The 57,671-nt window shown below is 55.1% G+C and carries 48 protein-coding genes (1 of these 48 running past the window's edge); 23 read left to right on the forward strand and 25 right to left on the reverse strand.

Annotated features, from left to right (window positions below; translation table 11 throughout):
• The 6 genes from hfq to ACN0RL_RS15550 form a co-directional block, all read right to left on the reverse strand.
• Positions 1–146: RNA chaperone Hfq (gene hfq / locus ACN0RL_RS15525; RefSeq protein WP_417518497.1), on the reverse strand; the 146-nt coding region annotated here is incomplete at its 3' end.
• A gap of 34 nt (positions 147–180) precedes the next feature.
• On the reverse strand, positions 181–1,179 hold the full coding sequence (gene miaA / locus ACN0RL_RS15530) for a tRNA (adenosine(37)-N6)-dimethylallyltransferase MiaA (RefSeq protein WP_417518499.1): 999 nt from the start codon (positions 1,177–1,179) through the stop codon (positions 181–183).
• Positions 1,180–1,249: 70 nt separating this feature from the next.
• Positions 1,250–3,166, reverse strand: a complete 1,917-nt coding sequence (mutL, locus tag ACN0RL_RS15535; RefSeq protein WP_417518402.1) for a DNA mismatch repair endonuclease MutL — start codon at positions 3,164–3,166, stop codon at positions 1,250–1,252.
• A gap of 20 nt (positions 3,167–3,186) precedes the next feature.
• On the reverse strand, positions 3,187–4,527 hold the full coding sequence (locus ACN0RL_RS15540; protein ID WP_417518501.1) for an N-acetylmuramoyl-L-alanine amidase: 1,341 nt from the start codon (positions 4,525–4,527) through the stop codon (positions 3,187–3,189).
• Positions 4,528–4,579: 52 nt separating this feature from the next.
• Entirely contained in the window at positions 4,580–5,077 is a 498-nt protein-coding gene (tsaE, locus tag ACN0RL_RS15545; RefSeq protein ID WP_417518404.1) for a tRNA (adenosine(37)-N6)-threonylcarbamoyltransferase complex ATPase subunit type 1 TsaE, read from the reverse strand.
• Positions 5,074–6,636, reverse strand: coding sequence for an NAD(P)H-hydrate dehydratase (locus ACN0RL_RS15550; protein ID WP_417518406.1), 1,563 nt, complete (start codon positions 6,634–6,636; stop codon positions 5,074–5,076). Before ACN0RL_RS15550 ends, tsaE begins: the two co-directional genes overlap by 4 nt.
• A gap of 147 nt (positions 6,637–6,783) precedes the next feature.
• On the opposite strand from ACN0RL_RS15550, the gene queG reads away from it, so the two are divergent.
• The gene (queG, locus tag ACN0RL_RS15555) at positions 6,784–7,863 is read left to right on the forward strand and encodes a tRNA epoxyqueuosine(34) reductase QueG (protein WP_417518408.1); all 1,080 of its coding nucleotides are present in this window, start codon (positions 6,784–6,786) and stop codon (positions 7,861–7,863) included.
• Here the strand turns inward: queG and orn are convergent.
• Positions 7,858–8,400: an oligoribonuclease gene (orn, locus tag ACN0RL_RS15560; protein WP_417518410.1), complete on the reverse strand. Its 543-nt coding sequence runs from the start codon at positions 8,398–8,400 to the stop codon at positions 7,858–7,860. The two genes, queG and orn, sit on opposite strands and share 6 nt — an antisense overlap.
• Positions 8,401–8,622: 222 nt before the next feature.
• On the opposite strand from orn, the gene rsgA reads away from it, so the two are divergent.
• Complete coding sequence (gene rsgA / locus ACN0RL_RS15565) at positions 8,623–9,678, forward strand: small ribosomal subunit biogenesis GTPase RsgA (RefSeq protein ID WP_417518412.1); 1,056 nt, start codon at positions 8,623–8,625, stop codon at positions 9,676–9,678.
• 20 nt (positions 9,679–9,698) lie between these two features.
• On the opposite strand, the gene motB is transcribed toward rsgA, so the two are convergent.
• Both motB and motA read right to left on the reverse strand, forming a co-directional pair.
• Positions 9,699–10,658, reverse strand: a complete 960-nt coding sequence (gene motB / locus ACN0RL_RS15570) for a flagellar motor protein MotB (RefSeq protein ID WP_417518414.1) — start codon at positions 10,656–10,658, stop codon at positions 9,699–9,701.
• A gap of 53 nt (positions 10,659–10,711) precedes the next feature.
• Complete coding sequence (gene motA / locus ACN0RL_RS15575) at positions 10,712–11,563, reverse strand: flagellar motor stator protein MotA (RefSeq protein ID WP_417518416.1); 852 nt, start codon at positions 11,561–11,563, stop codon at positions 10,712–10,714.
• A gap of 196 nt (positions 11,564–11,759) precedes the next feature.
• Between motA and asd the strand changes: the two genes are divergently transcribed.
• Positions 11,760–12,617 carry an archaetidylserine decarboxylase gene (asd, locus tag ACN0RL_RS15580; RefSeq protein WP_417518418.1) on the forward strand — a complete coding sequence of 286 codons (858 nt, stop codon included), beginning with the start codon at positions 11,760–11,762 and terminating at the stop codon, positions 12,615–12,617.
• Positions 12,618–12,720: 103 nt separating this feature from the next.
• Here asd and epmA read toward each other — a convergent pair whose 3' ends face one another.
• Together epmA and efp are read right to left on the reverse strand one after the other, a co-directional pair.
• Positions 12,721–13,689: an EF-P lysine aminoacylase EpmA gene (epmA, locus tag ACN0RL_RS15585; RefSeq protein ID WP_417518420.1), complete on the reverse strand. Its 969-nt coding sequence runs from the start codon at positions 13,687–13,689 to the stop codon at positions 12,721–12,723.
• 7 nt (positions 13,690–13,696) lie between these two features.
• Entirely contained in the window at positions 13,697–14,272 is a 576-nt protein-coding gene (gene efp, locus ACN0RL_RS15590; protein ID WP_417518421.1) for an elongation factor P, read from the reverse strand.
• 45 nt (positions 14,273–14,317) lie between these two features.
• Here efp and epmB point away from each other — a divergent pair, with 45 nt between their 5' ends.
• The 3 genes from epmB (at position 14,318) to ACN0RL_RS15605 (ending at position 19,685) form a co-directional block, all read left to right on the forward strand.
• On the forward strand, positions 14,318–15,367 hold the full coding sequence (epmB, locus tag ACN0RL_RS15595; RefSeq protein ID WP_417518423.1) for an EF-P beta-lysylation protein EpmB: 1,050 nt from the start codon (positions 14,318–14,320) through the stop codon (positions 15,365–15,367).
• Positions 15,368–15,593: 226 nt separating this feature from the next.
• Positions 15,594–17,411: a GTPase gene (locus ACN0RL_RS15600; RefSeq protein ID WP_417518425.1), complete on the forward strand. Its 1,818-nt coding sequence runs from the start codon at positions 15,594–15,596 to the stop codon at positions 17,409–17,411.
• Between the two features lie 189 nt (positions 17,412–17,600).
• Complete coding sequence (locus ACN0RL_RS15605) at positions 17,601–19,685, forward strand: EAL domain-containing protein (RefSeq protein ID WP_417518427.1); 2,085 nt, start codon at positions 17,601–17,603, stop codon at positions 19,683–19,685.
• 21 nt (positions 19,686–19,706) lie between these two features.
• Here ACN0RL_RS15605 and serB read toward each other — a convergent pair whose 3' ends face one another.
• Together serB and parC are read right to left on the reverse strand one after the other, a co-directional pair.
• Positions 19,707–20,939 carry a phosphoserine phosphatase SerB gene (gene serB, locus ACN0RL_RS15610; RefSeq protein WP_417518429.1) on the reverse strand — a complete coding sequence of 411 codons (1,233 nt, stop codon included), beginning with the start codon at positions 20,937–20,939 and terminating at the stop codon, positions 19,707–19,709.
• Between the two features lie 18 nt (positions 20,940–20,957).
• A complete protein-coding gene (parC, locus tag ACN0RL_RS15615) occupies positions 20,958–23,258 on the reverse strand; it encodes a DNA topoisomerase IV subunit A (RefSeq protein WP_417518431.1) in 2,301 nt (766 codons plus the stop codon).
• A gap of 97 nt (positions 23,259–23,355) precedes the next feature.
• On the opposite strand from parC, the gene ACN0RL_RS15620 reads away from it, so the two are divergent.
• On the forward strand, positions 23,356–23,796 hold the full coding sequence (locus ACN0RL_RS15620; RefSeq protein ID WP_417518433.1) for a hypothetical protein: 441 nt from the start codon (positions 23,356–23,358) through the stop codon (positions 23,794–23,796).
• Between the two features lie 107 nt (positions 23,797–23,903).
• Positions 23,904–24,359 carry a methyl-accepting chemotaxis protein gene (locus ACN0RL_RS15625; protein WP_417518435.1) on the forward strand — a complete coding sequence of 152 codons (456 nt, stop codon included), beginning with the start codon at positions 23,904–23,906 and terminating at the stop codon, positions 24,357–24,359.
• A gap of 32 nt (positions 24,360–24,391) precedes the next feature.
• Here the strand turns inward: ACN0RL_RS15625 and ACN0RL_RS15630 are convergent, their stop codons facing one another.
• Both ACN0RL_RS15630 and ACN0RL_RS15635 read right to left on the reverse strand, forming a co-directional pair.
• Positions 24,392–24,973 (reverse strand): YceI family protein, encoded by a 582-nt coding sequence (locus ACN0RL_RS15630; RefSeq protein ID WP_417518437.1) that lies wholly within the window; start codon positions 24,971–24,973, stop codon positions 24,392–24,394.
• A 61-nt stretch (positions 24,974–25,034) separates the two neighbouring features.
• Entirely contained in the window at positions 25,035–25,592 is a 558-nt protein-coding gene (locus tag ACN0RL_RS15635) for a cytochrome b (protein WP_417518439.1), read from the reverse strand.
• 537 nt (positions 25,593–26,129) lie between these two features.
• Here ACN0RL_RS15635 and ACN0RL_RS15640 point away from each other — a divergent pair.
• On the forward strand, positions 26,130–27,425 hold the full coding sequence (locus tag ACN0RL_RS15640) for an EAL domain-containing protein (protein ID WP_417518441.1): 1,296 nt from the start codon (positions 26,130–26,132) through the stop codon (positions 27,423–27,425).
• A gap of 55 nt (positions 27,426–27,480) precedes the next feature.
• Here the strand turns inward: ACN0RL_RS15640 and parE are convergent, their stop codons facing one another.
• The 4 genes from parE to ACN0RL_RS15660 form a co-directional block, all read right to left on the reverse strand.
• Entirely contained in the window at positions 27,481–29,376 is a 1,896-nt protein-coding gene (gene parE / locus ACN0RL_RS15645) for a DNA topoisomerase IV subunit B (protein WP_417518443.1), read from the reverse strand.
• A 114-nt stretch (positions 29,377–29,490) separates the two neighbouring features.
• Positions 29,491–30,009: a protease complex subunit PrcB family protein gene (locus tag ACN0RL_RS15650; protein WP_417518445.1), complete on the reverse strand. Its 519-nt coding sequence runs from the start codon at positions 30,007–30,009 to the stop codon at positions 29,491–29,493.
• Positions 30,006–32,651: a S8 family serine peptidase gene (locus ACN0RL_RS15655; protein WP_417518447.1), complete on the reverse strand. Its 2,646-nt coding sequence runs from the start codon at positions 32,649–32,651 to the stop codon at positions 30,006–30,008. The genes ACN0RL_RS15650 and ACN0RL_RS15655 overlap by 4 nt, the downstream gene beginning before the upstream one ends.
• 81 nt (positions 32,652–32,732) lie before the next feature.
• On the reverse strand, positions 32,733–33,353 hold the full coding sequence (locus ACN0RL_RS15660; protein ID WP_417518449.1) for a TetR/AcrR family transcriptional regulator: 621 nt from the start codon (positions 33,351–33,353) through the stop codon (positions 32,733–32,735).
• A 153-nt stretch (positions 33,354–33,506) separates the two neighbouring features.
• Here ACN0RL_RS15660 and ACN0RL_RS15665 point away from each other — a divergent pair, with 153 nt between their 5' ends.
• From ACN0RL_RS15665 to ACN0RL_RS15700, 8 genes are all read left to right on the forward strand, one after another.
• Positions 33,507–35,303 (forward strand): acyclic terpene utilization AtuA family protein, encoded by a 1,797-nt coding sequence (locus ACN0RL_RS15665; RefSeq protein WP_417518451.1) that lies wholly within the window; start codon positions 33,507–33,509, stop codon positions 35,301–35,303.
• A 150-nt stretch (positions 35,304–35,453) separates the two neighbouring features.
• Entirely contained in the window at positions 35,454–36,320 is an 867-nt protein-coding gene (locus tag ACN0RL_RS15670; protein ID WP_417518453.1) for an SDR family oxidoreductase, read from the forward strand.
• Between the two features lie 9 nt (positions 36,321–36,329).
• Positions 36,330–37,946 (forward strand): acyl-CoA carboxylase subunit beta, encoded by a 1,617-nt coding sequence (locus ACN0RL_RS15675; RefSeq protein WP_417518455.1) that lies wholly within the window; start codon positions 36,330–36,332, stop codon positions 37,944–37,946.
• Positions 37,947–38,417: 471 nt separating this feature from the next.
• Positions 38,418–39,578 (forward strand): citronellyl-CoA dehydrogenase, encoded by a 1,161-nt coding sequence (atuD, locus tag ACN0RL_RS15680; RefSeq protein WP_417518457.1) that lies wholly within the window; start codon positions 38,418–38,420, stop codon positions 39,576–39,578.
• Between the two features lie 152 nt (positions 39,579–39,730).
• Positions 39,731–40,552: an enoyl-CoA hydratase/isomerase family protein gene (locus ACN0RL_RS15685; RefSeq protein ID WP_417518459.1), complete on the forward strand. Its 822-nt coding sequence runs from the start codon at positions 39,731–39,733 to the stop codon at positions 40,550–40,552.
• Between the two features lie 151 nt (positions 40,553–40,703).
• Positions 40,704–42,674 (forward strand): acetyl/propionyl/methylcrotonyl-CoA carboxylase subunit alpha, encoded by a 1,971-nt coding sequence (locus ACN0RL_RS15690; RefSeq protein WP_417518461.1) that lies wholly within the window; start codon positions 40,704–40,706, stop codon positions 42,672–42,674.
• Positions 42,671–43,498, forward strand: coding sequence for an SDR family oxidoreductase (locus ACN0RL_RS15695; protein WP_417518463.1), 828 nt, complete (start codon positions 42,671–42,673; stop codon positions 43,496–43,498). The genes ACN0RL_RS15690 and ACN0RL_RS15695 overlap by 4 nt, the downstream gene beginning before the upstream one ends.
• Positions 43,499–43,561: 63 nt before the next feature.
• Positions 43,562–45,385, forward strand: a complete 1,824-nt coding sequence (locus ACN0RL_RS15700; RefSeq protein WP_417518465.1) for a long-chain-acyl-CoA synthetase — start codon at positions 43,562–43,564, stop codon at positions 45,383–45,385.
• Between the two features lie 436 nt (positions 45,386–45,821).
• On the opposite strand, the gene ACN0RL_RS15705 is transcribed toward ACN0RL_RS15700, so the two are convergent.
• Both ACN0RL_RS15705 and ACN0RL_RS15710 read right to left on the reverse strand, forming a co-directional pair.
• Positions 45,822–46,802 (reverse strand): NADPH:quinone oxidoreductase family protein, encoded by a 981-nt coding sequence (locus tag ACN0RL_RS15705; RefSeq protein ID WP_417518467.1) that lies wholly within the window; start codon positions 46,800–46,802, stop codon positions 45,822–45,824.
• Positions 46,803–46,956: 154 nt separating this feature from the next.
• A complete protein-coding gene (locus tag ACN0RL_RS15710; protein WP_417518469.1) occupies positions 46,957–47,526 on the reverse strand; it encodes a BLUF domain-containing protein in 570 nt (189 codons plus the stop codon).
• A gap of 198 nt (positions 47,527–47,724) precedes the next feature.
• Here ACN0RL_RS15710 and ACN0RL_RS15715 point away from each other — a divergent pair, with 198 nt between their 5' ends.
• The 5 genes from ACN0RL_RS15715 (at position 47,725) to ACN0RL_RS15735 (ending at position 52,456) form a co-directional block, all read left to right on the forward strand.
• Complete coding sequence (locus tag ACN0RL_RS15715; RefSeq protein ID WP_417518471.1) at positions 47,725–48,342, forward strand: trimeric intracellular cation channel family protein; 618 nt, start codon at positions 47,725–47,727, stop codon at positions 48,340–48,342.
• A 165-nt stretch (positions 48,343–48,507) separates the two neighbouring features.
• The gene (locus ACN0RL_RS15720; RefSeq protein ID WP_417518473.1) at positions 48,508–49,806 is read left to right on the forward strand and encodes an NCS2 family permease; all 1,299 of its coding nucleotides are present in this window, start codon (positions 48,508–48,510) and stop codon (positions 49,804–49,806) included.
• Positions 49,807–49,836: 30 nt separating this feature from the next.
• A complete protein-coding gene (locus ACN0RL_RS15725; RefSeq protein ID WP_417518475.1) occupies positions 49,837–50,379 on the forward strand; it encodes an adenine phosphoribosyltransferase in 543 nt (180 codons plus the stop codon).
• A gap of 56 nt (positions 50,380–50,435) precedes the next feature.
• On the forward strand, positions 50,436–51,098 hold the full coding sequence (locus ACN0RL_RS15730) for a fumarylacetoacetate hydrolase family protein (RefSeq protein ID WP_417518477.1): 663 nt from the start codon (positions 50,436–50,438) through the stop codon (positions 51,096–51,098).
• Between the two features lie 47 nt (positions 51,099–51,145).
• Positions 51,146–52,456, forward strand: a complete 1,311-nt coding sequence (locus tag ACN0RL_RS15735) for an ABC1 kinase family protein (RefSeq protein WP_417518479.1) — start codon at positions 51,146–51,148, stop codon at positions 52,454–52,456.
• Between the two features lie 199 nt (positions 52,457–52,655).
• Here the strand turns inward: ACN0RL_RS15735 and ACN0RL_RS15740 are convergent, their stop codons facing one another.
• Complete coding sequence (locus ACN0RL_RS15740; RefSeq protein WP_417518481.1) at positions 52,656–53,339, reverse strand: SIR2 family NAD-dependent protein deacylase; 684 nt, start codon at positions 53,337–53,339, stop codon at positions 52,656–52,658.
• Positions 53,339–54,742, reverse strand: a complete 1,404-nt coding sequence (locus ACN0RL_RS15745; RefSeq protein WP_417518483.1) for an FAD-binding oxidoreductase — start codon at positions 54,740–54,742, stop codon at positions 53,339–53,341. The genes ACN0RL_RS15740 and ACN0RL_RS15745 overlap by 1 nt, the downstream gene beginning before the upstream one ends.
• 193 nt (positions 54,743–54,935) lie before the next feature.
• Between ACN0RL_RS15745 and serA the strand changes: the two genes are divergently transcribed.
• Positions 54,936–56,165: a phosphoglycerate dehydrogenase gene (gene serA, locus ACN0RL_RS15750; protein WP_417518485.1), complete on the forward strand. Its 1,230-nt coding sequence runs from the start codon at positions 54,936–54,938 to the stop codon at positions 56,163–56,165.
• Between the two features lie 91 nt (positions 56,166–56,256).
• On the opposite strand, the gene ACN0RL_RS15755 is transcribed toward serA, so the two are convergent.
• Positions 56,257–56,913 carry an OmpA family protein gene (locus ACN0RL_RS15755; protein ID WP_417518487.1) on the reverse strand — a complete coding sequence of 219 codons (657 nt, stop codon included), beginning with the start codon at positions 56,911–56,913 and terminating at the stop codon, positions 56,257–56,259.
• Positions 56,914–56,970: 57 nt separating this feature from the next.
• A protein-coding gene (locus tag ACN0RL_RS15760; RefSeq protein WP_417518489.1) for an alpha/beta hydrolase crosses the window boundary here: on the reverse strand, positions 56,971–57,671 show its 3' portion. Its footprint extends 325 nt past the window's final position; only the last 701 of its 1,026 coding nucleotides appear in the window; its start codon lies beyond the right edge, outside the window — the gene reads right to left on this strand; it ends in the stop codon at positions 56,971–56,973.

Genomic DNA, 57,671 nt, shown 5'->3' on the forward strand with positions numbered 1-57,671 from the left:
GTATTTTTCAGTAAAATCACAAATTGGTCAAAAGACTCTACCTGCCCTTGCAGTTTGATGCCGTTAACCAGAAAAATGGAAACCGGAATGCGTTCCTTGCGTAAGGCATTGAGGTAAGGGTCTTGTAGTGAGTGCCCTTTTGACATGTGTGTTCTCCTGTTTATTGGTAAGTGCAGATCGTCAATATTCTGAATTCAATGTGGTGCGAAGTCTGACTTTTTTCAAGGCTGCCTCAGCGATAAAACCGTCTTCGCTGTCCAGCCAGTTCAAATCAGACCACTTTCGAAGCCATGTAAGCTGCCGCTTGGCAAGCTGACGAGTGGCGGCGACACCTTTACTTACAAATGTGTCATAATCATCAGCACCGGCCAGATGGCTCCATGCCTGTCGATAACCGACACAGCGCATGGACGGAAGTTCCTGATGTAAATCACCTCTGGCCATCAGTGCCCGAACCTCGTCAAGGAAGCCCACTTCCAGCATATTCAGGAAGCGCGCATGTATCCTCTCATGAAGCACTCGCCTCTCTGTGGGCGCCACAGCTAACTGCGTTACAGTATACGGAAGCGATGAACCTTCGTCTGCCTGCCATTTAGTATAGTAGGTGTAATCCTCAATGCCTTGCTGGCCTGCCTCTTGCTGGTGCGGCGGGCTGCCCTCCGCTTCCCAGAACGAGGAGATCGGTCGACCTGTCAGGCGAATGACCTCCAGAGCTCGCAGGAGGCGCTGGCGGTTATTCGGGTGAATCAGCTCTGCTGCTACCGGATCTTTGGCCCGCAGCTCTTCATGCAGGGCAAGCCATCCCTCTGCATCAGCCTCCGCTTCCAGGGCTTTACGAAGCTCAGGGCTGGCAGAAGGCAGCCCTGACATTCCATGCAAAAGGGCCTTGAAATACATCATGGTTCCACCGACCAACAATGGAATACGCCCTGCACTGGAGATCAGATCCATTTCAACCAACGCATCCCTGCGAAAGTCAGCAGCGGAATAGGTTTCGGCGGGATCACAGATATCGATCAGCCGGTGCGGCGCGCGCGCCAGCTCATCCGCACTGGGCTTGGCCGTGCCTATATCCATACCGCGGTAGATCATCGCTGAGTCTACGCTGATGATGTCACAGGGCAGTTGTTCGCAAAGCGCCATTGCCAGATCTGTCTTCCCAGAGGCTGTGGGGCCCATCAGGAAGATGGCAGGCGGCGCTTTCGGTGACGCTTTCGTTCGCACTCTCGATGGCACTCTCGATGGCACTCTAGCGACCCCGCAGAAACAGCTTGTCCAGCTCCGCGAGCGTAACGAGTGTCCAGGTGGGCCGCCCATGATTACACTGGCCACTGCGTTCTGTCGCTTCCATGTCCCGTAGCAACGAGTTCATTTCCGGGATGGTCAGCTGGCGATTTGCCCGCACCGAACCGTGGCAGGCCATGGTACCCAGAAGCTCGTGGGTAACGGCTTCAACCCGGTCACTCTGGCCGTGCTCGATCAGGTCCGATAGAACATCCCGCACAAGCTGCTCGGTATCGGCTCCCCGTAACAGTGCCGGTACCTGCCTGACTGCAAGTGTTTCAGGTCCAATACACTCAATTTGCAGCCCGAGCTGCTGCAGCTCTTCTCCGTGAGTCTCGGCCAGAGCCGCCTCTTTCTGACTCACAGCAAGAGACAAAGGCACCAGCAACGGCTGGCTCTTGAGGTCCTGCTCGGCCAAGGCACGCTTCATTCGCTCATAGGTAATGCGTTCATGAGCTGCATGCATGTCTACCACGATCATCCCGGCACTGCTCTGGGCCAGCACATAAATACCGTGTAATTGTGCAATAGCGTAACCCAGAGGCGGCTCCTCATGACCGTCCGTGCTGGCAGTCTGATTCAGTGGGGAGGGCGCCGTAGTTGCGGCATTTCCGAGCGAAGCTGGCTCATGCAGGGCGCTGACACCCCCTCCACCAAGAGACTGGTAAAACGCCATCTGATCACTGGCCCGCCATTCCTGCTGCGGTGCAACCTGGCCGCCAAAACCGGTTCCCGACGCATGGCTTCCCCCGGCAGGTATTGCAGGTTGCCCATTCCAGGGCTGGGGGTGAGATGATGACTCGCTCCCTGGCGACCCTCCCTGCTCTACACCTTCGCGACCAAAGGATTGAGCCACCGCACCACGAAAGTGGTCGTCCGGCCGCACATCTGCCAAAGCCTTGTGCAGCGTACGGAAAATAAAATCGTGTACCAATCGACCGTCACGGAAGCGCACTTCGTGCTTGGTCGGGTGCACGTTCACATCAACCGTGGCTGGATCAACTTCAAGGTAGAGAACAAACGCCGGATGGCGATTGTTGTACAACACATCGCGGTAGGCCTGACGAACTGCGTGCGCAACCAGTCGGTCTCGGATTACCCGGCCGTTGACAAAGAAATACTGCAGATCGGCCTGACTGCGGGAGAAAGTGGGTAAAGCCACCCAGCCCCAAAGGCGAAGCCCTGTGGCTTCTGCGTCGATAACCACCGCATTGTCGATAAACTTCTGCCCGCAAAGGGCGCCAATGCGGCGCTCCCTGTCGACCATGGATTCGGCTGGCCGGAGGTTTTGTATAACCCGCTGGTTATGGCGCAGAGTGAAGCCTGCATCAAACCGGCTAAGCGCCTGACGTCGCACACACTCTTCCACATGGTTGAATTCGGTTTTTTCAGTGCGCAGGAATTTGCGCCGCGCCGGAGTATTGAAAAAAAGATCCCGGACTTCAACGGTGGTGCCCACGGGATGCGCAGCCGGTGAGATCAAAGCTTCCATGTCACGGCCTTCAACTTCCACCCGCGAAGCCGCTTCCTGCCCGTGAGTACGGGAGGTCAGAGCAAGGCGCGAAACAGAACTTATACTGGCCAGAGCCTCACCCCGGAAACCAAGAGAAGCTACTGCCTCAAGATCATCAAGGCTGGCAATTTTGCTGGTGGCATGGCGGCTGAGCGCCAGAGGCAAGTCATCTTCAGAGATACCGCTACCGTCATCGCGAACCCGGATCAGCTTTACGCCACCCTGCTCTACTTCCACATCAACTCGGTCGGCACCCGCGTCGAGCGCGTTTTCAACCAGTTCCTTGACGACAGATGCAGGACGTTCAACTACCTCGCCCGCGGCAATCTGGTTTGCCAGCCGCGGCGAGAGCAATCGGATGGAGGGCATATTTCGGGACTACCTCTTGTTCAGGATGAGGGGATACGAATGGTTTGCCCTACCATAACACGGTCGTCCCTAAGGCCGTTATACTGCATAAGCTCGCTGACAGTGGTCTGATTTTCCCGCGCCAAGCCCGACAGTGTATCGCCACTCTGAACCCGGTACTGGCTCACACGGCTGCCTCCCTGACTGTTCTGTTTCTGCCAGGCCAACAAGGTGCCGGGCGGGGGCGTTTTACGAAAGTACTCGTCGACACCCTTCATGATCGCGCCGGCCAGCTTGCGGCGGTACCAGTCTGTTGCCAGGTTTTTTTCTTCCTGCGGATTGGAGATAAACCCCGCCTCCACAAGAATGGATGGAATATCAGGTGATTTGAGAACCGCGAACGCTGCCTGTTCTACGCCCGGCTTATGCAAATGGGCCACGCCATTTAGCTTGCCCAGTATTGAGCTGCCCACCCCCAGGCTGGCGTTAATACTGGCCGTCATGGACAGATCAAGTAACACGCCCGCCAGCATATCGTCGCGCCCATCGAGAGACACACCACCCGTACCGCCGATCAGATCGGAGCGATTTTCACTCTGCGCCAGCCAGCGAGCAGTTTCACTGGTTGCGCCGCGCTGAGACAATGCAAACACTGAGGCGCCCTTGGGCTGAGGCGTTCGGAAAGCGTCCGCATGCACAGACACGAACAGGTCGGCGCTGTACTTGCGGGCAAGAATGGTGCGATTCCTCAGACCGATGTAATAGTCGCCGGTCCGGGTGAGTTTGGCGGTATAACCTGGCTGCTCGTTAATCATATCCGCGAGAATATGTGCCATTTTAAGGACTACGTCTTTTTCCCGCGTACCTCGTGGGCCTATGGCTCCCGGATCCTCACCACCGTGACCCGCATCGATAACCACAATGACATCGCGCCTGCCTGCAGAATCGTGAGTTACCGTAGGTTTGGTCGCTTTCTCCAGACGACTGCCGTTTTCATCAATGAGATCAAGTACGAGGCGATGCCCGTACTGCTGGTTGGGCTCCAACTGGAAGCTCCGGGGCTTGATATCACTGGCAAGATCAAGAACCACCCGTAAATCCGTGCCGTTACGCGTGGCACTGCGGATACGTCGGACAGGGCTACCGGACAGATCAAGTTTGGAAAAATCTGTTTGCAACCGGGTGTTCTTGAGATCAATCACCAGACGGGAAGGATTACTCAGCGCAAACATGTTGTGATCGACCTTACCCGCGGTATCAAGAACCAGACGAGTATGATCCGGTGCAGGCCAGATGCGGATGCCATCAACCTGCGTGCCGGCCTGAGCCGGCAAGCTTCCCATAAGCAACCACACCGACATCAGCGCAATCATTGTCTTCATCGTGAGCTTGGTTTTTGTCATACAACTTGCCTGTTTATCCAGTGCCGGTCCGTTAATGGCCCGGACCGATCAGTTCCAGTTCGTTCAAAAGTGTTGCGCCCAGTTCAGAGCGCGCCCGAACAACCGCCGAGCGACCTTCGCTCTGGTGTTCAAGATGAATTTCGATGTCCGGCACGGGCAACAGCCCCTCGCCTCGCTCCGGCCACTCAATGAGGCAAATACTCTGGCCGTTGAAGTAGTCCCGTATACCCATGTATTCCAGCTCTTCAGGATCGCCCAAACGGTACAGATCAAAATGATAGGTCGGCGGTGCCAGGTCTTCGTAAGGCTCAACAAGCGTATAAGTCGGGCTCTTTACAGCACCCTGATGCCCGAGGCCCCGGATAACTCCACGACTGAGCGTGGTCTTACCCATGCCGAGATCGCCTTCGAGAAAAACAGTCAGCCCTTGACCTGCTTGTTTTGCCAGTCGAGCCAATTCGGCTCCCAGCTTTTCCGTTTCGGCCTCGCCTTCCAGAAACAGTCTGCGCTCGTTCCCGAAAATACTCATTCCTCCCCCTTGCAGAAACTGCTGTTCGTCTCTGCTTTTCGGAAAACCTGCGGCAATGCGTCGATTACATCTGTTGCGATCAGCCCCATATAACCTTTGTCCAATGAAGCTCTGCAGGCGGCTTCAAGGTGCATAACTGCGCCGATCGTCGCGGCAGATGCCGGTGATTCAATCATCTGGGCATAAAGTGCACCTATGACTCCCGACAACACATCCCCCATACCCCCGGTCGCCATACCCGGGTTGCTGCCACCTGCGATATCTACCGCTCTCTGACCGGAGGCGATTATCGTTCCTGCCCCCTTGAGCAAAACCACGCCACCATAGAGGGCTTGCAGCTTTTTGGCGGCAGCCACACGGTCCGCCTCTACCTCCGGAACCACACAATTGAGAAGCCTGGCAGCCTCACCCGGGTGCGGCGTCAGAATCTGATTGCTGGCAGGCACGGCTACCCTGGAAGACAAGAGGTTCAAAGCATCCGCATCCAGAACGCGGGGCTTGCCGCTTTCAACCACCTGCTGCAGCATCTGCTGCCCCCATGAGCTCTGGCCTATGCCAGGCCCACACACCACTACCGTGGCCGCATCCAGCAGTGCTGGCAGTTCCGAGCCATGAATCAAGCCATGGACCATTACCGACGGACACCGTGACAGCGCGGCCGTTACATGCTCGGGGCGGGTTGCCAGCGAAACCAGCCCGGCACCGGAGCGTGAGGCCGCTTCTGCTGCCAACAAACCGGCACCACCAAAACCCCGGTCTCCGGCGACCACAAGAACGTGGCCAAACTGCCCCTTGTGGGCGTTTGCCCGGCGCACAGGCAACCAGTCACAAACGGAGGGCCAGCGCCGAAGCATAGCCAGAGGCATCTCGCCACTCTCTTCGACGCCCGTACCCTCAATCAGTGCTTCAAAAACCACATCACCACATACCGCGGCGCCCTGCCCGGTATACAAGCCAACCTTGCGACCAATGAAAGTAACGGTCAGGTCTGCCTGAACCACTTCTCCCGTGACGGCACCTGTGGTGGCGTTCAGCCCGGATGGCAAATCCACTGCGAGCACCGGAATCCCGGAGCTGTTGCAGCGTGTAATCACCCCGGAAAATGGCTCTCTGGGCGCACCGGAAACACCTGTACCCAGCATGGCATCGACAATCAGGCCGGCATTTTCAAACAGAAAATCCCACTCCGGCTCACCGATATCCGCCAACTCCTGAACCTTCACACCGTCAGCAATAGCCTTTTGCCAGGCCTTGCGGGCATCTCCGCTCAATTTCTCCGTGGGAGCAACCGCAACACAGTGCACAATCAATCCGTGCCGCACGGCGTTGGCCGCTATCAGGTAACCATCACCGCCATTATTGCCGGCACCGCAGAGCACCAAAAGGGGTTTACTATCGGGCCAGCGCGCAACCAGCCGGCGAAAGGCCGCGCGCGCAGCGGACTGCATGAGAACGAAACCGTCGGCGCCCTGCTGTTCAATTATGTAATGATCGATGCGGCGCACAGAATCGGCGGAAAACAGCGCATCTGATAAACTGCCTCCAGCGTGCTGTGGCATGAGCCTTTGCTCCCGTTACAGAAACCGGTTTAAGAAAATTGGCCAGCTATCTGTAAAGCATAGCAAAACCATAGAAAAGGTCATAACTTAATCAAATTAAATATCCTTACTTCAAGCGCCTGCGAGGCAGAGACACCATCGGAACCTATGAGCACGACTGAAACCAACACCTCTCTAACCCCGGAACTGGCTGATTTGCCAACACTTATTCGGGAATGGGCCAGAGAACTGGGGTTTTCGGATGCCGGCATCACAACGGCAGAAACCGGCGAACATGCCCGCCATCTGCAAAACTGGCTGGATAGTGGCTATCAGGGCGAGATGGAATACATGGGGCACCACGGAGACAAGCGTTATACGCCGAAATCCCTGGTGCCTGGCACAACCCGGGTGATCTCTGTGCGCATGGATTACATGCCTGCACCCGACAGCCCGAAAGAAGCACTTACTAACCGGGAAAACGCCTACATTACTCGCTACGCTCTTGGTCGTGATTACCACAAGCTGATCCGGAAGCGGCTTGCTACTCTGGCAAAAAAAATTGATGAGGCCGTGAGTGGATATGATCACCGGGCCTTTGTAGACAGCGCTCCTGTGCTGGAGCGAGCGCTTGCACAACGCGCGGGTCTGGGCTGGATCGGCAAGAACAACATGCTGATTCATCCGAAGGCCGGGTCGTTCTTTTTTCTTGGAGAAATATTCACGAGCGCCCCCCTGCCTATCGATACCCCCTTTGAAACCGATCATTGCGGCAGCTGTTCCGCCTGCCTCGACATGTGCCCGACAGATGCTTTTGTTGGGCCGCACAAGCTGGATGCCCGGCGCTGCATCAGCTACCTCACCATTGAACTGAAAGGGAGCATTCCGGAGGAGTTGCGCCCGCTGATGGGCAACCGGGTTTTTGGGTGCGATGATTGTCAGCTCGTCTGCCCCTGGCAGAAATTCAAGAAGCCCACCCGCGAAGATGATTTTCAGCCAAGACATGGACTGGACAATAGCTCACTTGCAGAACTGTTTTTATGGACAGAAGAGCAGTTTCTCAAGCGGACAGAGGGCTCCGCGATTCGCCGAACGGGATACGAGGGCTGGTTGCGCAATCTGGCGGTAGGGCTGGGCAATGCGCCTACCACCATTCCGGTGACAGAAGCCCTCAGGCAGCGCGCAGACCATCCTTCCGAGATGGTCCGCGAGCATGTTCAGTGGGCCCTGGCGCAGCACGGTTTATAGTTTGAAGAAGTGCTCCCGGTAGTGGCGCAGTTCGTTGATAGAATCTCGAATGTCGTCCAGGGCCAGGTGGCTGCCTTGCTTCTTGACGCCTTCCAGTACATCCGGGCGCCAGCGGCGAGCCAGTTCTTTTACGGTGGATACGTCAAGGTTGCGGTAGTGGAAGAAGTCTTCCAGCTCGGGCATGTATTTTACGAGAAAACGGCGGTCCTGACCGATGCTGTTGCCGCACAGGGGGGATTTTCCCTTTTCCATGTATTCTTTGAGGAAGGCGATGGTTTGCTGTTCGGCTTCGGTTTCCGTAACCGTGCTTTCCTTAACGCGCTTGGTGAGGCCGCTTTCACCGTGGGTTCGGGTGCACCATTCGTCCATGGCTTCCAGCAGGCTCTCGGGTTGGTGAATGGCGATAACCGGGCCTTCTGCCACAAGATTCAGTTCGGAATCGGTGATGATGGTTGCCATTTCGATGATGCGTTCTTTTTCCGGATCAAGGCCGGTCATTTCCAGATCAATCCATACCAGGTGGTTGCCTGCTGACATTCTGCTTTCCTCAAACATCGGTGAAAGGCAGGGGTGTAAATCACTCTCCGGGAACCGCTTCGAGCACATCCATGTGCGCTTGTCGTCGGCCATCCCTGGCCGCCGACATTCCCGGAGAGTGATTCACACCCCTGCCCCATAAATCGGCGTTATACCTTCACTGCTAATGCCGTATGATGGCACAGCAACGTCACCACTTTCATCCGTGTTAACTGAGACTTTATGGCAAAACGGCAACTGAACAAGCAGCAGCAATTCCGGATCAAGAAGGTTCAGGAGGAGCGTGCCGCACGTGCAGCTCGTAAGGAGAAGTCGGTTCAGGCGCAGGCCGATGCTGGCGAACTGGGGCCTGAACAGGAAGGGCTGATTATTGCCCACTACGGACAGCAGCTTGATGTGGAAGCGCTGGAAGGCGAGCGTAAAGGTGATGTTGTGCGTTGTTTTGTTCGGGCGAATATCGACAGCCTGGTGACGGGTGATCGGGTTGTCTGGCGACCCGGCAAAAATGAAACAGGTGTTATTGTTGCCCGTTGTGAGCGCGACAACCTGTTGCAGCGTCCGGATAACTTTGGTGCAGTGAAGCCGGTGGCGGCGAATATTGATCACATTATTCTGGTGATCGCGCCGGAGCCCGAGCCCCATGACAATCTGATTGATCGGTATCTCGTCGCCTCCGAGATCACGGATATTCCCGCTGTTATTCTGCTGAACAAGACAGATCTGATCACCGACACTAACCGGGAGCAGATTGACGCTTTGCTGGCGCGCTACGCTGCGCTGGGCTATAAAATAGTGCGCACCTCGGCAGTTCAGTTTGACGGCAAACCCTCACCGGAGGTTGAAGCTCTTGTAAAGGATAAAACTAGCGCTTTTGTAGGCCAGTCGGGAGTTGGTAAGTCTTCTATTATTCAGACACTTATGCCCGATGAAGCGATTCGCGTTGGTGCGGTTTCAGAAAGCACCGGCAAGGGTGTTCACACCACTACAACGGCAAAGCTGTTCCACCTACCCATGGGCGGCGATCTGATTGACTCACCAGGGATCCGCGAATTTGGCCTCTGGCATATGACGCCTCAGGAAATCGAATACGGCTTTCGTGAGATTCGCGATGAGATCGGCTACTGCAAGTTCCGGAACTGCAAGCACATGGGCGACCCGGGTTGCGCCATTGATGCTGCGGCGGAAGCGGGCAAGTTGAGCCCCGAGAGGCGGCGTAGCTTTCACCGCATTCTTCTGGATATGGCGGAGCAGCAGTCGCGGGGGCTTAAAGCCAACTGATACCCTTTTTGCCCGGCGATCTACCAGTTCAGTTCGCCCGGCGCAGGCTCCGCCTTTTCTTCCAGCCAGTCTCCGCTTTCCAGGCTTTCCAGTGCACCTTTCTGTTCTGCTTCGGACGGGACCGTAAGGTCGATGAGAGGGACCCCTTTGGCGCTGGCACTGCTTTGAATGCTGCTCACGGTTTTCTTGTTGAGGACGATAATCGAAATCCGGCGGTTTACCGGTGCCGTGGGCTCGTCCTGATCAAACAGCACGGAATCGCTCAGCCCCACCACTCTTGCGATTTGCTGGGCGCGCACGCCACCGGCAACCAGTGCGCGGCGAGCTGTGTTGGCACGCTCTGCCGAGAGCTCCCAATTTGTGTAACCAGGGCGTCCGCCGAAGGGGGTGGCATCTGTATGGCCGGTGATGCTGAGTTTGTTGTCCACCGCACCAAGAGTTTTTGCCAGTTCGAACAGAATTTCCTGAGAGTAGTATTTCAACTCGGCCTTACCGCTATCGAACATAGGGCGACCAGAGCGGTCTACAATCTGGATTCGCAAGCCCTCTTCAGTAATATCAATCAACAACTGGTCTTTGAACTCCTGCAGTGTTTCATTCTCTTCAATTCGTTGCTGCAACTCTTGAAACAAGTCTTGCATCCGACGCTGCTCAAGCGTCTCTGAAAGAGCATCAACCACATTTTCACTGATCGAAATCTGGCCTGATTCGATATTCGGACTGGCCTCATTGATAACTGACGCACTGCCTTCAAGGTCGACCGGGCTCGGCGATCCGCCTTCAGTAAAGCCAACCGGGTCACGAAAATAGCCTTCCACCGCCTTTATCTGCTCCGGCGATGCGGTTGCAGTCAGCCAGAGTACGAGAAAGAACGCCATCATCGCCGTTGCAAAGTCGGCAAAAGCCACTTTCCAGGAGCCACCATGGTGGCCCGCCGCAATGACTTTTTTACGCTTGATGATTATCGGCTGTTGTTCCAAAAGGCCGTTCCTGGATTTATGGTCGAAGATCTGAGGTCAGGGAGCAAGCCGCGCTATTTGGAGCGCACGTGGTCATTCAGTTCCTGAAAACTGGGTCGTTTGTCCGTGGGTAAAGCTTTGCGACCAAATTCTATGGCCATTTGGGGCGCCTGCCCTGACACTGTGGCAACAATTGAAGACTTGACGCACTCGTAAGCTTTGAGCTCATATTTTGCGGCGTGCTCCATGGCAATAGAGGCGGGCCCCACAAAACCATAACCCATCCAGATACCCAGGAAAGTACCGACCAGCGCTGCTGCCACGCTCAAGCCAATACGCTCAGGGCCCTCGCTCAAAAAGTTCATGGTGATAACAATACCCAGCACTGCAGCCACAATACCAAGGCCAGGCAGGGCATCCGCAATTTTGTTCACGGCGTGGGCCGGCTCTTCAAGTTCGTGCTGGCGGCTGTCAATTTCGTTTTCCATCATGCCTTCAAGCTCATGGGTAGCCATGTTTCCGGCGCTGATTATTCTCAGATAGTCGGTAGTGAATGCCAGCAGTTCTTTTGATTTCATTATCGCCGGGTAACGACTGAAAATCTGGCTGGATTCCGGGTTATCTATGTCTTCCTCGATAGACATTACGCCTTGCTTGCGGGATTTATCAAAAATTTCATAGAGCATGCTCAGCAAATCCATGTAATAGGATTTGTTAAAGGGCGAGCCTGTCAGCAGGCGCAAAATGCCGGCAAATACTTCCTTTACCGTATGCAAGGGGTTGGCGATTATAAAAGAGCCTATGGCCGCGCCGAAGATAATAATCAGCTCTGTAGGTTGCCACAGCACCATAAGGTTGCCGCCATGGAGGACATATCCACCAAGCACGCTGACAATGACAATAATCGAGCCAATAATGAGTAGCATAGGAAGAATGAAAGCCTTTTTATCAAGATAGCGGTCATGGCCGGCAATGATCGTGCATTTTCTGGTCTGATCATAGCAAGACCCCGCATTATCCGCGAAGCCATGAAACAATTTCTATACATACAGACGTCTGCTCAACACTCTTGCAGTACTATTTGGTAAACTTTGCACCTTTGAACGCACAGGATCTCTTTCAATGTTCGACAAGCTGTTTGTTCTGAGTCAGTACGTCACGCCGCAGCTTGCTGTTTCGCGCCTGGCCGGTCGTCTAGCCGATAATGACCATAACCCTGCGATCAAGAACCGGATAGTCAAATGGTTCGTGAAACGCTATGGCGTAGACATGAGCGAGGCGGCAGAGCCGGATCCGACTGCCTACCCCAGCTTTAACGCGTTTTTTACCCGTGCTTTGAAGCCCGGCCTGCGCCCCGTTGCCGACGGGGATAATGCATTTGTAAGCCCTGTGGATGGAACCATCAGCCAACTCGGCCAGATAACCGGAGATCGGATATTTCAGGCCAAGGGTCAATCATTCAGTCTCTTAGAGCTGCTTGGCGGTGATGCTCATCGGGCCGATGCGTTTTCCGAGGGTGAGTTTTCAACTATCTATCTTGCCCCCAAAGATTATCACCGCATTCACATGCCTGTGGCGGGCAGGCTTCGGGAAATGGTTCATGTTCCCGGCAAGCTGTTTTCGGTGAATCCCGCCACGGCGGAAAATGTTCCCAACCTGTTTGCTCGTAATGAGCGTGTTGTCTGTATTTTCGATACGGCGGCGGGCCCTATGGCCATGGTTCTTGTGGGCGCGATGATTGTCGGCAGTGTTGAGACGCCCTGGGCCGGGGTTGTGGCGCCCAATAGCAGTGGCGTAAAAGCGATTACCTATGAAGGTGAGAGTGCTATCTCATTCGCAAAAGGCGAGGAGATGGGGCGTTTCCGCCTGGGTTCTACGGTGGTAATGGTCATGCCCAAGGGTAGCGTTAGCTGGAATCCTGAGCAGATTGCGGGGAAACGCGTTCGTATGGGTGAGGCATTTGGGGAGTTATCCGCCTGAGAGCCCCTGATCATGGTGCCAGCTCTTGTTGGCACCTTTTTCTATTTAGTCCGGCACTGTCGGAGGGTTGTCTCCGACAGTGCTCCGCAACTTCTATAAAAATTCACGCTCGTTCCAGCGGAAACGCCAATACATCTGCAATATTGCGAGTGCCGGTTTTTAGCATCAATAGACGATCCAACCCTAAAGCCACCCCGGCGCAGTCTGGCAAGCCGTGCTCTATAGCCGCCAGAAAAGCCTCATCAATCTCCATTTCAGGCTTTCCATCAGCTTTTCGTAGACGATTATCGGCTTCGAAGCGAGCGCGCTGTTCATCTGAGTTGGTGAGTTCCCAGTAGCCGTTGCATAACTCCAGGCCATTAATATAGAGCTCGAAGCGGTGGGCGACGTCAAAGCCGTCCACGTTGGAAATTCTGGCCAGAGAGGCCTGGGTGGCCGGGTATTGAGTTATGAATACCGGCGTTTCAGTACCCAGATTCGGTTCGACGGCGAAGCTCATTAGCAGGTCGAGGCAGCCGTCTCGGCTGAGGTCTTGCAGTTGTTCGGGTTCAAGCCATTGCAGGCAGCGCTGGTGCAGATCGCTTTCCGTCACCACGAAGGGGTCGGTGCCGGCCCAATCTATCATGGCCTGGCGATAGCTTGTAATTTGTGGCCGGGAGCACTTGAGCCAACCGCATACCAGGTCGGCAACTTCTGCCATAAGGTCTTTATCGTCAAAGCCTGTGCGGTACCATTCCAACATGGAGAATTCGGGGTTGTGGCGGCTTCCGCGTTCGCCGTTGCGGAAGACTTTTGAGATCTGGTAGATGGAGCCAGAGCCTGCGGCCAGCAGGCGCTTCATGTGGTACTCCGGGGAGGTCTGCAGCCAGCCGCCTTCAACGCCCTGGGCGCTTAATTTTGCGGATATGCAATCGAGGTTGGCTTCTGTTGCACCGCAACGGCCAAGTACCGGGGTTTCAACTTCCAGCACATCCCTTTGAGCAAAAAAACCGCGCACAAAAGATGACTGTTGTGCACGGCTTTCGAGGGCTGCCCGGGTGGCAGTGGGCTGCCAGTCAGGCTGATTCTTCATATAGGGATCAGCTGCTTTTCACCCGGTTCATGTACTCACCCGAGCGGGTGTCGACTTTCAGCACTTCGCCGATAGTAATAAACAGGGGCACACTTACAACCGCGCCGGTAGAGAGCGTTGCTGGCTTGGAGCCGCCCTGGGCAGTATCACCTTTCATACCGGGGTCGGTTTCAACCACTTCCAGCTCGACAAAGTTAGGCGGGGTTATGGACAGAGGCGCACCGTTATAAAGTGTTACGGTGTAGACGTCCTGCTCTTTCAGCCATTTGATCGTATCGCCGACCGCTTTCGCGTCTGCAGCGTATTGCTCGAAGGAGCCGTCAGTTAGCATGAAGTGCCAGAATTCCCCGTCTGTATAGAGGTATTCCATATCCTGATCCATCACGTCGGCCGCTTCGAGGCTCTCGCCAGACTTGAAGGTGCGGTCCCATACCCGGTTCGTCATCAGGTTGCGCAGCCTGACCCGGCTGAACGCCTGGCCTTTACCGGGCTTTACGAGTTCGTTTTCAAGAATAATGCAGGGGTCGCCATCCAGTAATACTTTAAGACCGCCGCGAAATTCGTTGGTAGAATATGAAGCCATGAAATGTCCACCTGCCAAATTGCTGTTTAAAATTCGAAGGCCGCTATGATACAGCGAACCCCCATCTCTATAGAAGCCCGGCTTTCTGGCGATGACAACCGGAACTGGCAACAGCTGCTTTCCGACTCGATAACATCGCCGCGGGAACTGCTGGCCAGGCTGGACCTGCCTGCAGAGACCTGGCTGGATGGCGCAGAGGCTGGCCACCGATTGTTTCCGGTAAGGGTTCCCGAGCCATTTCTGGCACGAATGGAGAAAGGAAACCCCTCAGACCCATTGCTGCGACAGGTTCTTCCTCTGGGGCTGGAGGCCAATATTGCCGAGGGCTTTGTTACAGATCCATTGCAGGAAGACGGCGCGATACAAACCACCGGTTTGATCCGGAAGTATCGCAGCCGGGCCCTGCTGATGGTAACCGGCCAATGTGCGATCAACTGTCGCTACTGTTTTCGACGCCACTTCCCCTACGACGAGCAACGCCTCAGCCCGGCAGACCGACAGAAAGTGCTCGATACGCTCGCGGCAAGCCCGGAAATCAATGAAGTTGTTTTCAGTGGCGGCGACCCGCTGGCAGTCAACGATCAACTGCTGTCCCAGTGGTCCTCAGCCATCTGCAGCATTCCTCACATACGCCGTATACGTCTGCACACCCGACTGCCTGTGGTGATACCTCAACGCGTGTGTGACTCGCTGCTCAAGTGGATCAGCAGCACACCGGTGCAGGTTGTGATGGTGTTGCACATCAACCATCCGGCGGAAATTGACCAATTGACCCGCCGCGCGCTGAGCTATCTCCGCTCAGCGGGCGTAACACTACTGAACCAGAGCGTCATCCTCAGAGGTGTAAATGACAACGCCGATGTGCTCGAGGAGCTGAGCGAAACACTGTTTGATGCGGGTGTTCTGCCCTATTATCTTCATGCGTTTGACCCGGTGGCGGGTGCTCAACATTTTGATGTGTCTGATGAAGAAGCCCGCTTGCTGATTCGTGAACTGCTGTCCAGGCTACCGGGATTTCTGGTGCCAAAACTGGTTCGAGAAGTTCCTGGAAAGACGGCCAAGACACCCATTGACCTGAACTCGGACACTCTTTAGCAATGGTTTTTCGAAGTTGGCCTGATTCCACATGTCAAACATTGTTAACTGACAACTTTCTCGCTTTCTTGCTCTGGTTTGCTACTTTAAAGTCCAGTACCGTCTATTTTGTAAAAAAATGTATTTACGGTGTTTTCCTGGCAAGCCGACGTGATATGACAGCCTATGTTGCGCCGAATGAAAAAGCCCGGAATACGAAACCCTGTCTTGATATTGGCGCATATTCATGGATGGCATGATCCTCAGACCCGATCTCCGTGTTCCCGAGCAGAAAACAGCGAGCCTGTCGTTCTGTGACACAACGCCGAAAGCGTTCAGGGTCTGGATCAATCAGCTTCCCATGGCCAATATTGGTGAGGTGTCGCGCCAGCTCTATCATGCGATCATTGAGCTCAACCATCTGTTCCTCGCGCCCCAGCACCGCTTGCAATTCCTTGAGCTGATTCGGGAAAAGATTCATTTCGTCTGTAGTGAGCTTTCTCGTCATTATCTTGGCCTGGCGGTGGCTTTGCCCGAGAAACAGCGCAAAATTGCCAACCTGTCCCAGGCACTTCAACTGCACCTCGCCAGCGGTTATAAACTTTGCCTTCTGGAGGCACTGGACGACGGCGGGCTGGACAAAAACCGAAAACTGATTGCGACAGCCATCCATCGGGCTACGTCAGAGCTTGCCTCAACCATTCTGAGATCCCACCAGCTCTATTGCCCGAGCCCGGCGCAAAGCTGGCTGGAATGTCACCGCATGTTCCGGTTTGCCCATCGCAACAAACTTTCGGACGTAACCGTCGAAGACGATACCTTGAAGCAGCGGAAGGCAAGCACTGTCGCCGCCAGTTACAAGCGTCTTTTGCTTCTTGGTTGCGCAAGACCGAACCAGCTCAGGCAGTCAGAATTGCTTCAGGCGTACGACCTGTTCGAATCCTGGACTGAACAAACCCGTTGCGGGCCGGACATCGGAGAAGACACGCTTTTCGTCACCAATATGGAACGGGATAGCTCGCCAGTATATAGAAGCCTGCTTGAAGCCAAGCCCGGAGATGAGAGTTTCGGGTTTGATACCCGCAATCTGGCGGCCACAATTTCTGAAAACCTCGATGCCAGGCTTCGCCAACTTCCAGCGCCCGGCACTCTGATAATACCGGGTAACGTCAACGAGACTCTTCTCACTCACCTGAGCCAGGCGCTGGGCATCCTGGCAAAAAGGAATTTCAACCGGATTGCCAGCCAGGGCACACTCGAAGTCTGCGTGGGGCTCTCGGCAGCACATTATTTTATTGCCGGCGAAAAATCGTTTACCGAGTTCGTTACGGGCAATGACAACGGTGATGAGACCGACGAAAACCTTTTCGTGCGTTCCGACCGTTCGTCACGCAAGCGTGGTGATGCCTGGGCAGGCGCCCATGACGCCGCTCCTGGCGAGGAGCGCCTGCACTCCGCTGATACACCAATTAACTTTCGTGGCAGCTTCGGAAATACACCGACACCTGCAACGGAGAAGAATCGCCCCAGATCCCACACTACGCTGCTGGTGAACACCAGCCCCGGGGGCTACTGCGTCTCATGGGAAAGCAATGTCCCACCGTCGATGCAGGCAGGAGAGGTTCTTGGCGTGCGAGAGCAGCGCTCTCACCCATGGAGTATTGCGGTAGTGCGCTGGATCCGGCAGATCAGAAACCAGGGCACTCAGATTGGCATCGAACTTCTGGCTCCCAGCGGCTCACCCTGCGGTGTCCGCCTGATCCAGAAAGTCGGCAACAGCAGCGAATATCTGCGCGGTCTCCTGCTCCCCGAGATCAGTGTAGTCAACCAGGCTGCCACTCTGATTACGCCGCGGCTGCCATTCCAGGACGGTAGCCGCATTTCCTTGCTGCATAGTGGCAGAGAAGAACAGGGGCAGCTCCTGAAAAAGATATCCTCTACCGGAAGCATCAGCCAGTTTGAGCTGAAGCTGCAGCAAAACGCCACAACCCCCGTACCTTCGAATTCCTCACCTTCAGCAGGCACCAGCGAAGACGATTTCGATTCTCTGTGGCCATCTCTCTGAACACCTCCGGCGCCTCCGTAAATCCGCCGGAGGCTTGTTATTAAGCCTCAACCCCTGCATCATTCAGCGATAGTGACAGTCCGGTCTCACAGTACCAGTTCACAGTTTCTTGCAAGATACTGTATTTAAGGCAGAATTTTTCTCTGCCGGGGCCGGCTCAGCCAACCTGTATGATGAGACGCCTTAGGAATGCAGAAACAGAACGCCACCGTACACCTGCTGATCCTCGATCCTTCCCAGAACGATGCCGAATCCCTGGTAAGCCTGCTCAGAAATTCTGGCAGAGCCACCCGGGCGCATCGCATTACATCCGAAGAGGACCTGGAAGAAGCTCTGAAAAACAGCAACTGGGATCTGCTTCTGGCACGTGATATTGAGCAGGAGTTCTCCGCAGATAGTGCTTTGGCCATGATCCGGCGCATGGATAAGGATATTCCATGCCTGTTCCTGACAGAGGAAGAAACCCGCGAAAGAACAGTGGCCGTCATGAAAGCTGGCGCCCAGGGTACGGTGAAGTCCGGTCACAACGATCTGCTGATACTCAAAGCCAAGCGTGAACTGGCAGCTCTGGAGGATCGCCGCCGCCGCAGAGCGCTGGAGTCCCACCTCCGTGAGGCAGAACAGCGCTGTCAGTTGCTGTTGGAAAGTTCTAAAGATGCGATCGCCTATATCAATGACGGCATGCATATCTACGCAAACCAGTCCTACCTTGAATTTCTTGGGTACGACGACATTGATGACCTGATGTGTGTCCCTGTGCTCGATACGCTGACAACTGAAAGCCAGAACGACTACAAGACGTTCATGAAATCTTTCGCCGAGAAGGGTGAAGACGGCATGACCATCAACTGCACCGCAAAGCGCAGCGATGATCATGAACTGAACGTGACTATGTCGGTATCCGCCGCAACCTACGATAGCGAAGTGTGCACGCAGATCGTGCTGCAACCGGAACACAGCGATGCGGAGCTGGAAGAGAAGTTACGCGAAATCAGCAGCCAGGATCTGCTTACCGGCCTGTACAACCGGCAATACCTGATGAAAGAGCTTGAACAGACGATCGCCAATGCCGGCAAAAACAACGAAACCGGTGCCTTGGCTTACATAGCTCTCGACAATTTTATAACCATGAAAGGCCAGGTTGGCATTTCCGGCGCAGACCTGCTGCTGGGCGACCTTGCCACGCTACTGAAAAAAGAGGCAGCCGACGATCTTGTACTGGCGCGCCTTAGCGATGATGCATTCTGCCTCCTGTCTCAGTCTGGCGATGAGAAGTCACTGACCAGCCGGTGCGAGCAAGTTCGCAAAACAGTAGATGAACATCTGTTTGATATCAACGGCCATACGGTTCCATTGACCGTCAGTATTGGCATTGCATCTATTACTGAAAACTCGCCAAAAGCCGAAGAGCTTATGGCCAGGGCTCATAATGCATCTTCTGAAGTACGCAACCAGGAAGGCCATGCTCAGGGCAACGGTATTCAGGCTTATAATCCGGCGAATCATGAAGAACTGGATGATGGCAGCTCCATAGAGACAATACTGAAGGCACTGGACGAAAATCGCTTCCGGCTCCTATTCCAGCCCATTATCAACCTTCGAGGTGAAGGCGAAGAGCACTACGAAGCTTTCGTGAGAATGCTCGACAAGGATGAAAAAGAAGTCTCACCCTATGACTTCCTCCCGCCTATGGGACCGAGCGACACCGCTATCAAGATCGACCGCTGGGTTATTCTGCAGACCATAAAGCAGTTATCCAGCCATCGCTCCAAAGGTAACGATACCCGCATATTCCTTAATGTGACGGCGGAAACTGTGCAGGACAAAACCTTCACCCCCTGGCTGAGCGTCGCCCTCAAAGCAGCGCGCTTGCCCGGCGACGCGCTGATTTTCCAGATCCGCGAAGGCGATGCCAACAAGTATATGAAGCAGGCAAAAGACTTCACCAAAACCCTGCATCAGCTTCACTGCAAGGTATCCATTGCACAGTTTGGCTGCGCACTGAATCCGTTCAACACCCTGAAACACATTGATACGGACTATGTGAAGATTGATGGCTCGTTCACGGAAGAAATCCAGAAAAGTGAAGAAGCCCGGGAACAGGTGAAGGAAATGGTGAAAAGCCTGCAAAGCGCCGGCAAGCTAACCATCGTTCCACTGGTAGAAAACGCTGCGGTTCTCGCGACACTCTGGCAAGCGGGCGTAAATTACATTCAGGGGTATTATTTGCAGGCTCCAGTGCCTGAGATGAATTATGACTTCGGTGATAACTAAAGCTGACTGAAGAACGCCGGTTCAGAAACCGGCGTTCTTCAATCCCTGATTCGTTTCACTTTCGCGAAAGCCGATCAGGTAGAGAATCGCGTCCAGGCCGAGCGTGGATATCGCGTGACGAGCCGACTCCTTGACCAGCGGCTTGGCCCGGAATGCAACGCCGAGCCCTGCCTGGCTCAACATAGGCAGGTCGTTGGCACCATCCCCTACTGCAATGACCTGTTCCCGGGAAATATGCTCTTTCCCGGCAATCTCGAGCAATAATTCTGCCTTACGCTTGCCGTCCACAATCTGACCAGAAACCTCACCTGTCACCTTGCCGTCGCGAATCTCCAACTCGTTCGCGTACACGTAATCAATGCCCAGCTTGCGCTGAAGATGCTCGGCGAAGTAAGTGAAGCCGCCTGAAAGAATCGCTGTACGGTAGCCCAGCGCCTTCAGGCTTCGAATCAGGTGTTCCGCACCCTCCGTCATCTTCAGCCGACCCGCAACACGTTCCAGCACAGACTCATCCAGGCCTTTAAGCAGTGACAGGCGCTCGGCAAAGCTCTGGCTGAAGTCCAGCTCCCCCTGCATTGCGCGCTCGGTAATCTCCGCAACCTGTTCACCAACACCGGCCTCCCGGGCTAGCTCATCAATCACTTCGGCCTCGATGAGGGTAGAGTCCATATCAAACACCACCAAACGGCGGTTACGCCTGAAGATAGAGTCTTCCTGGAACGCGATATCCACATTCATCTCACCGGCAATGTGCAGAAAGTCGGCTCTCAGCTGATCAAGATCGGACGGGGTGCCACGCACTGAAAACTCTACACAGGCAATACCGTTACCAGCCGTGGTGAGTGAAGGCCTTGCCGACAGTCTGGAGATGTTATCGATGTTCAGGCCGTGGCGAGCCGTAATTGCCGAGACCCGGGCAATCTGCTCCGCCTTGATATCGCGGGACAGCAAGGTGACGATGTAACACGCCCGGTTGCGCCCTTCGGCCCAGGCCTGATATTCCTCCACGGTAATCGGCGCAAACCTGACCTGCAGATCCAGCGAATGCAGTCGAAACAACAAATCACGGATGACCGGGGAGGATTTCGACGCGTCGGGAATTTCAATGAGAATACCCCAGGTCAGGTGATCGTGAATAACGGCCTGCCCTATGTCGAGAATCCGCACGTCGTACCGCCCCATAATGCCGGTGATTTCCGACGTGAGCCCGGGCTTGTCGCGCCCGGATACGTTAATCAGAACCAGTTCACTCACGATCTGAGCTCTCCATCATCAGGCCTCTCCATTATCAGAACCCTCCTCTTCCTTTGCTCTTGCAGCAGAGGGAATAACATCTATGGAATCCACACGCTGCAGCCCTCGCGGAAGCTTGTGCCCGCGCCGGCCACGCTCGCCCAGATAATGTTCAAGATCACTGAACTGCAGACCCATCTTGCGCTTGCCTGCACGTATCTCTAACTGGTCATCCTTTGCGAATACTGCCACGGCTACCACATACTCTTCACGGTTCTGCACCCGGGCGGAAGGGATACTGATAATCTTGTTGCCCTTGCCCTTGCTCAATTCCGGCAGTTCGCTGAGCGGGAAAACAAGCATCCTGCCTTCGTTGGATATTGCCCCCAGATACAGGACGTTCTCCGTAACAGGGATAATCACCGGCGGCATGATTTTCGAACCTTTCGGCACGCTGACCACGGCCTTGCCGTTGCGGTTTTTGCTGATCATATCCTCCAGCGAGGTCACAAATCCGTAACCGCCGTCCGTAACCAACAGCGTCTTGCGGGCAGGATCGCCCATCAGCAGGCCAGAGAAACTTGCACCTGAGGGAGGGTTGATCCTTCCGGTCAGTGGCTCTCCCTGCCCCCTCGCCGAAGGCAGGCTGTGGGCCATCAGTGAATACGCCCTGCCGGTGGAATCGAGAAAGATTGTTTGTTGATTGTTACGACCCCGGGCAGCCAAAGCAAAACGGTCGCCGGACTTGTAACTGAGCCCGTCCGGATCAATATCGTGGCCCTTGGCGGCGCGAACCCAGCCTTTGTCAGAAAGAACCACGGTAACGGGATCATTGGATACCAGATCGTTCTCACTGAACGCACGTGCTTCCTCACGCTCAACAATCGGAGAGCGACGCTCGTCGCCGTAAGTTTCCGCATCGGCCTGCAGCTCACTCTTGATCAGTTCGCGTAAACGATCTTCAGAACCGAGAATGGTCTGAAGTTCGTCCCGCTCTGCGGCCAACTCATCCTGCTCGCCGCGAATTTTCATTTCCTCAAGCTTGGCCAGGTGCCGCAATTTCAGCTCAAGAATGGATTCGGCTTGATCCGCAGATAATCCGAAGCGCTCCATAAAAACCGCCTTGGGTTTATCTTCCGTGCGGATAATATGGATAACTTCATCAATATTCAGGTAGGCAATCAACAGGCCTTCAAGGATGTGCAGGCGCGCCAGCACCTTATCAAGCCTGTGCTGCAAACGGCGGGTGACCGTGGTGCGCCGGAACGTCAGCCATTCTGTCAGCATCTGGCGCAGACCTTTCACGCCGGGACGACCATCGTTACCAATGACGTTGATGTTAACCCGGTAGGTCTTCTCGAGATCTGTGCTGGCAAACAAGTGCGCCATCAGCCCGTCGAGATCTACACGATTGGAGCGCGGCACAATGACAAGCCGGGTAGGATTCTCATGATCGGACTCGTCACGGAGGTCCGCCACCATAGGCAGCTTTTTGGTTTGCATCTGGTGCGCAATCTGCTCCAGTACACGGTTACCAGAGACCTGATGTGGCAGATCTGTCACCACAATTTCACCCGTATCACGCACCCAGCGTGCTCGCATACGCAGCGAGCCCCGCCCGGTCTCATACATCTGGCGTAAATCCTTACGGGGCGTGATAATTTCAGCGTAGGTCGGGAAATCCGGCCCTTTCACGTGTTCGCAAAGCTGATCAACTGTCGCATCCGGATCGTCGAGCAAACGGATACAGGCTGCGGTTACTTCCCTCACGTTATGGGGCGGGATGTCCGTAGCCATACCCACCGCAATGCCGGTTGTGCCGTTGAGCAGCACATGGGGCAACCGTGCCGGCAATACTGCAGGCTCATCCATGGTGCCGTCAAAGTTGGGCGTCCAGTCCACCGTTCCCTGACCAAGCTCCGAGAGCAACACATCAGCAAAGCGCGCCAGCCGGGATTCCGTATACCGCATAGCCGCAAACGATTTAGGATCGTCCGGCGCACCCCAGTTGCCCTGCCCGTCCACGAGCGGGTAGCGGTAAGAAAACGGCTGAGCCATGAGCACCATGGCTTCATAGCATGCGCTGTCCCCGTGCGGGTGGAACTTACCGAGGACATCGCCCACGGTACGGGCAGATTTCTTGTATTTGGACGTGGACTTGAGGCCCAGCTCTGACATGGCATAGATAATGCGCCGCTGAACCGGCTTCAGCCCGTCCCCGACATTGGGGAGTGCCCGGTCAAGAATGACGTACATGGAGTAATCGAGATACGCTTTTTCCGTGTAGTCCCTGAGTGAAACCCGCTCAAAGCCTTCATCCGTCGTCTGAAACTCTGGCATGGATGCCTCTTTTGCCTGTATTGCCTGATTTTGAAGAAGTTCGTGATGCTACCTTGTGCGCCCGGAATAATCACGGGGCAGTGCAGTGGCACATTATATGAAGCACAGCGCTGATACACCAACAACCTGCGTATTTATTGGTCTGAACGCTTCATCGGTGCCAAGACGTCTCAATTCCAATAGCGGAATTCCCGCATGGAGAGTCGGTAACGTGCACCGTATGCTCATTCTCGTTATCGAATACAAGGCAGTTTTCCCTCCACACAAGCGGAATACTATGAAACCCAATATGAAAGCCTGCGGGCAAGCCATGATTACGGCAACAGTGAACGCGGCACTGGCGGTCGCCCTGATGCTTCTTGTGGAATTCGCAATCAGCGGCAGCTTTCAGGTCCCTGCGCCCTATCTCTGGGCAGGTCTTCTGATCGGGCTGGTTATATTTGGCGCGCAATTCTGGCGTCAGCGGCATCTATGCCGCGCCTGTGACACCCGGAAAACAGCCAGCGCAACACATCAAAGACTGCACACCGACGCCTGAACATCACGGATAACCGCTCAGCAATATATTCCATACAGCCGGCTCCCGCTTTCTTTCTGATTTTGAAGAAAACACCGGACAGGCTTAGGATCCCTTCGAAAAAAACAATGGAACAGCTATCAGGAACAGGGGTAGCAAACGTCGCTCGCGGGTTTGATGTAGTAGCCGACGAAGTAAGAACTCTGGCCAAGCGCACACAGCAGTCGACAGAGGATATTCAGGCCATGATCGAAACGCTGCAAACCGGTGTTGCAGACATTGTTTCTGTGATGGAAACCGGAAGCCAGGAAGCGTCCGCGACCGTAAAGCTGTCAACGGAAGCCGAACAGGAGCTGAACGCCATCCTCGACGCCATGACCAGAATTACCGACATGAACACCAGCGTTGCTTCCGCCACGGAGCAGCAAACTCAGGTTGTGGATGAGATTAATCGCAGCATCACCGAAATTAACGACCTGGCAGCTGAAAGCGCGACCAGGTCGGAAGAAATTGACGGTATCAGCCAGTCCCTTGACGGATATGCGCGGGAACTGGAAAAACAGACAGGCAGATTCCGGGTATAACCCCGGAATCTGTTAACACCAGGCGCCCGGATTTACTGGCGAATACCCTCAACAGAGATAATAATCTCGACAGTCTCGGATGCCTTTCCAAGGTTCGTCGGAATGCCGAAGTCTTCAAGACGTAACTCGGTGTCTGCCTCAAAACCCATACGATAGCCGCCCCAGGGGTCCTTGCCGTGGCCCAGCATCTCGACATCCAGGGTTACTTCACGGGTTACGCCACGCAGAGTGAGGTCACCAACTATGTCCGCCTCGCCGTCTTCATCAACGACTACACGCTTGCTCTTGAAGCTGGCTTCCGGATACTCACTCACATACAGGAAATCTTCGCCTCGCAAGTGTTTGTCGCGCTCAGCATGGTTCGAATCCACACTGGAAGTATCAATCGTCACGTTGACTGAACTGTTTTCCGGGTTGGCAGCATCGTAAGTAAACTGCCCATCAAAATCATTGAATCGGCCGTAGAGCCAGCTGTATCCCAGATGAGAGATCTTGAAAGTGATAAACTGGTGCGCGCCTTTGACATCAAAAGCATAGGTGCCAGTGTGTTCGTCAGCCTGAACACTGCCGACCATGGCCAGCGAAACCGAAGCTGCAATCAGTAGTTTTTTCATAATTCTCTCCTTTGACGAAAAATTCGAAACGCTCTGTGCCAGAGCGACGTTACGAAAGTCATTAATCACCCTGCCCCGGAACCAGCATCCGACGCAGTGTTGCATCCCGGTCTATCAGGTGATGTTTCAGTGCCCCGGCGGCGTGAATCAGGGCAAGAACAATTACTGCCCATGTGCTCCAGTAATGCACCAGCCCTGCCGTATCCTCAAGACCCTTTATCTGCCCGGTCACTGAGGGCACTTCAAACCAGCCAAACACACTCACAGAAGAGCCGTCTGCTGTTGAAATCAGAAATCCGCTTACTGTCACTACAAAAATCAGGACATATAAAAGACCATGTGCTGCCCGGGCGCTGATTTTCTCCCAGCGTTTATGCCCTGACAGCGGATCAGGCGATTTAGCGAATAAACGCCAAACCAGCCGGAACACCATCAGGCCAAACAACAAGACACCGACACTTCGGTGAATATCCGGACCGCGACGATACCAGTCGTCGTAATATGATAAGTCAACCATCCAGAACCCCAAAGCGAAGGTCCCGAACACGGTCGCAGCAACAACCCAGTGAATAACGATAGTCAGCCAACCATAACTGACGGATGTATTACTTAATTGCATAGTGACTGACGCCTCTGTTTCCTTGTCTGCAACTCATGACGCCAAGTATAGGAAGCCGCATTCCCAAAGGAAATCGGAATGTTTTGCCGTCTATCATCAGAAATTCTGATCAAGTATCCAGGGCACGACAACTATGTGCCTTTGGTCTCATACGGGTTCTACGGATTGTTAAAAACCATAGGCACGATAAACTTTGTTCATGCTTAATTGCCCCGTCGGGGGCCTCATTGAACGAGAGGACAAGACATGGAACTTGAATTCGACGAATCCGTTGCAATCCCCAGCAATAACTAATTTTTCGTGGCCCCTGTTCGGGGCCGTCCTTTCTTCTGCGACCCACACTTACGACGAAAAGTTGCAAATCACTTTCAGTTTCTTTAGGAAACAGTGGCAATACTCTCCCGTTTTTGGCAATCTTTCTGCCAACTATCAGTTTACTCAGGTTTTTTCCGGTTTTTCCAGTGACTGACCAGTGACCATTCAGGGGTTTGGCATTCATAGCGCCTGATGCATTCGCTCAAAGACCTAAAACTCACTATGCAGCAGTCCCTTCCGGAAAATCTGACAGCCCCCGAACTTGATGTGCTGTCGCCGATGTTACACAGAAACGGCAATATCTGGACGGCAGACTTTCGCGGCCTGATCCTGAGCACGGCTCTCCAACCTATCTACAGCATTTCCCACAAACGGACCGTGGGCTACGAAGCCCTGATTCGGGCTCTGGACCCGGATAACGCCAATGTTCTGCCGATACATCTTTTCGAGGTGCCGACTTCACATGCTGAAGCCCTCCTCCTGGATCGACTGTGCCGATATCTTCACATCCAGAACTACAGCGCCGCGGAGGATCAGCTTAACTGGCTGTTTCTGAATGTTTCCCCCCGGGTTGTGACCAACGGCAGCCAGACAGATTCGTTTTTCGGCGAACTACTTGAAAAAACCAGGCTCCCGCCACATCGGATCGTTATCGAGATCGTCGAGCAACCAACGGATGACGCCGAGCGCCTGCGTGAAACCGTCGCCTACTACAGGCAGCTGGGATGTCTGACAGCCATAGATGACTTTGGCGCCGGACACTCCAACTTTGAGCGAATATGGAACCTGTCTCCGGACATAGTGAAGCTGGACCGAAAACTCTTAACGCGGGCGACAGAAGACCATAAGGCACGACAGATTCTGAACGGTATCGTATCGCTGCTGCATCAATCGGGGTGTCTGGTTTTGCTGGAGGGTGTCGAAACCAGTGATCAGGCCATGATTGCCATCGACGCCGGTGTGGATTTTGTTCAGGGATTCTACTTTTGCCGACCCAGCACGGACCTGACAACGCTCTGCAACGCACCAACAGACTTCGACCGGCTGCTGCGAGAATACAAAGCCTGTCACCAGATAACCCGGGACCCGACCCGCCAGTTGGTGGATTTCTTTCAGCGGGATTTTCATTTGGCAACCGAGCAACTCCAATCCGGCGCCACCATGGCCCGGGCCTGCAGCACCCTGCTGAACCACCCCACGGTTTCACGCTGCTATCTGGCGGACGACAAAGGTGTTCAGATTGAGGACACATTGATATCAGACACCGGGACCCGAAGCCTCGACCCGCGCTTCAAGCCGCTTGAGAGCACCAGCAAGGCCGACTGGTACCGCCAACAGTATTTAAGGCAGGCATTGGCCCACCCCGGCAACCTGCACGTTACAGCACCCTATCTTTGCGTAACCGGCGCCTACATGTGCGTCACCCTGTCACTCTGTTTTACCTACGGAAGCGAGCTGCGAGTTCTGTGCTGCGACATTCTGGCCAATCCGCCTGCAACTTCGGTTAATCCGGACTGATTCCGTAAGCCACGGGCATTGAGAAGTACACCGTGAGCGCAATGCCCCGGCACAATCAAACAGCTATATCTGCCATGTTGCCATAGGCCTCGAGCCACGCCCTGCGGTCAGACGCGCGCTTCTTGCCAAGAAGCATGTCCATCCGGCTATCGGTATCATCATCTTCTTCGATGGTCAGCATTACCAGACGACGGGTATCCGGCGCCATGGTGGTCTCCCGTAGCTGCAACGGGTTCATTTCACCCAACCCCTTGAAGCGGGTCACCGAAATCTTGCCCTTGCGCTTTTCAGCTTCAATGCGGTCGATAATTCCCTGCTTTTCATGTTCGTCCAGGGCATAAAACGTTTCCTTGCCCAGATCCACCCGGTAAAGCGGTGGCATGGCAACAAACACGTGGCCCGCAGCAACAACCGGCCTGAAATGTTTGAGGAACAGAGCGCACAACAGCGTCGCAATGTGCAGACCATCAGAATCCGCGTCGGCGAGGATGCAAATCTTGTTGTAACGCAGGCCGTCAAGCTGATCGGAGTTGGGATCGACACCAATGGCTACGGCGATATCGTGGATTTCCTGGGACGCCAGAATCTCACTGGAATCCACTTCCCAGGTGTTCAGGATCTTTCCGCGCAACGGCATGACCGCCTGGAACTCGCGATCACGCGCCTGTTTGGCGGAGCCGCCAGCAGAGTCACCCTCTACCAGAAACAGCTCCGAGCGGGCGGTGTCGCCACCGGAGCAGTCGGCAAGCTTGCCCGGCAAGGCCGGGCCGGATGTCACCCTTTTTCGTGCCACTTTTTTGCTGGCCTTAAGCCTGCGCTGGGCATTGCTGATGAACAGCTCCGCCAGCACTTCGGCCACATCGGTGTGCTGGTTCAGCCATAAACTGAAGGCATCCTTGACCACACCCGAAATAAACCCTGCGGCTTCCCGCGACGACAAACGCTCTTTTGTCTGCCCTGAAAACTGCGGCTCCTGCATCTTGAATGAAAGCACATAAGCCGCCTTCTCCCAGATGTCTTCTGGCGAGAGCTTCACGCCTCGTGGCAACAAATTGCGGAACTCGCAGAACTCGCGCATAGCCTCCAGAAGACCTGTCCGCAAACCGTTTACGTGGGTGCCACCCTGAACGGTGGGAATCAGGTTGACGTAGCTTTCCATAAGCGCCTCACCGCCTTCCGGAAGCCACTGAATTGCCCAGTCGACCGCTTCTTTGTTGCCGGAAAAACTACCCGTGAACGGCTCCAGAGGAACGACTTCAAGATCTGTCAGTGCGGAGCGCAGATAATCCCGGAGGCCTTCTTCATAAAACCACTCATCTTTTTCACCGGTTTTTTCCTGCACAAAGGTCACCGTCAAACCCGGGCAAAGCACTGCTTTTGCGCGAAGGTTGTGGCGCAGGCGGCTAACGGAAAAATTAGGACTGTCGAAGTATTTCTCATCCGGTGTGAACTTGATGCGAGTACCGGTGTTGCGCTTACCAACAGTATCAACAACTTCCAGCTCAGAGGCCTTGTCTCCATTCGCAAACGTCATACGATGGAGTTCACCATTACGCTTTATGGTTACTTCGAGGTGTGTAGACAGCGCGTTCACGACGGAAACGCCAACGCCGTGCAAGCCACCTGAAAAGTTGTAATTGGCCTGAGAAAACTTTCCGCCGGCATGCAGCCGCGTCAGGATCAGCTCAACGCCGGGTAGACCTTCCTCTTTATGCAGGTCGACCGGCATACCCCGGCCATCATCTTCAACGCTCAGCGATCCATCTGCGTAAAGCACCACATCAATACGGCGGGCATGTCCAGCGAGGGCTTCATCCACACTGTTATCGATCACTTCCTGGGCCAGATGGTTCGGACGGCTGGTATCTGTGTACATACCCGGGCGCTTACGCACCGGATCCAGGCCGCTCAGTACTTCAATCGCATCGGCGTTGTATTGTTGCTCGCTCATAAACTGGAAGTGACTCCGCAGGAAGAAAAATTCGTTCCCATAGCTTAGGGATTCGCCGCCAAAGATCAACGGCTGATTGTTGTTTGTATGATTAGCCTGTGAACGGAGAGATAACTAAAACTTTACAAGCAGATCCGCGTCCCGGACCCCTGAGACCCGTATTTCTGACCAGCCAACAGCCGGAATCGCAACCACTGCACAGGGTGAAGTGATTACCTGTGTAACCATAGTGCCGGGCGCAGGCGCACGAACAACCATGGAGAGTTGCAACATGTTGTCGCCGCGCTCCATCTTAGCCGAGGCCAGGCTGACACTGTAACCACCCGTTGGTTTTTGCCCCAGAGTCACAAAGAGCAAATGCTCCTTCTCCAGATCCACCTGCCGCAACTGTTGAACGGCCATATTCTGGGCAGGTAATTCCAACAGTTGCTGTAACCGTTCCGATGTCTGGACATACGCCAGCCCGGGGCCTGTCAGCCCGCAATGTGCAGATTGAATCACCTGGCGAGCCAAGAGCGCATCGGGCTTGTTTTCTGCTTTATCTGACGCTGCACAGCCAATCAGCAAGCCACTGCCTGCCAACAACAAAACCGGAAGCAAACCTTCCCTTATCTTTCTGATTACTGCGATCAACGTACTGCTCCGATTGTTTTAGGTGCTACCGAACCTGTCGGCCGTTGCGCTTTCAGCTTATAACCTCTGAACCCCGGGCGAGGCAGAACATCAGGTGTTGCTGCTGATATTGTGGGGCGAGAGTAGCTTGTAGTCATACGGATATCCGTCAGGTCCGTGTTCTCATCTATCGTAATCACCTCCCGCAAGCCTGTCACCGGGTACTCCGCACAAGCCTCACCCGCCTGACAAATGATTCCGTCATTGTCCAGATCCGTACCCGCGACAAGATAGTAATCACCTGGAGGTGCACCGGCAAAAATTGAGCTTTGCTCATCAGCCAGAGGAAAGCTGAACTGGTAGGTTCCATTCACTGCGACCATAGAGTCCTGAGCCACAGCCTCCAGTTGCCCCTGTGCATTCGGTTCGGTATCGACCAGAAGCACAAAATGCCGGCCGGCATCCCGCGCATTTTCATCTGTCACAAGCTCGGCAACCACAGGAATCTCAAGCACTCTCGCGCTGTCAGTGGTGTAGTTCACCTGAAGCGTGGTGCGCACAGGACCGCCCGATGGCAACTGATCGTTCAGCGTAACAGTCAGTGAAAACGGCTGCGAGGTTAATAGAGTCACATTGAGCCAATCCGGGCTCACGACCTCTGGATTGATAATTGGGCTGTTGCCCTGGTCACCCAGAACCTGAAATTCAACATTCTGGGATGGATTTGTCTCGGAAGACAGGCTGACGGTGGTCGGCGATGCCGACAAAATCGTTACGGAAGGATTATCGACGGCAGTCAGTACCGCCTTGGCTGCATCAATTACCCCATAACCCAGAGTATCTGAACGACCACTGGAAGAATGGGTGGTAAGTCGCCCGTCAGCGAGCCAGGTAACTAACGTGTCGGTGTCCAGGTCTGGCCGAACGCTTTTCATTAACGCGAACACACCCGCCACGTGAGGAGCTGCCATCGAAGTACCCTGCAACCCTGCATAATCCGGCTCAAACCCGCTGACGCTTGGACTTCCACTGGCGCTGATCACAAGATCCGCCAGACCATCGAGGTTTGCATCCCTGCGGATGTCGCCACCCGGAGCCGCAAGGTCAATCCAGGGGCCAAAGTTGGAATAGCTTGCAAGACTGCCACCGCCATCCACCGCGCTGACAGAAAACACGCCCCGGGCGGCGGCCGGATATGCAGGCAGGGAGCTGGACTGGTTGCCTGCCGCACCCACAACAAGCACACCATTGTTGACTGCCTCGGTAATAGCGCTCTGTAAAGCCGGAATTTCGGGCAAGCCACCCAGGCTAAGATTGATCACATCGGCCTTGACCGGAACGGCACCACCTACCCATCGGATAGCATCGATCAGGTCAGCGGATGATCCGATACCACCCTCCCCAAGCACCCGGACGGGCAGCAGCTTACTGCCAAAAGCAACGCCCGTTCCGCCTAGCTGATTTGTGGCACTGGCAGCAACGGTGCCGGCGACATGGGTCCCGTGAAACACATTGTTGCCCGTCGCATTTCCTGGGTCCCGTGGATCGCTGTCCCGGCCCGGGGGGACGTCATTGTCAAACTCTGCGGAGACGAAATCGGCGCCGGGAGGGATGGGGCTGACAACATTTGCCGCCAGATCCGGATGCCAGCCCAAGCTGTCCCTGAACAGCCCGGTATCCAGCACAGCTACTATGACGCCGACTCCCCCGTCTGAAACCAGCTGCCAGGCAGCCGGCATATTGATCAGATCGTAATGCCACTGCTTTGGATACAAGGGTTCATCGAGCGGCCCCTGCGCTGACATAATATAATCAGGCACCGCATTTGCGATGCCGGATTGCTGCCTCAGCGTGCCAATCCAGTCCAGAGTGTCCTGCCCATTGGTGGACAGTTTTGACATTCGTGTGGCCGGCATAGCCATTAACCAATGCTTCTCGTCCAGCGCCCGGATAACCTGCCCACCTGGCTGGCTGGTCGCAGTTATCCGCTGGCCCGCCGAATCCTTCATGGCCACTATGGCACGACCCGGAACAAAAGCATGCTCTGGCCAGTCCAGGTTCAAGGCTAACGACTGCGCGCCCGTGGTTTTTGCAAGTACATAACGTGCTGGCCGTGGATCTGACGGAGCGGCTGCAACCACAACCAGATAGTCACCCGGAGCCTCCGTCGGAGGCAGACTCACGCGGGCCGAAAATACCTGGCTAGCCGGATCGGTGATCTGTGATTCTACATCTGTTTCATCCAGGCGCCGCAGCTTCAGCGTTATCGGCGGCCCGTCTGCATCATCGAGAAAAGTGCTGAGAGATACAGTTTCGCCAGGCACAAGCGGAACCCGAAAGACATCTTCCGGATCTTCGGGAAAATCATCAAAAGGATCGCTGGTGCCACGGGTGTCTTCTTCATAGCAAACATAGCCGGCCAGAACAAAGGAGGCCGGTAACAGTTGCGGCTCCGTCAGCGGACTCCTGCTCAAAACAAGGCGGTCGGCCGTATCACCATCAACCCGGGTATTGGCCTCAATGCCAATAGAGCCGGCGATAACCTCTGGGGGCAGAATACCAACCCCACCATCCCCGTCGTCGCCCGAGGATGATCCACCGCAGCCGCCAACCAGAAGAGGGAGCATCATCGCGCCAGTTATCAAACCGCGTCTGTACACCATGAAACCTGCTCCAAACCGTCATTCGTTGAATTACAGCCATTCATTATAGTGCGGATTCGGAGCAGGTTTTCCCATAACCTCTCAAGACTGGTTCAAGCCAAGCATTGCGACCACCTGATCAGTCAGCCCTTCCCGGGTAAGGCCACCGCGCTCTGGCCGATACCAGGTTACGGTCCAGCTCAAGGCACCCGTCAGCATACGGCGCACCACAAACGGATCGGCAACCAGAGCGCCCTCCTCTTTCAGAGCGCTGAGCACATCCAGCCACAAGGCTTCATAAATATCACGAAGCTTCAACACCTCCGCCCGGGAAGCTTCAGAAAGGCTACGCCACTCGAATACCAGAACCGCCATAGCCTCCCCGGTCTGGCCATTAATTGATTCCAGCTCAGCACTGACCAGCGCCCTCAGTTTCTCGCGATTGGAGTCAGCTGCCTCCATGGCGGCCTGCATGACAGCCGTGTTGAGCCTGATGGTTTCAACCATGACCGCTTTGAGGATCTCTTCTTTGGTACGAAAGTGATGAAAGAGGCTGCCGGACTGAATACCCACAGCCGCCGCCAGATCCCGGACAGTTGTGCGCTCATAACCTTTATCGCGGAACAACCGCGCCGCTTCGCGAAGCAAACGCCCGCGGGCACTTTCCGGATCAGAAACCAGATTGTCGGCAATGAGTGACTGAAGAATTTTGTCTTGATTCACGGGTAGATCCAGCGGCTTTAAAAGAGTCGACATTCTACCTGATATTTACCTGTTTACAAACCAAGCGCTTGCTTGGTATGGTTTGATTCATGGCTCAATCATTGGCCTGCACCCAACTGTGGAGCAAGCGCCAATACAACAGGATGCTCAAACATGGCTGATTCCCCGAAAACTGTCCGCATAGGTTGTTCCTCTGCATTCTGGGGCGACACTGAAACGGCCGCCGCGCAGCTGGTTCACAAAGGCGAAATCGACTATCTGGTTGCCGACTATCTGGCGGAAGTCACTATGTCGATCATGGCCGGACAGAAGATGAAAGATCCTGGCCAGGGCTACGCTAGGGATTTCGTCGAAACCGTTATGGGGCCGCTGCTCGCCGACATCAAAGCAAAAGGGATTCGCGTGTTGACCAATGCTGGCGGCGTGAACCCTGTGGCCTGCCGTGATGCACTGCAGGCGCTCTGCGAAAAAGCTGGCGTAGACATGAAAATTGCGCTGGTAATCGGGGATGACCTGTTGCCTAAAAAACAGAAACTGAGCAAGGCTGGCATCACCGAAATGGCCACTGGCGAGCCTATGCCGGCCATGATGGTAAGCCTGAACGCCTATCTCGGCGCACCTGGCCTGGCGGCTGCTCTGGATCAAGGCGCCGACATTGTTCTTACCGGCCGAGTGGTAGACAGCGCATTGATTCTCGCCCCTCTGGTTCACGAATTCGGCTGGGACTGGTCAGATTATGACAAGCTGTCTCAAGGAAGCCTTGCTGGCCACCTTCTGGAGTGTGGCGCACAGGCTACGGGCGGTAACTTCACAGATTGGAAAGACATTGCCGAAGGCTTCGCTGACATGGGCTTCCCCATTGCCGAGGTGAGCGCAAATGGTGACTTTGTTATTACCAAGCCGGAAGGAACCGGTGGGAAGGTGAGCCGTGGCACCGTTGCCGAACAGCTGGTTTACGAAATTGGCGATCCTCGCGCATACTTCCTGCCCGATGTAACCTGCGACTTTTCGGACGTAACGCTGGAAGAAAGCGGGCCCGACCGTGTAACGGTTCGAGGCGCACGAGGCCTTCCGGCAACCGAAAATTACAAAGTGTCCGGCACCTGGCCAGACGGTTTCAAGTGCACCGCAACCTTCCTGCTTGCGGGCATAGATGCCTCGAAAAAGGCTCAGGCTGTTGCCGACGCCATTCTCACCAAAACATCCCGATTGTTCCGGGAACGTGGCCTGCCCGACTACACAGAAACCAGCGTTGAGCTGCTGGGCACCGAGACCACCTATGGCAAGCACGGTCGCGGCCAGGGCAGCCGGGAAATTGTTGTCAAAATCAGCGCAGCACACACCAAAAAAGCGGCTTTAGTACTCTTCTCCCGGGAGATCGCGCAAGCCGCTACCGGCATGGCACCCGGGCTTACAGGCATTGTGGGGGGCCGACCAACCGTATGGCCCAAGATTCGACTCTATTCCTGCCTGGTGCCCAAGAGCGAGGTTGCCGTGACTGTTGATTTGAACGGCGAAGCAACTCTTGTCGCAGTAGATTCTGCAGGAGGTTTCCATCCTGGCCAGGTCAAGGATCAACCCGCGATCACATGCGCATCGGCTACGGATACCACCGTGCCCCTGATTGATCTGGCCTGGGCTCGCAGTGGTGACAAGGGTGACCACAGCAACATTGGTGTTATCGCACGCCAGCCGGAGTTCGTTCCGTTTATTGCGGCCGCGCTGACCGAAGAGGCGGTTGCCGACTGGATGGCCCATACGTTGAACCCGGAAACCGGCAAGGTCACACGCTGGACGCTGCCGGGGTTTAACGCTTTCAACTTCCTGCTGGAACACAGCCTGGGCGGAGGTGGCGTTGCCAGCCTGCGTATTGATCCGCAAGGCAAGGCGTTTGCCCAGCAGTTACTGGAATTCCCGGTGCCGGTGCCTTCGGGGCTGGTTCGTTCTTGATCCTATGGAGCATGCACTCTGGCTGGCATTCCCTCCCGGGACACGCCGTGAATATCTCCCTGTAGGCTTGATCGCAGCATCCATGCTGCTCACAGTCCCGGGAGGGAATGCCAGCCGGAGCGTCCGAACATTAGAAAAGGTGTTTGAGTTATGAGTTATCAATCTGTTTTTCACCCTGATCTTTTCAAGGGCAAGACATTTATTGTGACCGGCGGCGGCTCCGGTATCGGCCGCTGTACCGCACACGAACTGGCCTCCCTCGGCGCCAGAGTTGCGCTGGTGGGCCGTAAATCCGAAAAAGTTGAAGCCGTAAAAGCAGAAATTCTCGAGGACGGGGGCATCGTCTCGGCTCATGTGTGCGACATCAGGGAAGAAGAGTCTGTAAAAGCCACCGTAAAGGCGATCATTGAAGAGCATGGCGGCCTGAATGGCCTGGTCAATAACGCCGGTGGCCAGTTCCCCTCCCCTCTGGCAGGCATCAATCAGAAAGGTTGGGAAACCGTCGTGCGCACCAACCTGACCGGCGGTTTTCTGATGGCGAGAGAAGCCTATACCCAGTCTCTTTCAAAAACCGGCGGGGCCATCGTAAACATTGTGGCGGACATGTGGGGCGGTATGCCGGGCATGGGGCACTCGGGTGCCGCAAGAGCGGGCATGGTGAACTTCACCCAGACCGCCGCTGTGGAATGGGGCACATCGGGCGTTCGCGTCAATGCAGTCGCGCCTGGCTGGATTGCCTCCAGCGGCATGGACAACTACCCGGAACACATGAAGCAATGGATTCGCAGCCTGGGCGATAACGTACCCATCAAGCGCATGGGTACGGAATCAGAAGTGAGTTCGGCTATCTGCTTCTTGCTGAGCCCGGGCGCCTCCTTTGTAAATGGCGACTGCCTCCGTATTGATGGCGCTGCCTCACAGGGTGGCCGGGTGTGGCCGTTTCCCAAGGCCAAGAATAACCAGCCCTACAATGGCTTTCACCGGGCAGTCACACCCAAAGTGCTCAGCGAGGATTGAGGAATCGTTATGCAAACACTGGATACCAGCGTTAATCCGCAATCCGACGAGTTCCGTGGCAACACCGAGGCCATGAACGCTCACATCCAGACCTTTCGGGATGTGGAGCAAAAGGTTCTCGACCTGGCAGAAGCCGCTCGGGAAAAGTTCACCAAGCGCAAAAAACTTCTTCCCCGGGATCGCATCAACCGCCTGCTGGATCGTGGCACACCTTTTCTGGAGCTCTGCTCACTGGCCGGCTACAAAATGCACGATGACAAAGACGGCAGCATGGCGGGCGGCAACATCATCGCTGGCATCGGCACCGTCAGCGGTATTCGTTGCCTGGTTGTGGCCAGCAACAGCGCCATTAAAGGCGGCACCATAACGCCGGCGGGTCTGGATAAAACCTTGCGTCTGCAGCAGATCGCCAAAGAAAATAAATTGCCGGTTGTCTCCCTGTCGGAGAGCGGCGGCGCCAACCTTAACTACGCCACTGATATTTTTGTGCAGGGCGCGAGAGGCTTCGCCAATCAGGCGCGCATGTCCGCTGCCGGGCTACCACAAGTTACCGTAGTACACGGCAACGCCACCGCCGGCGGCGCCTACCAGCCGGGCTTGTCTGACTACGTGATCGCTATCCGTGGCCAGGCCAAAATGTTCCTGGCTGGTCCTCCATTGCTGAAGGCGGCAACCGGTGAGATAGCCGATGACGAAGAACTCGGCGGCGCAGAAATGCACGCCCAGGTTGCCGGCACCGCCGAATACCTGGCCGAAGACGACGCCGACGGCATCCGCCAGGCCCGGAACATCATGGAGGCCCTGCCCTGGAACGAGCAACTTCCAGTGCAGCGCGAGCTGAAGTGGGACGAGCCCCTTTATCCGGCGGAAGAGCTCTTGGGCGTCATCCCATCCGATTCCAAAAAACCCTACGACGTGCGCGAAATTCTTGCCCGCATTGCCGACGGCTCGAAGTTCATGGACTTCAAGAACGAGTTCGACGACCAGACCGTCTGCGGCACCATCCGCATTGAAGGTCACTCAGTCGGCATCATAGGCAACAACGGTCCGATCACCCCGGCGGGGAGCGCAAAAGCCGCCCAGTTTATCCAGCTCTGCGACCAGGCTGGCACACCACTGCTGTTCCTGCACAACACCACGGGGTTCATGGTGGGCACGCATTCCGAGCAGAACGGCATCATCAAACACGGATCGAAAATGATTCAGGCTGTTGCCAACTGTCGGGTTCCAAAAGTCGCAATCGTGATCGGCGGTTCCTATGGTGCAGGTAACTACGCCATGTGTGGTCGCGGTCTCGACCCCAGATTCATCTTCGCCTGGCCCAACAGCCGAACAGCCGTTATGGGCCCGGCCCAGGCAGGCAAGGTGATGCGCATAGTGGCGGAGGACAAACAGCGCCGCAGCGGCATAGAGCCTGACCCGAAAACTCTGGAGTTTCTGGAGCAGGCCACAGCCAAGAAACTCGAAGACGGTTCCACGGCGCTGTTCGGTACAGCCCGGCTATGGGACGACGGGCTCATCGATCCACGGGATACCCGGAGAGTTGTGGCGCTAGTACTCGACGTGTGCCGCGAAGCCGAGATCCGCCAGTTGCGGCCTAATACATTTGGCGTGGCCCGCCTTTGATTGAGGCTTTAGTGAGGCCCGCCTCGTGGATTGCTTGTTTGGGTGGGGGCACCGTCTGGGAGGGCGTGTCCAAAAACCGCTACAAGCACGTCCGTGTGCGCTTGACTCCGGCCATCCATGGCCTCCGACATTTTTGGACACGCCCTCCCAGACGGTTCAGCGAAACCACGAGTTAACGCCTTTACAGAACATGATTTTCAACGACAGAAATTAAAGATAACGATGCAGTAAGCGGCCTGATATATCAGAGATCACAAACTGCTATCAGGTAGCAAAAAGTTCCAGACATAAGCGAGTGTGGGGCTGGGCGTTCAGAAAATGTAGAGGGCCATGGATGGCCGGAGTCAAGCGCACACGGACGTGCTCGTAGCGGTTTTCTGAACGCCCAGCCCCACACTCGCGACCCTAAGCTAACGAACATGCACCAAAACAAAGAAAGCACGAACTAGACAAACAGCAGGAGAACAAAAAGTGAAATTCACAGCCGAACACGAAGCCCTGAGAAAAACCGTCCGCGATTTCGTGCAGAAAGAAATTAATCCCCATTGCGATGAATGGGAAGAAGCCGGCCAGTTCCCCATTCACGAACTGTTCAAGAAATTGGGTAACCTTGGAATTTTGGGCATCCAGAAGCCCGAAGAGTACGGCGGGATGGGGCTGGATTACAGCTACAACCTCGTAGCGGCTGAAGAACTGGGCATGGCCCAGTGTGGCGGTGTACCTCTGGCCATTGGTGTGCAAACCGACATGTGCACACCCGCCATCTCCCGTTTTGGCTCTGACGAACTGAAACGCACCTTCCTGGCCCCGGCTATTGCTGGTGACATGGTCGGCTGCATTGGCGTGAGTGAGGTCGGTGCAGGTTCCGATGTGGCAGGGCTGAAAACCAGCGCCAAAAAAGATGGCGATGACTACATCATCAACGGCTCCAAAATGTGGATCACCAACAGCCCACAGGCCGACTTTATCTGCCTGCTGGCCAACACCAGTGACGACAAACCGCACAAAAACAAATCATTGATCGTGGTTCCCATGAATTCCCCGGGCATCACCATGAGCCCACACCTGAACAAGTTGGGCATGCGCTCCTCCGAAACCGCCCAGATCTTCTTTGACGACGTTCGCGTACCCCAGCGCTACCGCATCGGCGCCGAGGGCACCGGCTTTATGATGCAGATGCTGCAGTTTCAGGAAGAGCGGTTGTGGGGTGCCGCCAACGTCATCAAGGCGCTGGAAAACTGTATCGACCAGACCATTGAGTATTGCCGCGAGCGCAAGACCTTCGGCACACCACTGATCGACAACCAGGTGATCCACTTCCGCCTGGCCGAACTGCAAACCGAAGTAGAAGCCCTGCGCGCTTTGACCTATCAGGCCTGCGAACTGCACATTGAAGGCAAGGACGTCACCAAACTCGCTTCCATGGCCAAGCTGAAAGCCGGTCGCCTGGGCCGCGAGGTTACAGACAGCTGCCTGCAATACTGGGGCGGCAACGGGTTTATGTGGGACAACCCCGCATCCCGCGCATTCCGTGATGTCCGGTTGGTCTCCATTGGCGGCGGTGCCGATGAAATCATGCTAGGGATCATTTGCAAGCTTATGGGAACTTTGCCGGGCAAGCGCAAAGACTGAGATCAGTGTAAGACCGATAGCACGGTTGAACTCTGCAGGACACGCCCGCGAGTACGTCCATGTAGGGCTCGATCGGGCCATCCTTGGCCCTCAACGGTCCTGAAGAGTTCAACCGGGCTATAGGCCCCAAATAATGTTCGTGGAGTCTACCGATGGAAACCTTGCCTCACTGCGAAACACTGCTTCTGGAAAAACAGGGGCCAGCCCTGCACGTCACAATCAACCGGCCAGACTCCCGTAATGCCATGAGCCTGCAAATGGTGGCGGAGCTGTCCACAATCTTTACCGAAGTGGAATCGGATTCCAGCATACGCGCAGTGGTTATCCGGGGTTCAGGCGGTCACTTCTGTGCCGGCGGTGATATCAAAGATATGGCCGGGGCCCGCAACCAGAAAACGGTTGAAGGCGAAAAAGACCCGTTTTACCGCCTCAACCGCGCCTTCGGACAGATGATCCAGCAGGTAAACGAATCCTCGAAAGTTGTCATCGCCATAACCGAAGGTGCCGTAATGGGTGGTGGCTTTGGCCTGGCCTGCGTATCCGACGTTGCCATTGCCGGCCCAACAGCCAGGTTCGGCATGCCGGAAACCTCCCTCGGAATCATCCCGGCCCAGATCGCACCGTTTGTAGTTGAACGCATCGGCCTGACCCAGGCGCGCCGGCTTGCGCTTCTCGGATTAAGAATCGGTGCGGAAGAAGCCTGTGCACTCGGCATCGTTCACCAGGCTGCCGCATCAGATACAGAGCTGGAAGACATGCTGGCACATGCTCTGGAACGCGTTCGCCACTGCGCGCCAAACGCCACAGCACAAACCAAAGCCCTGCTCCACCGGGTTGGCCATGAATCCATGAGCGGATTACTCGACAGCGCAGCCGAAATGTTCACAGCCGCCGTTCGAGGCAGCGAAGGAGCTGAAGGCACCATGGCTTTTATGCAAAAACGTGCACCAGCTTGGGCAGACACGAACAAATGATGACGGAGCGCTTGGGTGTGGGGGTGTTTTCAGAAAATGTAGAGGGCCATGGATGGCCCGAAACAAGCGCACATGGATGTGCTCGTAGCGGTTTTCTGAAAACACCCCCACAGCCAAGCGCGGACTGGCACGAAATAAAGAGACCAGCAACATGCTAAAAAAATTACTAATAGCAAACCGAGGCGAAATTGCAGTCCGCGTCATTCGCACCGCCAAAGCCCTCGGATACCGCACCGTCGCCGTCTACTCCGAGGCAGACGCCAACGCCATGCATACCGAACTGGCCGATGAAGCCGTTTGCATAGGCCCAGCGCAAGTGGCGGCGTCGTATCTGAACGCAGATGCCATACTCGATGCTGCCCGCAAAACCGGAGCAGATTGCATCCACCCCGGTTACGGTTTCCTCTCCGAAAACGCCAGCTTCTCCAATGCCTGCAAAGAAGCCGGCATCGTATTCGTCGGCCCACCAGCCAGCGCCATCGAACTCATGGGTAGCAAGCGGCGCTCGAAAATCGCCATGCAAAAAGCCGGAGTACCCGTTGTGCCCGGATACGAAGGCGATAACGCCAGCAACGAAGAACTCATTGCCGCCGCGGCTGACATCGGCTATCCATTGATGATCAAGGCCTCCGCCGGTGGCGGTGGCCGCGGCATGCGCCTGGTACATGATGAATCCGGGCTGGCCGACAACATCAAGCGCGCCCGCTCGGAATCCAAACAGGCCTTCGGTGACGACGAGCTGATTCTCGAAAGGGCTGTGATTGAACCGCGTCACGTGGAAATTCAGGTTTTCGCCGATCAGCACGGCAATGCCGTTTACCTTGGTGAGCGAGACTGTTCCGTACAACGGCGCCACCAGAAAGTGGTTGAAGAAGCACCCTCACCTTTCGTGACGCCAGAACTTCGGGCCGCCATGGGCGAAGCTGCCGTAAAAGCTGCACTGGCCTGCAACTACGAAGGCGCTGGCACCGTCGAATTCCTCGTCGACAAGGATCGCAACTTCTACTTTCTGGAAATGAACACGCGCCTGCAGGTAGAACACCCGGTTACCGAACTGATCACCGGGCAGGATCTGGTGGCCTGGCAGCTCACCGTTGCCGAAGGTCTGCCACTGGCTCTGGCTCAGAATGAAATTGAATTGAACGGCCACGCAATCGAAGTCCGATTATACGCTGAAGACCCATCAGACGGTTTCACGCCCCAAACCGGGCCCCTGTATGTCTTCCAGCCAGCCGAAGGCGAAGGCCTGCGCTATGACACCGGCGTGCGCTCCGGCGACGAAGTAACACCACACTACGATCCCATGCTCGCGAAGGTCATCGCCTGGGGCGAAAATCGGGATGAAGCCCGCCGTCGCCTGATCCGTGCGCTGGAAGACACCACGGTTTTTGGCGTCACAACAAACCGGTATTTCCTGAGCCGCATTATCGCTGACAGCACCTTTGGTGCCGGCGAGGCCACCACGGCATTCCTGCAGCAGGCCTTCAGCGAAGACCCATCACTGCAGCGAGCCAAACTGCAAATCCGCCAGCTCGCTCTTGCAGCCTGCGTACTGGCCCATGGCAGTGCTGGCCAGGAAGCCTGGAGCAACGCACCGGCTACCAACACACCGATAAAACTCGACACCGGCGACGCCGTTGTTGAATTGCTAGTGCAAAGCAGTGGCAACAAACTTTCCTGTCGCCTGGGTAACGAGCAACATGAGCTGACGATTACCAGCGTGCAGGACGGTGTTTTATGCATTATCGACAACGGCATTCGTCAACGTTGCCAATATCACCGCAACGGAGATTCCCTATATTTGCAGGCTTTCGGGGAGTCATGGTCGGTCACTGACCTTACTCACCAGCCGGCTGCAGGAGCCAATGGCGCCGGCAGCGGGCGCATTCAGGCCTCAATGGACGGTGCCATTATTGACGTTCTGGTAGAGCCCGGACAGACAGTTAGCCAAGGGGACACACTCGTCATATTAGAAGCCATGAAAATGGAGCACCCGGTAAAAGCCGACTGTGATGGCGCTGTTGCGCAGGTTCTGACCAGCAAGGGCGATCAGGTGAAGCGCAGCCAGTTGCTTGTAGAGATCACTACCGGCGAAGCATCTGAACAGGAGAGCAATAAATGAATACCTTGAACAAGAAAACCGTATTTATTACCGGCGCCAGCCGAGGTATCGGCCGTCAGATTGCTCTCGCCTGTGCCCGTCAAGGCGCGTATGTTGTTATCGCCGCAAAGTCGGACACTCCGCACCCAAAGCTTCCCGGCACCATTCACACGGTCGCTGAGGAAGTTCGTGCCGCAGGAGGTCAGGCGCTGCCTTTGGTACTCGATGTGCGCGACGAAGAACAGATCAAACAACGCATTGATGAAGCAGCCGCGCACTTTGGCGGCATTGACGCCCTGATCAACAACGCCGGCGCCATTCGCCTGGCCGGTGTAGAGAAATTGAAGGTCAGCCGCTTCGACCTCCTGCATCAGGTAAACGCCCGAGCAGTGATGGCCTGCAGTCAGGCGGCCTTACCCTGGCTCAAACAATCCGAGCGGGGCCACATCCTGAGCATGTCGCCGCCACTGAATATGGACCCGAAATGGTTTGCGCACTTCGGGCCTTACACCTCCACGAAATACGCCATGACCATGATCAGCATCGGCATGGCTCAGGAGTTCAAACGTTACGGCATCGCGGTGAATACCTTGTGGCCTAAAACCGTCATTGCGACTGCAGCGATTCAGCATGAAGCCGGAGGCGAACAGCTAATGGCACAGGGTCGGAAACCCGACATCATGGCCGACGCGACCGTAAGCATCCTGAACCGGTCCGTCGACGAGATGACTGGCCAGAACCTGATTGATGAAGACGTACTCCGCGCGGACGGCCTGACCGACTTCGAAAGTTACCGATACAAAGCCGGTGACAAACCCCTGTTGCCAGACCTTTACCTGGACTAGCCTCACGGTGAGATCATTCCGGGGCCCTGATTCAACTATTATAAAAATACTTACGGAAAGACCATGAGCCAAGATAACGTTACTGCGATGGATATCGTGCGCAGCCTGCCGGGAATACTCAAACGCTTCCCGGCGATTGCCAAAGGCTATTATTACTACTCGGTCAAGGATGCGCGTAAAACCATCACCCTCGGAACACTCATCGAGAACAACGCAGAAAAGCATGGCGAAAGGCCGGCGATTCTATTTGAAGATCGCAGTATCACCTGGGGCGATTTCAACGCCTGGTCGAACCGCATCGCCGGTTATTTTCAAGCTCAGGGACTGAAAAAAGGCGATTCCATCGCCGTCTTCCTGGAAAACCGCCCGGAAGTTTTGGCAGTGGTTGCGGGCGCCGCCAAGGTCGGCGTTGCCTGCGCCATGCTGAATACATCGCAGAAAGGCAAAGTGCTGGAACACAGCGCCAGCCTGGTCAAGCCGAAAATGGTCGTGGTTGGTGAAGAGCTGGTAACGACATTTGACGATATAAAAGCAAGCCTTGAGCTCAACCACCCCACGCCTTTTTTGTTTCTCGCCGATACCAACACCCTGAACGCCTTCGGCGACGCACCCTCCGGCTATGCCAATATGGCGCAGGAGGTCAGCACCTTTAACAGTGACAACCCCGTTCTGAGCGACCCGCCCAGAACAGGAGATACTGCGATTTACCTGTTCACCTCCGGCACAACCGGTTTGCCGAAGGCTGCCCCCGGATCTCACAACAAGTTCCTGAAAGCCTACGGCGGCTTTGGCCTGATGTCGCTTTCGATGAAACCGGAAGACGTCTTTTACTGCACCCTGCCGCTTTACCACGGCACAGGCCTTGTCGTTTGCTGGGGCTCGGTTCTGGCCGGCGGTTCCGCCTTTGCTCTGCGGCGCAAATTCTCCGCCAGCGCTTTCTGGGACGATGTACGCCGCTACGATGCCACGGTTTTCGGCTATATCGGCGAGCTTTGCCGTTACTTGCTCAACCAGCCGCCAAGCGATCAGGACCGCAACCACCGCGCGACCAGAATGCTTGGCAACGGCTTACGCCCCTCCATCTGGAAAGAGTTCAAGGATCGTTTCGGTATTGAAACTATCGCGGAGCTTTATGCATCCAGCGAAGGCAACATCGGCTTCAGCAACTTTTTCAATCAGAACAATACCGTCGGCCTGTCTACGGCACCTTACAAACTGGTGAAATTCCACGACGGCACTCGTGATCCGGTTCGGAACGAAAAGGGCGTGATGCAGGAAGTGGCCAAGGGCACACCGGGGCTGCTGATCGGCGAAATTACGAAAAAGTGGTCGTTCGAGGGCTATACCCAAAAAGAAGCCACGGAAAAATCCATCCTGCGCGACGCCTTCAAGAAGGGAGACGCCTGGTTCAACACAGGCGATGTCTTGAGAGAAATCGGCTGTCGCCATTTGCAGTTCGTGGATCGAATGGGGGACACCTACCGCTGGAAAGGCGAGAACGTTTCAACCAACGAGATCGAAAACATCATCGATGGTTCCGGAATGATCGAAGAAGCCATCGTCTACGGCGTCGAGATTCCAAAAACCAACGGAAAAGCCGGCATGGTGACGCTGGTGCCGAACAAACGTAACTTCGACATCAACAAGCTGCTGACCTACTTGCGGGATAACCTGCCAGCTTATGCAGTGCCGGTGTTTGTGCGTGTTACCCACTCCATCGAGAAAACGGGAACCTTCAAGTATCGCAAAGTGGATATCCAGAAAGCTGGTTACGCTCTGGAGCGACCAAATGAGGAGGTTTATGCGTGGCTGCCAAAAACAGAGGGCTACTCACTGCTAACTCCGGAGCTGGTTTCGGATATTGATGCTGGGCAGTTTAACTTCTGACTCTGGTGAGGCCCGCTGTTTTCGGCTCTAGCCTGCATACATCTGGAGACTGCGTTGATGGGAGCCCCCTCCCAAAAACCGCTACGAGCACATCCATGTGCGCTTGACTGCGGCCATCCATGGCCGCAGACATTTTTGGGAGGGGGCTCCCATCAACGCGACCAAACTCATCCACTCGCCTGCAACAAAAAACCAAGATACCAGAACTGCGTAAACGCTCGGCATAAGCAATGCATTGAAGCTCACAACCCGGAATAATTTAAGTCCGGACATATCTGAGAAGCTAAAAAGCCGTGGCTGACAGGCCTCCCCAAAAATGTTGGAGGCCAGGGACGGCCGGAAACAAGCGCACATGGATGTGCTCGTAGCGGTTTTTGGGGAGGCCTGTCAGCCACGGCTTTGCAACCCAACCATCAGGCTACAGTCAGCAGGCAACTCACGAACCAACCTTGAGCACCACCTTCCCTGTAGCACGCCGCTCAGTCAGAGCTCCCAGAGCCTTCGCGTAATCCTCAAATTCGAAAACCTCGCTAACCTGCGGATCAATCTTGCCCTCAGCATAGAGCTTCATCAGCTCCATCATATTTTGAGCACTCGCCTCCGGCTCACGCTGGGTGAAGCTGCCCCAGAATACACCCACAACAGAACAGCCTTTCAACAGCGTCAGGTTCGCCGGGATTTTGGGGATATCGCCCGCAGCGAAGCCAACAATCAGATGGCGGCCGTTCCAGGCCATGGCTCGCAGTGCCTGCTCGGTGAAATCGCCACCTACCGGGTCGTAAACCACATCCACGCCTTTGCTGCTGGTCAGGCGCTTTACAGCGTCTTTCAGGGGCTCTTCGGTGTAGTTGATCAGTTCATCCGCACCAGCGGCTTTTGCAACCTCCAGCTTCTCCGCTGAACTGGCTGCGGCGATAACGCGGGCCCCCATAGCCTTACCCAGCTCAACTGTTGCCAGGCCAACGCCACCACTTGCACCCAACACCAGAAGGCTTTCGCCTGGCTGGATGTTTGCACGCTGCTTGAGGGCATAGTACGAAGTGCCGTAAACCATCGTAAACGCGGCTGCTTTTTCGTCGCTCATGCCTTCCGGAATCGGCAGCAGGTTGTGCTCGGGCACAATTACTTCTTCAGCAAACGCTCCGTAGCCGGTCAGGCCCGCAACCCGGTCGCTAATTTTGAAGCGGGTTACCTTGTCGCCCACCGCGATGACTTCACCGGACATTTCGCCGCCCGGGGAGAATGGCATCGTCGGTTTGAGCTGATATTTGCCTTCTATAATCAACGTATCAGGAAAGTTCAGGCCCGCCGCTTTTACACGAACTTTAACGCCGCGGCCTTTTGCTTCAGGGCTCGGCACATCTTCAATGACGAGCTTTTCAGCAGGACCGTATTCTTTACAGAGTATGGCTTTCACGGAGACTCCTGTAACGATGTTGTTGTTTGCTTTTGACAGAACAAGGAATTTGCACGTTCTTGATTGCCATCAAGCTAAACAGAGTCGCCCCATGAAGCAAATAAATCTCTCTTATTCAAATCAATAAACAGTGCTTATTAGCCTACGATACTAATCAGAGCATTGTGCCGGCAAAAACCAACGCGCCCAAGAGGCAGGCTGCGGCAACGAACAATCCCATGCGTATGGCCGGGGTATAAACCTGCGCCTTTTTCGGAGCTTCCACCGACTCATCGTCGTAACCAACCAATTTCTGGCTTTGACTGGAACTGCGGATCAGCCCAATCATTTCTTCGCATTGCACGGCGGTGAATGACGCCGGATCAAAGCTATCGAGGTTATGGGATGCCAGAAAGCGGCGAACGTCGGATGAGAGCGGCACGTACTTCATGGACCAATTGCTGAAAGTCCTCTTTTCAAGTGGCTCTTCAATCAGCTTGGTCAGGTTACGATGCCTTTCATCACCCTTGATGCGTTCATAGGTTTTAAGGACGCTCTCTTCGTCTCCCTCCAGATACTGAAAAAACCGGTTGTCCCCATAATAGAGGCCACCCATAAGATCGCTCCTGCCATTGTTCCTGCGTGAAGTCATGAGAATTCTGGCAACGTGCGGCTCAACACCCTGATCGACCGGTTTCGGTTCGAAGGTGGCTTCACTGGCATAGGCCAAACGCATAAGGGGCATGTCAGAAACTCCGGATGTAAGTTTAGTAACGAGTTGATATGCAATTACGCTTAGGCCAGTCGTTATGGATCATAGAGGCCGGAGCAGACAGGCACGCAGCGCTGCTATCCGAGATGAATTGAACGCGGTTTTCCGCTATCCTTCTCGCTTCTGATTCGAGCCGCTCAGACTCCACCCTTCTTCCTTTCCGGGTTGAATATGTTCGACGTTATTTATTCGCTTGAAATGATTGGAATTATCGCCTTCGCGATATCGGGCATGGTGGTTGCCCGTTCCAAAAATATGGATCCCGTCGGCGTTTTTACCATCGCGTTTATTACCGCCCTCGGCGGCGGAACACTGCGCGATCTGATCATGTCGAATCACCCGGTTTACTGGATCAAGCACGAAGAACAACCCATCCTCATTCTCGCAATGGCGATCGTATTCAGTTACTGGAAACGCTCAGAGCGTATTCGCGAATCCTGGATTGTGTTCCCGGACGCCATCGGGCTGGGTACCTTTTCGATACTGGGGGCACAACTTGCACTCGATCTGGGCCATTCGTGGTTTATCGCCTCGTTGCTCGGCGTAATGACCGGCACATTTGGGGGGGCTCTGCGAGACACCCTCTGTAACGAAGTGCCCTTTATTTTCCGCAAGGACCAGATCTATGCTTCGATTTCATTCGCGGGGTGCTGGCTCTATTTCCTGTGTCAGTGGGCTCTGCAAAGCGAAGCATTGTCGCTGACGATTGGTTTGCTTTTTATTGTTATCGTACGAATGGCAGCAGTGCGCTTCGATATCCGCTTGCAACGCGATCCGACCCAACACTGATGGCGCTGAGACTTCATTCATCTCTTGGACTTGGAGCCCTCAACCAGTAAGATTACCATTTTTTCACGCAACTCTTTTTCAAACAGCTTATCCAGCTTGATTTTTTAACTTAACGACAGACCCCCAAACTCCACACTCTGGCATCCTGAGAGGCAGACACCCGTCATGCTCGAACGACTGTTCCAACTCCAGGCCCACGGCACCGATGTTCGTAAAGAACTGGTTGCGGGCATCACCACCTTCCTGACCATGGCATACATTATCGTGGTCAACCCAAGCATCCTGTCTTCCACTGGCATGGACTTCGGAGCGGTCTTCGTTGCTACCTGTCTGGCAGCTACGATCGGCACTTTGATTATGGGCCTCTGGGCCAACTATCCGATTGCTCTTGCCCCGGGCATGGGCCTGAACGCCTTTTTCTCATTCACCGTTGTGGGCAGTCTCGGATACAGCTGGCAGGTTGCGCTTGGTGCAGTCTTCCTTTCAGGCCTGATCTTCTTCCTGCTGAGCATTTTCAAAATCCGGGAATGGATCATAAACAGCATTCCCATGTCCCTGCGCTTCGGGATTTCTGCCGGTATCGGTTTCTTCCTTGCACTGATTGCGCTGAAAAATGCCGGCATTGTAGTGGACAACCCCGCCACACTGGTTGGCCTCGGTGAACTGAAATCTGCCGAGAGCCTGCTGTTCTTTGGCGGTTTTGTCCTGATTTGTGCCTTGTCATTCCGCCGCATAACCGGTGCCGTTATGATCGGCATTATTGCAGTGACCGTGATTGCGATGATGCTGGGCATGGTTGAATACAACGGATTCGTGTCTGCACCACCAAGCCTGGCACCTACCTTTATGCAACTGGATATCGCCGGCGCCCTGAATGTTGGCATGATCAGCATTGTATTCGCGTTTCTTTTTGTGGATCTGTTCGATACTTCAGGCACGCTGATCGGTGCGGCCCAGCGCGGCGGCCTGCTGGACAAAGACGGCAAGCTGCCCCGCCTTGGCCGAGCCCTGATGTCGGACTCTGTAGCGACTATGTCTGGCGCTGCTCTCGGCACCTCTACCACTACCAGTTACATTGAATCCACGGCGGGCATTTCTGCCGGTGGGCGCACTGGCCTGACCTCTGTGGTTGTAGCTTTGCTGTTCCTTGCATGCCTGTTGCTTTCACCCATCGCCAGCATTATCCCCGCCTATGCTACGGCACCCGCGCTGCTGTATGTTGCGGTGTTGATGGCCAGCGGCCTGAAGCTGATAGACTGGGACGATATTACAGAAGCTGCTCCAGCTGTCGTAACGGCGCTGATGATGCCCCTTACGTTCTCGATCGCTAACGGCATTGCGCTGGGCTTTATCACTTATGCTGTGATCAAGGCTCTGAGCGGGCGCTGGACAGATCTGAATGTGAGCGTTGTGGTGATCGCCATCGTTTTCATACTGAAATTCATGTTTCTGGACGCAGGTTAAACTGCACCCGGAATGAGAGCCTGATTTTTTATGGATTACTTTTCTCAAAGCATCAAGCAAGCCATCCGCACCGTTCCGGACTGGCCCAAGCCCGGCGTTGCATTCCGGGATATCACCACAGTTCTGCAGGATAAGACTGCCTTCCGGAAGCTGATAGATGCCTTCGTTCATCGCTACCACGGCCACGATATTGATGCTGTGGCAGCGGTGGATGCCCGGGGATTCATCATTGGCTCGGCCCTGGCTTATGAGCTCAATGCCTCTCTGGTACTTGTACGCAAAAAAGGCAAGTTACCGTTCGATACCCTGGTGGAAGACTACGAACTGGAATACGGAACCGCATCGGTGGAGCTGCACCAGGATGCGTTCAAGCCCGGCGACAAAGTGATACTGGTTGACGACCTGATCGCCACAGGTGGCACCATGCTGGCCGCCAGTCGCTTGATTCGACGTATTGGCGCCGAAATTGTGGAAGTCGCAGCGATGATTGACCTTCCCGACCTTGGCGGGTCAGCCAAACTGCAGGAAGAGGGGCTGAAGGTCTATACTGTATGTTCTTTTGAGGGCGAATAACGGCTTCGCCCAGCGAGGTAATACTCGAAGCACAGATGGAGCATTAGGAGGGCGTTATGGATCATTATCAGCACCACTGGAAAGATGGCACGCCGGTGCATCTGCCACTGGGGAAAATCGTCTGCATTGGCCGGAACTACGCTGAGCATGCGAAAGAGCTCAACAACCCGGTGCCGGCCGAACCCCTGCTGTTCATCAAACCGGCCACCTCGGCCACCCATGTGACACGCCCTCTGTGTTTTCCGGCCAATCATGGCCAAGTGCACTACGAAACCGAACTGGCTGTGCTGATAGGGAAACCACTCACCAACGCGTCTGTCAGCGAAGCCGGGGCGGCCATTCTCGGCTACGGCCTGGCACTCGATCTGACCCTTCGGGACCTGCAAAGCCAACTGAAAGAAAAGGGACACCCCTGGGAAAGAGCCAAAGCTTTTGATGGTGCCTGTCCACTGTCTCCGTTTGTGGCTGCTGAGCACTTTGCCAACGATCACATCACTTTCAGCCTGGATATCGATGGGCAGCGCCAGCAAAGCGGCGACACCCGGGATATGCTCTTTCCAGTCATTCCTCTTTTGGCCCATATAAGCAGCCATTTCACGTTACTGCCCGGCGATGTTGTAATCACCGGCACCCCGAAGGGCGTTGGCCCACTGCACGCAGGGCAAACTCTGGCACTGCAACTGGAGGATAAGTTGTTTGTCTCAACCAAAGTGGTTTAACTTGGGCTGACACAATCTTTCTTTCCGCAAGGAACGTATAGTCAGGCATGGCAAAAAAACCGGTTACCTCACGCAGTGGTCGTTTCTTCAAGCTTGCCGGCATGACTGCCTCGGTGGCTGGGCAGTATGCCGGGCAAAAAGCCCGTAGCCTGTTCAGCAGCGAAAACGACGACGGCGCTCGCAGTGAAAGCTATACCCGCATGGCAAACCGCATAACCGACACCCTCGGTGAAATGAAAGGTGCAGCCATGAAGGTAGGCCAGATTGCTTCCCAGACTCAGGATTTCCTGCCCAGGGAATTTTCGGATGCGCTTCAGAAGTTGCAAAAAGAAGCGCCACCCATGCCCTTCGAGATTATTCTTGAGCAGATAGAGACCGAGCTGGGCAAACCGGTAGGTGAGCTGTTTGAATACCTGCAGGAGACGCCATACGCTGCTGCATCAATCGGTCAGGTACACCGCGCGCGGTTACATGACGGTACCGATGTGATCATAAAGGTGCAGTATCCAGGCGTTGATGAGTCCTGCGATTCCGACCTGAAACAGTTACGCCTGGCTTTGAAGCTTGGCGGCCTGCTGAAAATGCCCAAAGAGTCTGTCGACCAACTGTTCACGGAGATTCGCGAACGCCTGCGGGAAGAGCTGGATTACGAGAACGAAGCCCGCAACATCGAACTGTTCCGGGAGTTTCACGAAAACGATCCCTGGGTGGTTATCCCCTCCGTGATCCCCGGCCATTCTACCCGCCATGTGCTTACCCTGGTGCTGGAGGAAGGCGATCATGTGAGCGAGGTGACGCCGGAGCACTACGATCAGGCGACGATTAATCTGATCGGTCATCGTATGTTCACGACCATGGCGGATCAGCTGTTCCGGTTTCAATGCATTCACGGCGATCCTCACGCGGGCAACTTTGCATATCGGCCGGATGGCAGCATTGTGATGTACGATTTCGGCTGTGTTAAAAAACTTAAGCCGGAGATTGTTGAGGCTTATCGCAATGCTGTTACGGCGGCGCTGGAACAGGACTATAAGGCGCTGGATGCGTATCTGATTGACTTGGGTGCGCGGGTTGGAAGCCAGCCAGCTATTGATGAGGCCTACTACGCCATGTGGCGGGATATTCTCGTGGTGCCGTTTAATTCCGAGCAGCCTTATGATTTTGGGGAGTCGAGTATTCACAAGGATGTGGCGGCGAAGACAAGCACAGTGTTCAAGTATCTGGATTCGTTCAAGCCGCCGGTTGAGAGCATTTTTATTGACCGGATGATTGCAGGTCACTATTGGATGCTGAAGCGGCTGGGGGTTCAGGCTGCTTTTGGTGAGGAGCTTCGTCGGTATCTTGCTGAGTCGCCCTGATTCGTGGTTTAGGCGCTGACGGCCTTGGCGGGATGCGGTTCCCAAAACACGCTGTGAATACGTCCGTGTACGCTTGGCTCCGCCATCCATGGCTCCGCACAGTTTTGGAAGACGTATCCCGCAAAGGCCTGTCGTGTAATTGAGTTTTCCGCCCTGAAAAGCTCCGCACAGTTTTTTGAAAGCTACCAGCCACCGCTGCCTATCTTGCCAGGAAATTTGCTATCCACTCGGCAACGCCCTCTCCTGCGCCTTTTCTGATAACCCTTGCGCGGGAAACACCTGCTGTTTCACCCGGGTCTACCACAGTAATCGGTACGTCTCTCTCCACCTCATGCACCAGACCGGCAGCGGGATAGACTTGTAGCGAGGTGCCGACGATCAGCAGGTCGTCTGCAGTGCGGACTATGTCTGCCGCTGCCTCTAACATGGGAACTTCTTCGCCGAACCAGACTATGTGGGGGCGCAGTTGCTGGCCGAGTTCGCAGTGTTCGCCCAACTTTATGTCACGGTAACCTATGTCATAAACCAGTTGAGGGTTGACCGAGCTGCGGGCTTTGGTGAGTTCGCCGTGGAGGTGGATAACTCGGCTGGAGCCGCCGCGTTCGTGCAGGTCGTCTACGTTCTGGGTGACGATGGTTACCCGATGGTACTTTTCCAGTTCACCCAGCAGTTTGTGGGCGCGGTTTGGCTGGGCGGTGGCGAGTTGGCGTCGGCGTTCGTTGTAGAAGCGTAGCACCAGTTCCTGATTGCGGGCGAAAGCTTCGGGAGTGGCAACGTCGTACACACTGTGTTGCTCCCAGAGACCGCCGTTGTCACGGAAGGTAGAGAGGCCACTTTCGGCGCTGATGCCAGCGCCGGTGAGTACTACGATGTGCCGTTGCATTAGTCGAAGATCTTTCCGGGGTTGATGATGCCGTTGGGATCAAATACTTGTTTGATTCCTCTCAGGTAAGCAATTTCCGCCTCGCTGCGGGTATATTGCAAGTAGGGCTTTTTGGTCATGCCGACGCCATGTTCGGCGGACACGCTGCCCTGATATTTTTCGACGATTTCGAACACCCACTTGTTAACCTGCTGGCACTTTTCGAAGAAGTCTTCTTTTGCCATGTCTTCCGGTTTGAGGATGTTGAGGTGCAGGTTGCCATCGCCAATGTGGCCGAACCAGATGATTTCAAAATCCGGATAGTGTTCAGCTACCAGCTCATCGATTTCCTGCAGGAACCCAGGAACCTTGGAAACCACAACGGAAATATCGTTTTTATAGGGCGTGCGGGGCGCAATGGATTCCGAGATGCGCTCGCGCAGTTGCCACAGGTTTTGCGCCTGAGTTTCGCTCTGGCTCATAACACCATCCAGTACCCAACCGTTTTCCATGCACTGCTCAAACAGGCTCATGGCGTCGTCCATTACCTGGTCAGAGGTCGCCTCAAACTCCAGCAGCGCATAATAAGGCGCTTCGGTTTCAAAGGGTGCCTGCACTTGTCCGTGAGCCAGAACATGCCCCATGGCCTGGTGCGAGAAGAACTCATAGGCAGTCAGATCAAGACCGCCCTGGAAGGTTTTGAGCACGTCCATGGTGTTGCCAAGGTCGTTCAAACCCAGCACCAGCACGGTGAGGCTATCCGGCTGGCGGGAGAGCTTCATGGTCGCTTCGGTAATAAAGCCCAGCGTTCCCTCAGCACCAATGAACAGATGGCGCAGGTCGTAACCGGTGTTGTTCTTTGCCAGATCCTTGTTCAGATCAAGGATGTCACCTTTACCGGTCACTACTTTGAGGCCAGCCACCCAGTCGCGGCTCATGCCGTAGCGGATTACTTTGATGCCTCCGGCGTTGGTCGATATGTTTCCACCCAACTGGCTGGAGCCCGCAGACGCAAAGTCGACAGGGTAGTAAAGGTTGTTCTCTTCGGCAAAATTCTGCAGCTGTTCAGTCACAACGCCAGCCTGGCAGCGCACGAGGCGATCGCTGGCACTGAAATCGAGAATCTGATTCATATTGTCAAATGCGACGACCACTTCGCCGTTGGCTGCCACGGCCCCGGCACTCAAGCCGGTGCGGCCGCCGGAAGGAACCAGTGCAATGCGGTTTTCGTTCGCAAACTTCACCAGCGCCTGAACCTGTTCAGTGGTTTTCGGAAGCACGATGGCCACAGGATCAGGCGTATAGATACGCGTCCAGTCCTTGCCGTAGCTTTCAAGATCAGCAGGATCAGTCAGTACCTTTCCAGGCGCCTCGCCGGTTGCAACCAGCTCTTTCAGGGAAGCAATGATCTGTTCGGATTTCATGAAGGCATCAGTCTCGTCAGGGTTGGGCCGGTGGCTCTGGATACAAAGTTCTCAGTTCACTTGATCCAGGCGAACCGACACACTGTGAAAAGTTGCTTTTATGGTATCATACCGCCCCTGTTCTGTGAGCCAGCCCGGATGATGACTGGTTACAGGTCACTTCAATGCGACGAAAGGTTCGGAAACAAAGCCCATGTCAACGACGTCTCTCGAAAAGAGCAAAATCCGCATTCTGCTGCTGGAAGGCGTGCATCAGTCCGCACTGGATACCCTGAATGCCGCTGGCTACACCAACATTGAGTACCTTAGTCACTCACTGGCCGAGGAAGATCTTATTGAGAAGATTGCCGATGCGCACTTTGTCGGCCTTCGCTCCCGCACTCAGTTGACCGCGAAAGTATTCGAGGCCGCCAAGAAGCTGGTTGCCGTGGGTTGTTTCTGTATCGGTACCAATCAGGTGGACCTGCAGGCAGCGACCCGTCGCGGCATCGCAGTATTCAATGCACCGTTTTCCAACACCCGCAGTGTCGCTGAACTGGTTCTCGCACAGGCTATCCTGCTGCTTCGAGGCGTTCCCGAGAAGAGCGCCAAGGCGCACCGCGGCGAATGGCAAAAGTCGGCAAAAGACAGCTATGAGATCCGTGGCAAGAAGCTGGGCATCATCGGTTACGGCAACATCGGTACCCAGTTCAGCGTGCTCGCCGAAGGTCTGGGTATGGACGTCTATTTTTACGACGTAGTGTCAAAGCTGTCTATCGGCAACGCCACTCAGGTGGGGACCCTGCAGGAACTGCTCAACATCGCGGATGTTGTGAGCCTGCACGTACCAGAAACGCCGTCTACCAAATATATGTTCAAGGCCGAGCAACTGGCTCAGATGAAGCCGGGCTCTATCCTGATGAACGCCTCAAGAGGCTCGGTTGTTGATATTGATGCACTCGCCGACTCACTGAGAAGCGGCAAGCTGCTGGGCGCTGCGATTGACGTGTTCCCTGTCGAGCCCAAGTCAAATAACGAAGAGTTTGTTTCTCCGCTGCGGGAATTCGATAACGTGATCCTGACTCCGCACGTCGGTGGCTCCACGATCGAAGCCCAGGAAAATATCGGGCGCGAAGTGGCTGAAAAACTGGCCATGTATAGCGACAACGGCACGTCCGTATCTTCTGTGAACTTCCCGGAAGTTGCGCTGCCCTCACATCCGAACCAGCACCGCCTGCTGCATATCCATGAGAACGTGCCGGGCGTGATGTCCGAGATCAACCAGGTATTCTCCGAAAATGGAATCAACGTTTGCGGTCAGTACCTGCAGACCAAAGAGGACATCGGCTACGTGGTGATTGATGTAGACAAAGCCTACGGCGAACTTGCTCTGGAGAAGCTGCTCCAGGTAAAAGGCACTATTCGTGCCCGCGTGCTGTTCTAAGCCGCATGCGCCATAAAAAAACCGGAGCACGCAGCTCCGGTTTTTTTATGTCCGGCGGTAATACCGGAGCCCTGATCGTTAACTTGACCGATTACTGCATCGGAACCAGGGTCAGCTCTACGCGACGATTTTGTTCACGCCCTGCAGAGGTGTCATTGGAGGCAACCGGGTAACGCTCACCGTAACCCACCGCACGTGTGCGCCGGGATTCGATACCCTGATTAAGCAGAAAGTCACGCACTGAGCCGGCACGACGTTCACTGAGCAACTGGTTGTAGCTGTCTGAACCCGAGCTGTCTGTGTGGCCTTCAATCTGGATAATGGTTTTGTTGAATTCTTTCAGCACCAGAGAAACAGACTCGAGGGTATCCGTGAAACCACCCCGGATTGAGGACTGATTCAGGTCGAAGGTGATATTACCGGGCATGATGAGCTCGATCTGGTCACCATTACGAACGACACGTACACCGGTACCTTCCAGCTTCTGCCGCAACTGGGCCTCTTGCCGATCCATATAATAGCCAATGCCACCACCAACGGCCGCACCACCCGCTGCGCCGATCAGGGCGCCTTTGCCGCGGTCACTCTTACTGGAGGTTGCAGCGCCGACTGCGGCGCCACCGATCGCACCGATAATGCTGCCTTTGGTGGCATCCGAGGTCTTCTGCTCGCCTGTGTAAGGGTCATAGGTCATACAGCCGGCAAGGCCCATGGTCGTCACTGCTAATGCAAGCATTGTTTTCTTCACAGCATTCTCCTGTGGCTGATTGTTTTGCAGGCGCATTTAAACTCTCTGGCACCCTTATCAGGGAGAATCAGGAGTTTCAGGGGCGCCTGCTATTGGATGATCGAAGGTATCGATAATTGTATTGAACACGGTTGCCTGTAAATCCTTGGCTTCGTTCACCAGGTGATGACGACCGTCGGCGATTCTCACTTCCTCTACCGAAGCAAACTTGTTACGGATAATTCTTAAATTGTGCTGCCAGTCTACTGTCTGGTCTTTTTCGCCCTGAACTACAGTAACCGGGAAGTCCACAGGGCGAGCAGATTCAATGTGCGGTATCCAGGTGCGCAAAGCACTTACCCAGTCCACGTGAACGGCTCTTGCCTGCAGTGGATCATGCTCACGCAGGAAGCGTAAAAAGCGGGTATTGCCGCTGTTTGCCGCAAATACACGCTGCCACCGGGTAATAAAGGGCCTCACCAGGGTGTGCAACACTTTGGCTCCAAGCCAGCCTGCGGGCCTTACCAGCGGTGCCAGTAAAACCACTTTGCGGAACTCCGATGTTTCCCGGGAGTGGTGGTTCGACAACAGGTAGTCAATCAGTATGGCACCCCCTGTACTCTGTCCAACCGCAAACCAGGGCCCCCGGATTTTATCGCGGACATGAGCCAGTACTTCTGACAATACCCCCTGATACTCCAGGAAACTGCCAATTGCAGCCGGCGTGCCACTGGATAGCCCATGGCCCGGCTGGTCATAGGTCAGCACATCGAAACCAG

Source organism: Marinobacter sp., from assembly GCF_048259445.1.
Lineage (GTDB): Bacteria > Pseudomonadota > Gammaproteobacteria > Pseudomonadales > Oleiphilaceae > Marinobacter.

What these genes read in the sequence shown, in the direction of transcription:
- tsaE (WP_417518404.1), bottom strand. Translation starts at nt 5,077, where the DNA reads ATGAGTATTTTCGGGAACGAGCGCAGACTGTTTCTGGAAGGCGAGGCC.
- ACN0RL_RS15715 (WP_417518471.1), top strand. Translation starts at nt 47,725, where the DNA reads ATGTTCGACGTTATTTATTCGCTTGAAATGATTGGAATTATCGCCTTC.
- rsgA (WP_417518412.1), top strand. Translation starts at nt 8,623, where the DNA reads ATGGCAAAACGGCAACTGAACAAGCAGCAGCAATTCCGGATCAAGAAG.
- ACN0RL_RS15640 (WP_417518441.1), top strand. Translation starts at nt 26,130, where the DNA reads ATGCAGCAGTCCCTTCCGGAAAATCTGACAGCCCCCGAACTTGATGTG.
- epmB (WP_417518423.1), top strand. Translation starts at nt 14,318, where the DNA reads ATGATACAGCGAACCCCCATCTCTATAGAAGCCCGGCTTTCTGGCGAT.
- serA (WP_417518485.1), top strand. Translation starts at nt 54,936, where the DNA reads ATGTCAACGACGTCTCTCGAAAAGAGCAAAATCCGCATTCTGCTGCTG.
- ACN0RL_RS15695 (WP_417518463.1), top strand. Translation starts at nt 42,671, where the DNA reads ATGAATACCTTGAACAAGAAAACCGTATTTATTACCGGCGCCAGCCGA.
- ACN0RL_RS15605 (WP_417518427.1), top strand. Translation starts at nt 17,601, where the DNA reads ATGCAGAAACAGAACGCCACCGTACACCTGCTGATCCTCGATCCTTCC.
- ACN0RL_RS15540 (WP_417518501.1), bottom strand. Translation starts at nt 4,527, where the DNA reads ATGAAGACAATGATTGCGCTGATGTCGGTGTGGTTGCTTATGGGAAGC.
- ACN0RL_RS15745 (WP_417518483.1), bottom strand. Translation starts at nt 54,742, where the DNA reads ATGAAATCCGAACAGATCATTGCTTCCCTGAAAGAGCTGGTTGCAACC.
- miaA (WP_417518499.1), bottom strand. Translation starts at nt 1,179, where the DNA reads ATGGGCCCCACAGCCTCTGGGAAGACAGATCTGGCAATGGCGCTTTGC.
- ACN0RL_RS15655 (WP_417518447.1), bottom strand. Translation starts at nt 32,651, where the DNA reads ATGGTGTACAGACGCGGTTTGATAACTGGCGCGATGATGCTCCCTCTT.
- ACN0RL_RS15710 (WP_417518469.1), bottom strand. Translation starts at nt 47,526, where the DNA reads ATGCCCCTTATGCGTTTGGCCTATGCCAGTGAAGCCACCTTCGAACCG.
- ACN0RL_RS15625 (WP_417518435.1), top strand. Translation starts at nt 23,904, where the DNA reads ATGGAACAGCTATCAGGAACAGGGGTAGCAAACGTCGCTCGCGGGTTT.
- ACN0RL_RS15730 (WP_417518477.1), top strand. Translation starts at nt 50,436, where the DNA reads ATGGATCATTATCAGCACCACTGGAAAGATGGCACGCCGGTGCATCTG.
- efp (WP_417518421.1), bottom strand. Translation starts at nt 14,272, where the DNA reads ATGGCTTCATATTCTACCAACGAATTTCGCGGCGGTCTTAAAGTATTA.
- ACN0RL_RS15670 (WP_417518453.1), top strand. Translation starts at nt 35,454, where the DNA reads ATGAGTTATCAATCTGTTTTTCACCCTGATCTTTTCAAGGGCAAGACA.
- ACN0RL_RS15740 (WP_417518481.1), bottom strand. Translation starts at nt 53,339, where the DNA reads ATGCAACGGCACATCGTAGTACTCACCGGCGCTGGCATCAGCGCCGAA.
- ACN0RL_RS15720 (WP_417518473.1), top strand. Translation starts at nt 48,508, where the DNA reads ATGCTCGAACGACTGTTCCAACTCCAGGCCCACGGCACCGATGTTCGT.
- ACN0RL_RS15665 (WP_417518451.1), top strand. Translation starts at nt 33,507, where the DNA reads ATGGCTGATTCCCCGAAAACTGTCCGCATAGGTTGTTCCTCTGCATTC.
- asd (WP_417518418.1), top strand. Translation starts at nt 11,760, where the DNA reads ATGTTCGACAAGCTGTTTGTTCTGAGTCAGTACGTCACGCCGCAGCTT.
- ACN0RL_RS15725 (WP_417518475.1), top strand. Translation starts at nt 49,837, where the DNA reads ATGGATTACTTTTCTCAAAGCATCAAGCAAGCCATCCGCACCGTTCCG.
- orn (WP_417518410.1), bottom strand. Translation starts at nt 8,400, where the DNA reads ATGTCAGCAGGCAACCACCTGGTATGGATTGATCTGGAAATGACCGGC.
- parE (WP_417518443.1), bottom strand. Translation starts at nt 29,376, where the DNA reads ATGAGCGAGCAACAATACAACGCCGATGCGATTGAAGTACTGAGCGGC.
- mutL (WP_417518402.1), bottom strand. Translation starts at nt 3,166, where the DNA reads ATGCCCTCCATCCGATTGCTCTCGCCGCGGCTGGCAAACCAGATTGCC.
- ACN0RL_RS15630 (WP_417518437.1), bottom strand. Translation starts at nt 24,973, where the DNA reads ATGAAAAAACTACTGATTGCAGCTTCGGTTTCGCTGGCCATGGTCGGC.
- queG (WP_417518408.1), top strand. Translation starts at nt 6,784, where the DNA reads ATGAGCACGACTGAAACCAACACCTCTCTAACCCCGGAACTGGCTGAT.
- ACN0RL_RS15620 (WP_417518433.1), top strand. Translation starts at nt 23,356, where the DNA reads ATGAAGCACAGCGCTGATACACCAACAACCTGCGTATTTATTGGTCTG.
- ACN0RL_RS15735 (WP_417518479.1), top strand. Translation starts at nt 51,146, where the DNA reads ATGGCAAAAAAACCGGTTACCTCACGCAGTGGTCGTTTCTTCAAGCTT.
- ACN0RL_RS15675 (WP_417518455.1), top strand. Translation starts at nt 36,330, where the DNA reads ATGCAAACACTGGATACCAGCGTTAATCCGCAATCCGACGAGTTCCGT.
- motA (WP_417518416.1), bottom strand. Translation starts at nt 11,563, where the DNA reads ATGCTACTCATTATTGGCTCGATTATTGTCATTGTCAGCGTGCTTGGT.
- ACN0RL_RS15600 (WP_417518425.1), top strand. Translation starts at nt 15,594, where the DNA reads ATGGATGGCATGATCCTCAGACCCGATCTCCGTGTTCCCGAGCAGAAA.
- ACN0RL_RS15635 (WP_417518439.1), bottom strand. Translation starts at nt 25,592, where the DNA reads ATGCAATTAAGTAATACATCCGTCAGTTATGGTTGGCTGACTATCGTT.
- ACN0RL_RS15550 (WP_417518406.1), bottom strand. Translation starts at nt 6,636, where the DNA reads ATGCCACAGCACGCTGGAGGCAGTTTATCAGATGCGCTGTTTTCCGCC.
- parC (WP_417518431.1), bottom strand. Translation starts at nt 23,258, where the DNA reads ATGCCAGAGTTTCAGACGACGGATGAAGGCTTTGAGCGGGTTTCACTC.
- ACN0RL_RS15685 (WP_417518459.1), top strand. Translation starts at nt 39,731, where the DNA reads ATGGAAACCTTGCCTCACTGCGAAACACTGCTTCTGGAAAAACAGGGG.
- ACN0RL_RS15690 (WP_417518461.1), top strand. Translation starts at nt 40,704, where the DNA reads ATGCTAAAAAAATTACTAATAGCAAACCGAGGCGAAATTGCAGTCCGC.
- ACN0RL_RS15700 (WP_417518465.1), top strand. Translation starts at nt 43,562, where the DNA reads ATGAGCCAAGATAACGTTACTGCGATGGATATCGTGCGCAGCCTGCCG.
- epmA (WP_417518420.1), bottom strand. Translation starts at nt 13,689, where the DNA reads ATGAAGAATCAGCCTGACTGGCAGCCCACTGCCACCCGGGCAGCCCTC.